This is a genomic window from Streptomyces sp. NPDC057136 (genome assembly GCF_042670885.1).
Lineage (GTDB): Bacteria > Actinomycetota > Actinomycetes > Streptomycetales > Streptomycetaceae > Streptomyces.
On the sequence record NZ_JBHUUV010000008.1, the window covers coordinates 236,129 to 280,797 of the forward strand.

The window sequence follows — 44,669 nt, forward strand, 5'->3', positions numbered from 1 at the left end:
GCTCGCCGGCCTGCTCATCACCCTGACCGGACTGCGCCGGAGCCGTTCCGTGCAGCACACGGTGCTCGTCGCCTCGTCCGACGGGGACCGGGCCGCGGCCGGGGCCAGTTCGGCTGCCGGGGCCGGGGCGCAGAAGGTGACGGTCCGGGACTGACCCTCCGGCAGGGGGCGGTGGGCCGGGGGCGTCGTTGCCTCCGGCCCACCGCCCCGAGCGCGTCCTTCGTGGCCTCGCCTCAGCCGAGCCAGCCGGGCCGTACGAGCCCCGACTCGTAGGCCAGGACCACGAGCTGGGCCCGGTCACGGGCGCCGAGCTTCACCATCGTGCGGCTGACATGGGTCTTGGCGGTCAGCGGGCTGACGACGAGCCTGCGGGCGATCTCCTCGTTGGAGAGCCCGATCCCGACCAGCGCCATCACTTCCCGTTCCCGCTCGGTGAGTTCGTCCAGCGCCGTCGCCTCGGCCGGCTCCTTGGAACGGGCCGCGAACTCCGCGATCAGACGACGCGTCACTCCGGGCGAGAGCAGGGCGTCGCCGCCGACCACCGCGCGTACCGCACGCAGCAGTTCCTCCGGCTCGGTGTCCTTGACGAGGAAACCGGAGGCCCCGGACCTGATGGCCTCGAAGACGTACTCGTCGAGCTCGAAGGTGGTCAGCATGACCACCTTCACCTCGTTCAGCTCGGGGTCACCGGTGATCGTGCGCGTCGCGGAGAGACCGTCCAGGTGCGGCATGCGGATGTCCATCAGCACCGCGTCGGGCCGCAGTTCACGCACCAGGCGCACCGCCTGCTCACCGTCGGCGGCCTCCCCCGCCACCTCGATGTCCGGCTGGGCGTCCAGCAGCGCCCGGAAGCCGGCCCTGACCAGCAGTTGATCGTCGGCGAGCAGTACGCGGATCACGGTGTCTCCTCTTCCTGCGGCGCCGCCGGATCCTGCGAACCGGTCGACAGCGGGAACTCCGCGCTCACCCGGAAGCCGCCTCCGGGCCGGGGCCCCGCCTCGATGGTGCCACCGAGCGCCGCGGCCCGCTCCCGCATTCCGATGAGCCCGTTGCCGCTACCCCCGGCGTCACTGGCGGTCGCGGGCCCCTCGTCGTCGATGCGGAGCCGGATGCGCCCCGCGCCGTAACCGATGCGGACCGCGGCCGTACGCGAGCCCGAGTGCCGCACCACGTTCGTCAGTGCCTCCTGCACGATGCGGAAGGCGGCGAGATCGGCACCGGGCGGGACCGCACCCCGCATCCCTTCGGTCTCGACGGTGACGGACAGCCCTGCGCCCGATGCCTGGTCCACGAGTTCGGGCAGCCGGTCGAGTCCCGGGGCGGGAGTCCGGGGGGCGTCGCCGGGGGTACGGAGGTTGGCGAGGACCTGGCGCACCTCGCCCAGGGCCTCCTTGCTGGCGGACTTGATGGTGGTGAGGGCGATGCGGGCCTGCTCCGGGTCGGAATCGAGGAGTGCGAGGCCCACCCCGGCCTGGACGTTGATGACGGAAATGCTGTGGGCGAGGACGTCGTGGAGCTCCCGGGCCATCCGCAGCCGTTCCTCGTCGGCCCGCCGCTTCTCCGCAGCCTCCTGCTCGGCACGGGCTGCCGCCCACTGCTCACGGCGTACGCGCAGGAGTTCGGCGGCGGCGACGATCGCGATCACCCAGGCACTGACGACGGCCTCCTGCGCCCAGCCGGCCGCACTGTCACCGGTCGGCGGCAGCCATCGGTAGAGCCAGTGCGCCAGGAGCAGATGACCGGCCCAGAGCACACCGAGCGACCACCAGGCGGCCCGCCGGTGCCCGGAGACGATGGCGCTGAAGCAGCCCACGGCGACGGTGACGAAGACGGGGCCGTACGGATAACCCGCCCCGAGATAGACGAGCGTCGCGGCAGACGCGCCGGCCACCGCCACCACCGGGTGACGGTGGCGGAACAGAAGCACCGCGACAGCGAGGAACAGCAGAATCCGTGCGTAGACGTCCAGCGTCTGCCGGTCCTGGGACTCCGCAGCGAAGTTCGATCCCGCCATGACGAAGAGCAGAAGCGCGACGGTCGAAGGCCACGGCAACCCCGCGGCCGTCCGCACCCCGACCCCGGACAGCCACCGCGGCAGCCTCCCCCGCCCCCCGGGGCCACCGAATCCCCGATCGGGCCCGTCACTTCCGCGCGAACGCTGCTCTTCCATGCCCGCCACGCTAGACGGCCGACCACCGGGCGGGCGTCAGCCGAGCGTGGTGATCAGTGGTACTCCCCGGGGAGTATGCGCAGGGGCCCGGGAAGGGTCGCGGGACCGGCGTCGGACCGGGCCCGTCAGCCGCGGCGCGGCCGGGTGCGGGGTGCGGGCCGTACGTCGGTCATGCCGACCGCGCGGGCCAGTTCGCCCGCCGCCTGCCGGAACAGCGGCTCCCTGGCCTCGACGACCCGGTTGAACTGGCCGAAGACCTCGAAGGAGATCAGGCCGAAGAGCTGCGCCCAGGCGGCGACGAGCGCAGCCACCACCGCGGGCGGCAGGTCGGGGGCGAGGTCTGCCGTCATGCGGGCGGCCTCGGAACGCAGTTCTTCCGCAAGCGGCGGGACCGCCAGGCCATCGGTGCGGTAGGCGTCGCGGAGCAGATCGATGAGGACCAGTCCCACCCGGGAGGCAGGACCGACGGTGTCCTGCGGGGCAATGTAGCCGGGGACGGGCGATCCGTAGATCAGGGCGTACTCGTGGGGATGGGCGATGGCCCAGTCGCGTACGGCGCAGGCGACCGCCGTCCAGCGCTCCCGATGCGGACCGGCGGTAGCCGGACCCCCGGGTCCGCCGGCGGCGTCGCGGGCGGCTTCCGCCGTCTCGCCCAAGGCGTCGTAGGCGTCGACGATGAGCGCCGTGAGCAGCTCGTCACGGCTGGGGAAATAGCGGTAGAGCGCGGAGGAGACCATGCCCAGCTCGCGGGCGACCGCACGCAGGGACAGCTTCGCCGCACCGTCCGCCGCGAGCTGTTTCCTCGCCTCGTCCTTGATGGCGGCGGTCACTTCGATACGGGCGCGCTCCCGGGCCCCTTTGATCTTGCTCATGGCTTCCACTCTGCCACGGAACAGAGCACTGGCCAATATCGAGAGCACTGCTCTTGCTTTTGTGCACCGGTCTCGTGCACACTGATCTCAAGCGAGAGCACCGCTCTCCGAAATGCCGGAGGTTCCCCATGTCCCAGCCGCAGCCGTACTACCTTCAGGGAAATGCCTTCACCGTCCGGATGAACGGCGTCATCGGCTGGCTCGCCCGGCACGGCGTCAGCCTGCTCGGCACGGCGGAGTTGTCGGTGCGCGGCCGCAAGAGCGGGCAGATGCAGCGCATCCCCGTGAACCCCCACGCCCACGAGGGCGCGCAGTACCTGGTCTCGGCCCGCGGCCACTCCCAGTGGGTGCGCAACATGCGGGCCGCGGGCGGCGGCGAACTGCGGGTGGGCCGCAGGACCCGGACCTTCACCGCCGTGGAGATCGCGGACGACGAGCAGAAGATGCGACTCGTCCGCGCCTATCTGGAGCGGTGGGGATGGGAGGTCAACCAGTACTTCAAGGGCATCACCGCGAAGTCGACCGACGCCGAACTCCTCGCCGCCTGCCCCGACCACCCGGTCTTCCGGATCACCGTCCAGGACTGAGCCGGGTGCACCGGACCCCCGGCAACCCCCAACCCCGGACCGCGCCCCGCAGGGTCTTTCGTTTGGATCAGGCCGGATCAGGGAGCGGGGTCTGGTGCGTGCGGCTGCAAGGCGGAGGATCGAGGCATGGCGAATGGGGCCTCCCCTGCTCGAGCGGAGCCGAGAGCTCGGGGAACATGGTGATTGACGACAACGCCGCAGATGCGCGTGCCAGACCCCGCGAGCCCGGCCTGATCCAAACGAAAGACCCTAGCGGTCCATCGCGGACAGGGCCCGCTGCGCCAGCGGGTGCGTACGGACCAGCTCGGCGAGCGAGGTCGTCCCCCGGGTCACTCCGGCGAACGCCGTCCAGGCGGGCCGGAAGCCCGTCAGCACCGCGTGCAGCACCCCGGGGCGGCGCTCGAACAGCTTGAGCATGCGACGGCCGACGCTCATCTCGACGCCCAGCCCCGCCTTGATGGCGAACGCGTAATTGAGGGCCTGGCGCCGCGCGTCCACCGCGTCGTGCGACTCCGCGATCCGGACCGCCCACTCACCCGCGAGGCGCCCGGAGCGCAGGGCGAACGAGATCCCCTCCCGGGTCCACGGCTCCAGCAGTCCCGCCGCGTCACCACACACCAGCACCCGGCCGCGCGAGAGCGGCGAGTCGTCGCTGCGGCAGCGCGTCAGATGGCCGGAGGAGATCTTCGGCTCGAAGCCGGCGAGCCCCAGCCGGGCGATGAAGTCCTCCAGATACCGCTTGGTCCCCGCGCCGTCACCGCGCGCCGAGATCACACCGACGGTCAGGGTGTCACCCTTGGGGAAGACCCACCCGTAACTCCCGGGCATCGGGCCCCAGTCGATGAGTACCCGCCCCGCCCAGTCCTCCGCGACCGTCTCCGGAACCGGGATCTCCGCCTCCAGGCCGAGGTCCACCTGGTCGAGCTTCACCCCGACATGTGCTCCTATCCGGCCCGCACTGCCGTCCGCACCGACGACCGCCCGGGCGAGGACGGTCTCACCACCGGTAAGCACCACGGCGACCGTACGCCGGTCCGGCACAGCGGACCCGTGCTGCTCGACGCGCACCACCGCCACCCCCGTGCGCAATTCGGCGCCGGCCTTCTGTGCGTGCTCCACCAGGCCCGCGTCGAACTCGGGCCGGTTGATCAGCCCGAAGAGCATGCGCCGGGACCGGCGGGTGCGGGCGAACTTCCCGTTGAGCGAGAAGGTGACCGCGTGAATCCGGTCCCGCAGGGGCAGTTCGAAGCCCGGGGGCAAGGAGTCGCGCGAATATCCGATGATGCCACCGCCGCACGTCTTGTACCGGGGCAGTTCCGCCTTCTCCAGCAGCAGCACCCGTCGGCCCGCGACGGCCGCCGCATACGCCGCAGAGGCTCCGGCCGGACCCGCACCGACTACGACCACGTCCCATACCGACTCCGGTACCGACGGCTCTTCGTGCTCACGTCCGGCGTCTGCGTTCTCGCTGCTCACGATGTGCTTCTGCTCCCGATCCGACCAGTGGCCCCAGCTGCTCACGGCATCCTACGGCGCGTCGCGGCCGGGCCCCCCTGTGGGAGGATCGGCCATACTTTTGTCGTAGATTCGACGCCGCACCCACGGCGTCACCCACGATGCGTACACCACCGCGCCGTACACATAACGTCGCACCCACGAGGAGCGTGCCCATGACCGCCCATCCGATTTCCGAGACCGTCGCCTCGCTGATGCCCCGCGCCAAGGCGGAGCTGACCGAACTGGTGGCGTTCCGGTCGGTGGCGGACCCCGCGCAGTTCCCGAAGAGCGAGTGCGAGGGGGCCGCCCGTTGGGCCGCCGACGCGCTGCGCGCCGAGGACTTCCAGGACGTCGCCCTGCTCGACACGCCTGACGGCACCCAGTCGGTCTACGGTTTCCTGCCCGGGCCCGCCGGTGCCCCCACCGTGCTGCTCTACGCGCACTACGACGTACAGCCGCCGCTCGACGAGTCGGCCTGGCTCTCCCCGCCGTTCGAGCTGACCGAGCGCGACGGCAGGTGGTTCGGCCGCGGTGCCGCCGACTGCAAGGGCGGTTTCATCATGCACCTGCTCGCGCTGCGCGCCCTCAAGGCGAACGGCGGCGTCCCGGTCTCCGTCAAGGTGATCGCCGAGGGCTCGGAGGAGCAGGGCACCGGCGGTCTGGAGCGGTACGCGGAGGCGCACCCCGAGCTGCTCGCCGCCGACACGATCGTCATCGGCGACACCGGGAACTTCCGGGTCGGTCTGCCCACGGTCACGGCGACGCTGCGCGGTATGACGATGCTGCGGGTGAAGCTCGACACCCTCGAAGGGAACCTGCACTCGGGGCAGTTCGGCGGCGCGGCCCCCGACGCGTTGGCCGCGATGATCGAGCTGCTGGCGTCGCTGCGCGCGGCGGACGGCACGACCACGGTCGACGGCCTCACCACGGACGCGGAGTGGGACGGCCTGCAGTACCCGGAGGCCGAGTTCCGCAAGGACGCGAAGGTGCTCGACGGTGTCGAACTGATCGGCACGGGCACGGTCGCGGACCGCATCTGGGCACGGCCCGCCGTCACTGTCATCGGGATCGACTGCCCGCCCGTCGTGGGGGCCACGCCGTCGCTCCAGGCGAGCGCGCGGGCCCAGATCAGCCTGCGGGTTCCGCCGGGCCACGACGCCGCCGATGCGACGAAGCTGCTGACCGCGCATCTGGAGTCGCACGCCCCGTGGGGTGCGCGGGTCTCCGTGGAACAGGTCGGCCAGGGCCAGCCGTTCCGCGCCGACATCACAAGCCCCGCGTACACGTCGATGGCGGATGCCATGCGGGTGGCGTACCCGGGTGAGGAGATGCAGTCCTCCGGCATGGGCGGCTCGATCCCGCTGTGCAACACCCTCGCGGGCCTGTACCCGGACGCGGAGATCCTGCTGATCGGTCTGAGCGAGCCCGAGGCCCAGATCCACGCGGTGAACGAGAGCGTGTCGCCCGAGGAGCTGGAGCGGCTTTCGGTCACCGAGGCGCTGTTCCTGCGCAACTACGCGGAGTCGAAGAAGGCCTGACCGACGCCCCGGCGCCGGCAGCCTTCCGGGCGAAGTCGCCAGGAGCAGATTTCCGTGCGGCGGACCTACGCCGATGCGTACGTTCGCCGCATGGATCTCGTCGAGGTACTTCCTCAACTGCATATGTTCCGCTTCCGGATCGGCCAGGCGTATCTCTGGCGGGACGGCGCGGACCTGACCCTGATCGACGCGGGCGACATCGACGCGGCGCCCGCCATCGAGAACGCGATCCGCGGGCTCGGCCTGGACCCGGCGGGGATCAACCGGATCGTCGTCACCCATGGCCACCGCGACCACTACGGCGCCGCTCAAGAACTGGCGGACCGGTACGGCGCCGACATCCTGGCCCACGGCCTCGACGCCCCGGTGATCCGGGGCGAGGCGCCGGTGCCCGATCCCGTACTCCTGGACTGGGAGCGCCCGTTGTACGAACACGGGCTGACCGTCCCGGTGGCTCCGCCCACCCGGGTCGACCACGAACTGGCGGACGGCGACGAGCTGCCGTTCGGCGGGGGCGCCCGGATCGTCCACTCCCCCGGACACACCCACGGCTCGATCGGTATCCATCTGCCGTGCCACGACGTGCTGTTCACCGGTGACTGCGTCGCCGGTGTCGGCCAGGTGATGCTGGGTGTCATCAACATCGACCGCGCGCAGGCTCTGGCCTCGTTCCGGCGGCTGGCCGCGCTCGCCCCCTCCACCGCCTGCTTCGGCCACGGCGACCCGCTCAGCGCCGACGCGACGGCGATCCTGCGGGCGGCCGCCGACCGCGACTCGGCCGCCGGCTGACGACTGATGGCCGCCGGCTGACGGACGCCAGGAGCCGAGGCCGCGCAGCACCCGTCAGCCCACCGGCACCCCGGCCTCCAGATTGAGCACCGTCGACCGCTCGCGGGCCCGCAGAGCCCATCGCAGCCGTTCGTAACGCGTGGGCGGCAGCAGCGACGCCGCCTCCTCCTCGGTGACGAACCGCCAACCGCGCAACTCGGCCCCGGGCAGCACCAGTTGGTCGGCGATCTCGCGGCGCAGCAGTCCGCCGTCGAAGAGGAAGCGCAGCCCGCCGTAGCCGGGCGGCCGGGGCACCTCCCAGTCGACGAGCAGGAGCTTCGGCACGGTGTCGAGGCGCAGTCCTATCTCCTCGGCGACCTCCCGGATTCCGGCCTGCGCCGGCGCCTCGCCCGCTTCCACGACCCCGCCGGGGAATTCCCAGCCCGGCTTGTACGTCGGGTCGACGAGCAGGACCCGGTCCTGTTCGTCGAAGAGCAGGACCCCGGCGGCAACCGTCTCCGCGGCGGGTTCCGGGGTCTGCACGATCTCGCACTCCTTGGCCGCCCCGGTGCGTACGGCTTCGGCTATGCGCTCGGCCGTCTCGTACGGAGTGAGGGTGCTGGTGTCGATCGTGTGGGCGTCGGCGGTGATCCAGTCGAGGGCCGCCCGGTAGGACTCGATGTGGTCCAGGGCCCATCCCTGTGTTCGTTCGCCGGGCTCGGAGTCGTCGGCGAACTTCTCGCGGCCGGCGATACGTGCACGCAGGATCGTTTCCTCAGGTGAGAGCAGGACATGACGCACAGGAATGCGCCGGGCTGCGAGTCCTCCGAAGATCTCGTCGCGGTACTCCTGCCGCAGCAGCGTCATCGGCACGACGAGCACGCCGGAGAGCTCCGCGAGGAGCGCGGCCGCCGTGTCCACCACCAGACGCCGCCAGATCGGCAGGTCCTGGAAGTCGGTCACCTCGGCGAGCTTCTTCTGCGGCAGCAGGTGATTCAGCCCCTCACCGGTCAGCTCGGGGTTGTACAAGGTGCTGTTCGGGATCAGATCGATCAGTCCGCACGCGGCGCTCGTCTTGCCCGCACCGAACGCACCGTTGATCCAAACAACAATCACTAGTACTCCAGGGTGGAAAGGCCGCTGGACAGCGGCGGAGTGGATTTCGCGGGATCGTCTGGGAGACGGATGGGTAAAGGCAGTGTCCACAGCCCGGCTCCCGCCACTTCCTTCTCCCACACCTTCTGGAGATACCCAACCATCCGCTCCTCGATTGCGAGCGTCACCTCGCTGTACGTACCCTCCACACCAGGCAGTTCATGCCCCATGCTGCCCTCCACCGCGACGCGCGGGATATCGCCCGGCTCGCCTAACGACCTCGTGCACGGTTAGCGGGGGACGCGAAGGCTGGGGTGGGGTCTCGGTGCTCACATCTGCCGAGCCAGGGTCCGGTCTGCGGTCTGCTGCTGTGACAGCGGCCCGGCGATGGCTCGGACGGTGTCGCCCATGTGCTCGCGGCGGCCGAGGTGACGGGCCAGTGCCCGCCAGTTCTTCAGGTGGGCGATGCCGTGCTCGACCCGGATGCGGCCTGAGGAGTGGGCCTTGCGCTGACGCTCGTGTATCTCCTCGTACCAGTCCGGGGCGTTCTTCTTGAACTTGCGGTGCGGTGGCGTCACGACGCGTCCGCCGGTCTGGGCTCCGGCAGCTCCGTCTCATCGGCCCGCCACATCACCGGCTCCGTCTCATCCCGCCACGCGACGCCGGCGAGCCAGGCCGGCTTCGCGATCCCACGCAGGGGCTCCGCGGACGCGGTGCCGTCCCCGCCCTGGACCCTGATCCGGTCGAGACCGCGCCGCTCGACGCGGACCCAGGTGCCGCGGTCCGTACGCGCTCCCATAGATCGACGCTTACGCACCACGGTCTCGTACATCAGGCGTGCCCCCAGCGACCGCTCCACACGGTCCAGTACGGCTTCCACACTCTCTTTGCGCAGATCCAACGAACGCAGCGTCATGCTGCCGAACGCACCAAGCCCCAGTCACCTGCGGCATTCACCCGCCGATCCCGATGCGAGCGGTGTCAGGGCTTCAACGCCCCTGCGACGGAGCTCTGTTCAGGTCGCCCCAAACCGTGGCAGCAGGCAGCACACCTTGCCCGGGGACGGACAGCGGCAGGAACTGGTGGTGCCCGCGCGGCCGTGGCCGAGGCCAGTTGAGGCACCTCGGCCACGGCCGCTCCGGCAAGCGCGCTGTCTTTCGACAGGTCTGGCTTTCCTGCCTGCACGGCCGGGCTACTTGAAGAGGTACGCGCCTCGGAGCGCCGGGCCAAACGGCTGAGCGGAGGATCTGATGGGTCGGCAGAGGCTGCGACGTCGAATATTGCTGAACCGTGCGATAGCTCCTATCGATGCAGGTCAAGCGGTGCGTTGGCCGCCGTAGCCGAGCATGGAGTGCTGGGGCGGTGTCGAGTGGACGAAAGTTGACGGCGCGTCCAGTGCTTGCTGCTCAGCGAGTCGGACTGAGTGTTGCGCAGACGTGGCGTGCGCATCTGAGGATCAGCGGGCGTCTGTGTTGCCGCCCGTCACGGCGTCAGGTCCGTCGTCCAGCTCTTCTACGGCTCGCATGGAGCTGTCAGAGAGTTCGGGCATCTCGAAGGCGTATCGGCCCTTCATATGGATGTGCCGGAAGAGGAAGGGGGAAAGGGTCCGAACGACTTCGTCGGGAACGGACCGCAGGTGGCTGGTCTTCTTCTGGAGGAAGAGGTCGATGTAGGCGGTGTTGAACAGCACTACCATGTTGACGATCAGCCCGAGTGCGCCGAGCTGTTCCTCCATCCCGGTCTGATAGCGGTGAATGAGGTCTTCGGTGCCGTGATAGATCTTCGCGGCCAGCTCGTGCCGCTGGGCGTGGCGGCTGCTCTGCGTCTCGGTCTGACGGCGGTATTCGGGATCGTCGATGAGATCCAGGATGTGTGCGGTCTTGAAGATCTTCCCGTAGTGGGCGAGCGCCTTGCCCAGGGGCGTGAGGCTGCCTTTGTGGACCACCATGCGGATGGCGTCTGCGGATCGCACGCGGCCGAGGTGAACCGCTCCGACGAGACGGAGCATGTCGTCCCAGTTTCGTTCGATGAGGATGGAGTCGATCTTGTTGCGGGTGGCGTGCTGCAAGGGGCCGTAGTCCTCGCCAGAGGCTGTGTCCATGCGCGCGAGGGTCATGTCGGTGACGTCAGCGGCGGTGGGGGTGTAGGTGTAGCCAGAGAGCGCGAGCAGTCCGAAGATGATCTCCTGGTGTGATCCGGCTTCTACGACGATCCTCTGGCGGCTCTGGAAGTCCTGGCTCTGGGTGGCACCGGTCGCCTTGAGGGCTGTCCAGCCGCACCTTGCGGTTCCTGACCGGACAACTGACAGCCAGGCGGCAGGAGATCGGAACACGGTGGCGGCGCCTTTCCCCTGCACGTCAGGCCCTGCTCGCGCTGGCCCACCTGCGGTGCGGTGACACCTACGCCCAGCTCGCCGCCGGATTCGGTATCGGGATCGCGACCGTTTACCGCTACATGCGTGAAGCCGTCGAGACCCTGTCTACGCTCGCTCCGTCCCTGGCCGAGGCGATGAGGACGATCGACCTTCGCGGCCATTCCGTGGGCCGGCCGCAGGGCAACTTCGGTCCTGTGCGGCGCCGTCCGGTGGCGGATGTCATCCACCGGGACCACTGGTAGCCGGATCCGGGCAGCTCGACCTCTGTCGGGTGGCCGTCCCGCGGTCGCCCGACAGTGAGTTGACGTACCTTCAATTTTCCCTGCCCGAAAGGGAGTTCACTGCAACCCCGCACCGGAGCATGATTGTCATGCTCTGGCCATCCCGCGCTCTACAGGCCCGGGGACTGAGTACCGACGGCATCGAGGGCGGCCGGGGCCTGCCGGTCGGCGGAAGTGTGGGCGCAGCCGCCTGGGCGGCGCCGCAGGCGGGGCGCCGAGCCGTGGCGGAGCCGGATTTGCCGTTCGGCTCCCATATTGGAGAGTGGCACTCTCTAATATGGGGAGCAGACAGCACCACTACCTACATCTGAAGGTGAGAAGTGCGATGCCGACTCTTCCCTGGGTCACGCCCAATCCGGCCCCGCCGCATGGCCAGGCCGTCGTCATGGCCTCCCGCTTCGAAGTGCGGTCCCTCATGGACGTACCGCGCTTCTTCCTGAAGTCGCTCGCCGCATGGAAGCAGGTGCGCTCCGCGCCGGGGGCCTACGGCGCCTCCCTCATCGCGCAGCCCACGAAGCGTGTCTTTTACACACTCTCCGCGTGGGAGAGCCGTGACGCCCTCTACGCCTACGCGAGGGCCGAGCCGCACCGCTCCATCATGACCGGGCTGCGCGCCACGATGCGCACCTCGACGTTCACCTTCTGGGACGTCCCCGTCGATCAGCTCCCGATCTCCTGGGACGAAGCCAAGCGGCGCCTCGCCGAGCAGGAGCGGAGCGACGCCGCAGCCGCCTGACGCCGCGGGGACCGCTGGTAGTTCCGGACCCGTCACGGCCGACGGCACCGTCGGCCGCAGGACGTGGACTGCGCTGCTGTCGGCCGGGACCGACCACTCCGACGCTCGCGCAGGGCAGTCCCGGGCCCCGCGTCACGTTTCGGCAACCTGCCGGAAACCCTTGACGTATCCCCGCCCGCGTCCTTAACTTCAGGCGTAGTTCGCATTCCTTGCAGTTCACGTGCTGCGGCGCTTTCCGCAGTGTTTTGACAGGCACAGACATAGACCACCTGTCGGTGGTCTCGTCATGCCTTTTTTTCATGCTCCCCGTGCCACCGATGGGTCTTCCTCGAAGGCGGATTCATGGCACAACGTCCAAGTGTCAAAGGCGTCGGCGATGTCGTTGCGCTCATCGATGGGCTGGGAAAGATAACCGGCCGGGCGCAAGTCATCTGGTTCCTCGTGTTCGGCGGGCTGTTCCTCGACGCCTATTCGAATGCCGCGCTGAGCGCCGGTCTGGGGCCGATGACGGCCCAGATGGAGCTGTCCAGCACGCAGGTCTCGATCCTCACGGCCACCGCTCCGGCCCTGGCGATCTTCTTCAACCCGATCGGCGGCTGGCTCGCCACCCGGATCGGCCGGGTTCCCCCGCTGCTCATCGCGAAGGTCTTCGCCATCGCCGGCGCCCTGATCGCCGCGTTCGCCGACGACTTCGCCGTTGTCTGGGTGGGCCGCGTCCTGGTGGGCGTCGCCTACGGCATCGACTTCGCCGTCGCCATGGCCCTGCTCGCCGAGTACACCCCCGCCAAGCTGAGCGGCCGGCTGAACCTGTGGCAGGCCGTCTGGTACGTCGCGACCACCAGCAACCTCGCGCTCGCCCTGTTCTTCTTCAACCAGGACGTCGGCGCGAACATCTGGCGCTGGTCGGTCGGCTCCGCCGCGGTGGTCGCCGTCCTGCTCCTGGTGGGGCAGTGGCTGATGCTCAAGGAGAGCCCCACCTGGCTGGCGAGCAAGGGGCGCCTGGACGACGCCGTACTCAACCTGGACAGGATCTACGGGATCAAGGCCGTCGCAGGGCAGCCGGACGCCGCAACCCGGGCCGCCACCGCCGCCCCGCCGATCGGGCTCCGTCAGGCCGGGCTGCTGTTCAAGGGCGAGTACCTGCCCCGCACCATCCTGTCCTCGGCGATCTCACTGGGACAGTCGATGCAGTACTTCGCGGTCGGCTGGTACCTCCCGCTGATCAGCCTGACGATCTTCGGCCAGAGCTTCGAGAAGGCCACCATCGGCTCGATGGTCTTCAACGCCTTCGGTATCGCGGGCGGACTGCTCTCCGCGTACTTCGGCCGCCGGCTCGGCCTCCGGCTCAGCTCGGCCGCCGGTTTCGCCGGGGTGTTCGTCGCCCTGCTCGCGATGGGCCTGACCTTCGAGAAGGTCCCCACCGCTGTGGCGTTCCTGCTGCCGGTGCTCTTCATCCTCTGTCACTCCTCGGGACCCGGCGCCAACGGCAAGTCCATCGCCGCACTCTCGTACAGCAGTGACGTACGCGCGCTGGGCACCGGTGTCACCGGCATGGTCGGCAGCTTCGGCAGTGTCGCGGGGCTGTACCTCTTTCCGCAGATCAAGGAATCGCTCGGCCTCGCCGACACCTTCCTGGTGCTCTCCGTCGTACCGCTGCTCGGTCTGATCACCTGCCTGGCGATCAAGTGGGACCCGATGAAGGCGGGCAAGTCCCCGGACGCGGCGGCCTCCGAGGCACACGCCTCCGTCGGCCCGCAGGGCGGTTCGCCCGAATCCGCGAAGGCGACGACCGCGCGCTGACCGGCCGCTGTGCCTGCCGCGTCACACGATGGTTCCCCCTCCCCTCCGTACAGCTTGCGATGCTCGCAATGAAAGGGCTGCAATGACGCAGACGTTCCCCGGCGCTGCCCCACGGCGCGGTGTGCTGGCCATCGACGAGGGCACCACCGGCACCAGGGCCGGAGTCGTCCTCGACTCCGGTGCCGCGCACGAGGTGTTCTACCGGTCGATCAAGGTCAGCCATCCGGACGACCTCTCGGTCGAGCAGGACCCGATGGAGATCTGGACGGCCACCCTGGAGGTGGCGCGCCGCGCCGTCGGCCGGGCACGCGAGGACGGGATCGCGATCACCTCCGTGGCCCTCTCCACCCAGCGGGCCACCGCGATGCTCTGGGACCGAGTGACCGGGCAGCCGCTGCTGCCCGCCGTGGTGTGGCAGGACCGGAGGTACGCCGCCGAACTCACCTCGTACGAGGCGGAGTGGGACGCCGCCCTGCTGGCCCGTCAGGGTCGGCCGGTCGGCGCCCGCGCCCCCTTCCTCTGGGCGGCACGGCAGATCGCCGCGTACCCGGAGGTGGCCGCCGCGCACCGTGCGGGCCGGCTGCTCTTCGGGACCGTCGACACCTGGCTGATCTGGTGGCTCACCGGCGGCGCCGTGCACGCCACCACTCCTACCAACGCGGCCTCCAGCGGTGGTTATCTGCTGGAGCGGCATGCCTGGGACGAAGAGTGGATCGGCCATCTCGGCTTCCCCCTCGACCTGTTGCCCGAACTCCGCTCGGACGACGCCGGATTCGGGACGACCGACCTGGCCGCCCTCGGAATCGCTGTACCCCTGGCTGCCTCCATGGGCGACCAGCACGCGGCACTGCTCGCGCTCGGTGGTCTCACCGCCGGGCAGGGCATGATCATGTACGGGACCGGCGCCTTCGTGGACGCCGCGACCGGCACCGTGCCCGCCCTGCCCCGGCCGGACATCTCCGGGGTGCTCGCCCAGCCCGGCCGGCGGCAGGGCGACATCAGCCACTTCAGCCTGGAGGCGTACACCTCCACAGCGGGTTCGGCGCTGCGCTGGCTCTGTGACGATCTGGGCCTCTTCGCCTCGCCGAAGGAGCTCGGTGAGGAGGCGGGCCGGGTCCCCACCCGGCCGGGCCGTACCCCGCGTTTCGTCCCGGCGCTCGCCGGCGTACGTACCCCGGTCTGGCATCCGGAGGCCACTGCCGCCCTCACCGGGCTCACTCTCGCCACCACCCGCGCCGACCTCGCCCGCGCCGTCCTCGACGGAATCGCGCACTCCGTGTGCGATCTGATCGACGGGGTCGCCGACACCATGGGCGCCCCGTTCACCCGTCTCCGGGTGGGCGGCGGCGTGTCGGGCAGCGACCCGCTGATGCGCATCCAGGCCGACCTGACCGGTCTCCCGCTGGAGCGGGTTGCCGACTCGGCCACCGCGAGTCTGCGCGGTACCGCCTATCTCGCCGGGGTCGCCCAGGGGCTGTGGGCATCCCTCGACGAGGTTGTCGAGGCCCAGCCGCGCGGCCAGGTCTTCGAACCCGCGAGCACGGCGGCCGACCGGGACGCCCAGCGGTCCGCCTGGCGTGACGTCCTCGTCGCCCACCTGGACGACCCGGCACTGAAACCGCACACCCCCCACTGACGGCTCCCACCGTCGCACCGGCGGCCCCCACCACCAACGACCGGGGCGCCGCACCGAAATACCAGGAGTTGATGTTGTGATCACCATGCCCGCCCGGAAGCCGCGGCGCAGCGCCGCGGCCACCCGCCGAACGCCCCTGCTGCTGGACCGTGCGGCGACGCTGCGCCGACTGGCCGACGACACGTACGACGTGCTGGTCATCGGCGGCGGCATCACCGGGGCGTACGCCGTGCTCGACGCGGCCTCGCGCGGACTGCGTGCGGCGCTGATCGAGAAGGACGACTTCGCGTCCGGTACGTCGTCGAAGTCCTCGAAGATGGTGCACGGCGGCCTGCGCTACATCGAGCAGGGCAATGTCAATCTCGTACGGCACTCGCTCCTGGAGCGGCACCGCTTCCGCAGGAACGCCCCGCATCTGGTGCACCGGCTGCCGTTCCTCTTCCCGATCCTGGAGAGGGAGGGCATCTTCGACGCCCGGCTCGCCAAGGGCTTCGAGGGTCTGCTGTGGACGTACGACCTGGTGGGCGGCTGGCGCATCGGCAAACTGCACCAGCGCCTCACGGTCCCCGAGGTACTCGCTCAGGCGCCGACGCTGCGTGCGGAGAACCTCAAGGGCGGGCTGATGTACTTCGACGCCCGCACCGATGACGCCCGGCTCGTCCTCACCATCGTCAGGACCGCCGCCGCGCTCGGCGCGACCGTCCTGAACGGTGCGAAGGCCGAGGGTCTGCTGATGGCGGCCGGCAAGGTGGCGGGCGCCCGGGTCGCCGTGGGCGGCGACAGCGTCGACGTCCGGGCGCGGGCCGTCGTCAACGCGACGGGGGTGTGGACCGACGAGCTGGACGCGAAGGCGGACGACGGCCACAGGCCGCAGGTCCGGCCCGCCAAGGGCGTGCACATCGTGGTGCCGTGGGAGAAGGTGCGGATCAACTGCACCGTCACCGTGCCGATTCCGGGCCGGGCCCGCCGCGCGACCTGTACCCGATGGGGCAACAGCGTCGTGCTGGGCACCACGGACGAGGACTACCAGGGCTCCCCGGACGATGTGCACTGCACACGCCAGGAGATGGACTTCCTGCTGGAGGGAGCCAACACGGCCTTCGAGGGGAAGCTCACCCCCGACGACGTGGTCGGCTCCATCGGCGGTCTGCGTCCGCTGGTCGGCGGCAAGGAGGGTGCGACGCTCGACATGCGCCGCGACCACCACATCACCGTCGGCCGCACCGGCATGGTGACGGTAACCGGCGGAAAGCTCACCACCAGCCGTCACATGGGCGAGCTCGTCATCGACAAGGTGATGACGGTACTCGGCCGCAGAGGCGGGAGCCGCACGGCGAACCTCCCGCTGCTCGGCGGCGCGGGATACGACGCCGAGGCGGTCGCCGCGTCCGGTGGCATCGCCGCGCACCTCGGGGAGCGGTTCGGCACGGAGGCCCGCTTCGTCGGCGACCTGATCCAGGACGACCCGGCGCTGGCCGAGCCGATCGTCGCCGGACTCCCGTACACCAAGGCAGAGGTCGTGTACGCGGCCCGTGCCGAACTGGCCCGCTCGGTCGACGACGTCCTGTCGCGCCGCATGCGTGCCCGCCTGTTCGCCCGGGACGCCTCCGTCGAGGCGGCCGGCGCCGTCGGCGCGATCCTCGGGCAGGAACTGAACCTCGACGAGGCCGAGGTCGACCGTTCGGTCGCCGAGTACCTCGCAGCCGTCCGTCACGAAAAGTCCGTACTCCTCGAAGGGGCAGCAGCATGATCAGCCGTCAGACCATCACCCATCCGTTCAACCGGGGCAACTACACGATCGGTGCCCCCAGCTTCGCCAAGTGGGCGCAGAACACACCCATCGGCGACGGCGAGGCCGCGCTCCAGACCGATCCGGTCGAGGTCCCCCCGACGGTGATCGAGGCCCTGCGCGAAGCCGCGCACGCGGTGCACGTGGAGCGCGACGAGGTCGTCACCCGTACCCGCGACTGGTGGGCCGGTTCGATGATCGGTGAGACCGAGGGCCGTCCCGCGACGCCTGACGCGGTGGTCGTGGAGGCCGCCGACGCCGACCAGGTCGCGGCCGTGCTGCGGATCTGCCACGCGGCCGGCATCCCGGTCACCCCGTCGGCGGGCCGCTCGAACGTGACCGGTGCCGCGCTCCCCGTCTTCGGCGGTGTCGTCCTGGACGTCTGCGCGCTCAACACGATCACCGGCTTCGACGCCGAGTCGAACGTTGTGGACGTCGAGGCCGGCATGTTCGGCGACCTGTTCGAGAAGCAACTCCAGGAGGAGTACGGCGTCACGACCGGCCACTGGCCCTCGGCGTTCGCCGTCTCCACGGTCGGCGGCTGGATCGCCTGCCGCGGCGCCGGTCAGCTGTCCACCCGCTACGGCAAGATCGAGGACATGGTCGTCGGCGTCGACGTCGTGCACGCGGACGGTACGCGTGCCACGTACGGCGACTACGCGCGGGCGGCGGTCGGCCCCGATCTGCGCCAACTGTTCATCGGTTCCGAGGGCACGCTCGGTGTCATCGTCTCGGCGCGACTGCGTGTCCACCCGCTGCCGGACTACGCGAACGCCGTCGCGTTCGGCTTCAGGACCTTCGCCGAGGGCCTGGACGCCTGCCGCAAGATCATGCAGCGCGGTGCGACCCCGGCCGTTCTGCGGCTGTACGACACCCTGGAGTCCGGCACCCACTTCGGCCACCCCGAGACCAACCTCCTGCTGATCGCCGACGAGGGCGACCCGGCGCTCGTGGACGCGTCGATCAAGGTGGCGTCCGAGGTCTGTTCGGCGTACGGCCCCGAGCTGGACAGCCAGGCGGTTTTCGAGCGCTGGCTGGACGAGCGGATGCTCGTGGGCAAGTCCGCCGACGGTTTCACGCCCGGTCCGGGATTCGTCGCCGACACCCTGGAGATGGCCGCCTCCTGGGCCGGCCTCCCGGTCATCTACGACGAGGTGGTCGCCGCGATCCAGTCGGTCCCCGGCACCCTGGCAGCGTCGGCGCACCAGTCCCACGCGTACACCGACGGAGCCTGTGTCTACTTCTCGCTGCGCGGCAACGTGGCGCCCACCTCGCGCCGCGACTGGTACCGCGCCGTGTGGGACGCCGCCAACGGCGTGCTGATCAAGCACCGAGCGGCGCTCAGCCATCACCACGGCTGCGGTCTGCTGCGCGGCCCGTACCTGGAGGAATCCCTTGGTGCCGGGTTCGCGACATTCGTCGCGGTGAAGGCCGCCCTGGACCCGGCAGGAATCCTCAACCCTGGCAAACTGGGCCTTCCCAGCCGATTCGGCACATCTCCGCTGAACTGACCTCGGCACCCTGAACTCCTTCCCCTCCCCAGGCAGGCTCTTGCCATGACTCCTTCCTCCCGGCAGACCGCCGGCCTCGACCCCCGGCTCGTCGCGGCCTTCGCCGAGGTACCGGTGATCGCGTCCGTCATCGGCCCCCCGCCCCTGCGGTCGTTCCTGACCGCACCGGCCAAGGTGTGCATCCTCGCGTCATTCGCCGTGGGGCAACTCCCGCAAGTCGTACCGGCGTTGGCCCGGGCAGGGAAGACCGTGTTCGTGAACGTGGACAGCAGCCCCGGTCTGGCACAGGACCGGGGCGCGCTGGAGTTCATCAAGAACATGGGCGCGCACGGCGTCGTGAGCACCCGGCTCTCCCTGATAGAGAAGGGCCGCCCGCTCGGCCTGCTGACGATGATGAAGGTATTCGTCACCGACCGGTCCAATCTGCGCCGCTCCACCGACGCGATCTCACGCGGAGCGCCGGACCTGGTCGAAATCATGCCCGCCCCGATCATCGGCCGGATGAGCGCGCAGGCACAGCGCGCGATGTCCCCTTCGATCGCCGCCGGCTTCGTCGAAACCCCCGCGGACGTCGCGCTCGCACTGGCCCTCGGGTCGGCCGCGACCGCCACGTCCGATCCCCGCCTCTGGCACCTGCGGCGGGACCAGCTGCCACCGGTCCCGCCGTCCGCCCTGAAGAGGCCCGCCACACCCCAGGAGTAAGTCCCCGTGACGTACGTAGTTGTAGCCCGGTACCGCACCCGGCCCGGCGAGGAGGACACCGTCCTCGCCCTCCTCGACACGATGGCCGCCGCCTCCCGCAAGGAGCCCGGCAACCTCGCCTACCGGGTCCACCAGGGCATCGAGGACCCGAGCGCGATCGTGCTGTACGAGGAGTACGCGACCGAGGCCGACTTCACCGCGCACTGTGACACCCCACACTTCCAGGAGATCGTGCTCGGCAAGGTCGTACCACTGCTGGAAGCCCGCGACATCCTGCGCTGCGCGCCGCGCCCCGAGGCGTCGGCGTGAAGACCCGTGCCGCGGTACTGCGCGGCATATCGACAGCCCGCCCCTACACGGAGTCCCGCCCGGTCGAGGTGGAGGAACTGACCCTGGGCGCACCGCGCGAGGGCGAGGTCCTGGTCCGTGTCGCGGCGGCCTCCCTGTGCCACTCCGATCTCTCCGTCGTCAACGGCGACCGGAGGCGGCCCCTGCCCATGGCACTGGGCCACGAGGCCGTGGGGGTCGTCCAGGAGACGGCTCCGGGTGTCCGCCGGGTCTCCCCCGGTGACCATGTGGCCGTGGTCTTCGTCCCGAGCTGCGGATTCTGCCGGGACTGCGCGGCGGGCCGGCCGGCCCTGTGCGCGCAGGCCGCCGCGGCGAACGGCAGCGGCGCGCTGCTTCACGGCCCCTCGCTCCTGACGGACGCGGCGGGCCGCACGGTCCACCACCAGCTGGGGGTGTCCGCCTTCGCCGAGTACGCGGTGGTGGCCCAGGAGTCGCTGGTCCCGATCCCCCGGGACGTGCCGTTCTCGGTCGCCTCGATGTTCGGCTGCGCGGTCCTGACGGGCGCCGGCGCGGTCATCAACACGGCGGCGGTGCGCCCCGGCCAATCCGTGGTGATCCACGGCCTGGGCGGGGTGGGTCTGTCGGCGGTGCTGGGTGCCCGCGCGGCCGGAGCGTATCCGGTCGTCGTCGTGGACCCGGTGGAGGAGAAGCGCCAGTTGGCCCTTCAGCTGGGCGCAACGCACGCCTTCGCCCCCCAGGAGGCGGCCGAGGCCGTCCGTGAGCTGACCGGCGGTGGCGCGGAGGTGTCGGTGGAGGCGGTCGGCAGCCCGAAGGTGATCGCTGACTGTCTGACGGCCGTCGCCCGGGGCGGCACGGTCGTCTCGGTGGGTCTGCCGGCGCCGGACCGCGTGCTGGAGGTCCCGGCGCTGGCCTTCGCGGGCGAGGGCAAGTCCCTGCTGGGCTCGTACATGGGTGACGCGGTGCCGCGCAGGGACATCCCGCGGTTCCTGGACCTGTGGCGGGCAGGGCTGATGCCCGTGGAGCGCATGCACACGGGGACGCTGCCGCTGTCGGACATCAACGGTGCGATGGAGGAGCTGGCGTCGGGCCGCGCGATCCGGCAAGTGATCGACACCTCGGGCCTGTTGACGGACCGGCCCGCCGCCGCTTGATCCGCTCCTTCGACGGCGCCCCTGTCCGCAGCGGCGCCGTCACAGACTTCCGGGTAGCCGGTCTCCTTGATGTCATCGGCCAGGTCCGCGAGGGTGATCTCCGGGTTGAGTGCCGCGATCACCTCGGCGGTCAGCGGCCGGAGGTCGTACACATGGCGCACCGCGGCCGGGTCGAGCCTGACTTCGTAGTAGTCCTCGGCCCATTCCAGGTAGGCGTCGGGCGTTCCCGCGACGAGGAGCTGGAACAGGTAGTCCGCGCCGTCCGCGTCGGCCCCGTCCTCCGGGAAGTCGATGTCCCCCGTCCGCCACGCGACGTCCGCGGTCTCCCGCCACAGGCACGCCGTCACCATAGGCACCCCGGACTCGTCCCGGAACGACGGCTCCTCCACACAGGGCCGGAAGACGGACGGGACATCGTCGAGCAGTCCGGGCCACAGCGCGTCATCGACGTACGGGCTCATCGGCGACTCGTGGTCGAACCCCCGGACGTACGCCCCGGCGGGCGAGAGGCGTCGTAGCTGTGCCACCGGTCGCCCCACTCGGGACACAGGACCGCGTCCACCATCGCCATCGCACGGCAGAGGTCGCTGAGGGCGGGTATCCCGGGCAGGTGACGGGCCACGTCGTGAACGCTCACGGCACCATCCAACCTCACCGCCCCGCGGGCAATCCGCGGGCCCCGGACGACCGCGCTCGCGCAGACCAGGCCCCCACACGCCCCAGTGAAATCGTCTTTCCTGCAGCCCGCCCTGACGCGCAACTCCCCTGGCGGCTGGGTTCCGGACTCACCCGAGCCCCAGTGGGCCGCCATGAGCCGGGGCATTGGCAACCGGCTGCCCGACCCCGCCCTGGTTAGGAACAGTTCGGGTGTCTCAAGGCCCTCGCTGTCTCACGAGGGCACCGATCCTGGACCTGGCGGCGCACAACGGGGCTTGATGGTCCGGTAGGACGGGTCGCCGACCGTGATCGCCTTGGTGCAGGCGGCCTCCAGCCGTGTATCGCCGTACTTCTTCCGCAGCCCGAGGATCCCCTTGGCGGCCCGGAGCCGATAGAGCGCGTTGACTTCCAGCAGCTGGTCGACGACCGCGCGGCAGTCGTCCCCGACGCACCCCGCCCACTCCACATCCGTCATGTCCGAGGGATACCGACGCACCCGATCAGGATGATCAGCCGCGTTCCCGGCCGGATCAGTTCCTGACTGTCGCTTGGTCAGGTTCGTATGGGTGTTGGTATGTCGCGGTGGCAGGTGGGGCACGCGCCGGCCCAGGTGGCGAGGAGTGACTGAAGCTCGCGGACGATCTGATAGAGGCTCAGGCCGGTGCCGTGTCCTTTGGGCCGTGGGCCAACCTCCGCAGGGTGCAGAAGGCGTGGGCGAGGGTGACGTGGTGGTGCCAGCCGTTGAAGGTGCGGCCCTCGAAGTGGGCAAGTCCCAGGGCCTGTTTCATCTCTCGGTAGTCGTGCTCGATGCGCCCCTGCACCCTCATCTGCTACCGCAGACTCACCAAATGAGATGACCTCATAGCCTCCTTCCGACCCAGCTGCCGTTCCCGCTCCAGATGTTCGGCCCGCTCCCAGCCGGCGGTCCGCACTGACCCTTCTCGGACTCAGCTGACCGGCACCGGACCGGCCGGGCGAGCCTGCGCGGCCGGGCCTGAATTCCAGCCGGTTCACCCGCCCCGTCGGCCCGCCCGGTCACGGGCCGCACCAGGACACTAGGGAGATATGTCGGCATATTCTAAGGTCACGCCTTGGCTGTAAACCGCTTGCTGCCGCGTTACAACTGTAAGAATCACGACTGCAGGTGACCCCAGATGCTTTGAATGACCAACTGAGGGCTTCGAATTTCCGGCGGCGCGGGGGATCATCTTGACGAATGAAGGCGCTGAGCCCGTAGGGAGAAAAACGGCGGCGGACAGCTTCGAACGGCATTCCATGACCGCGCCAGAGCGGAGCGCGATTCTGTATCAGGGAGTCGCGACCGATTACGGGGAACTGAATCGGCGGGCTGAGCTGATCTCTGCGCGTCTGGCGGCCGCGGGTGCCGGCCCTTCGGCGCTGGTGGCGGTGGTCCTGCCGCGCGATCCCGACCTCGTCGCCACCTTGTGTGCGGTGCTCAAGCTGGGTGCCGCGTGCCTTCCCGCGGACCCCGGCACTCCGGCCGGGCGACTGCGCGAGATATTCGCCGCCGCGGCCCCCGATGTCCTCGTCACCACCCGTGCCGCCGCTCCCGAATTCACAGGGGACGGGCTCATCTGTTTCCTAGACGACGAGCTGCCAACACCCCCCGTTGTCCCGCCGCGGCGCATCGAGCGGCCGGTGCCCGGCATGGCCTACGTGCTTTACACGACGCCCCCCGATGAAAAGTTGGGCATTTCAGTCGTCTCCTACGCCGATTTGGCGCGCTATATCGACGATCCAGGCGCCGGGATTCCGGTCGGGGCGGAGATTCTTCACCTGATCGTGCCGCTCCTCTCCGGCAATCGTCTTGTGCTGGACGCCGATGAGGTGACACACCGGCCGGTCACCTGTGTGGCGCCGCGCGATGTGGTGGAGGAGGTCGTGGCGCAGGTCTGGTGCGCCGTACTTGGCGTGGACAGGGTCGGCGTACGGGACCGCTTCTTCGACCTGGGCGGCAAGTCGCTGCTGGCGGTTCAGGTGGTGGCGCGCCTGCGCAAGCTGCTCGGTGTCGAGCTGCCGCTGCGGGCCCTGTTCGACGCGCCGACGGTCGAGGAACTGGCGGCCTGGGTGCGGGCCGAACAGGCTGGCGGCCAGGACGGCCACGAGGAAGTGGCGCTTGAGCCGGTGGAGCGCTGCACGCCGCTACCGCTGTCATTCGCGCAGCAACGGCTTTGGTTCCTGGACCAGTTGATGCCCGACAGTGCCTTCTACACGATGTGCGACGCCTTCCGCTTACGGGGATGGCTCGACCTGGACGCGCTGCGGCGGGCACTGCGGATGCTGGTCGAGCGGCACGAGACGCTGCGGACGGCGTTCGTCGAGCGGGACGGTGTGCCGTACCAAGTCATCGACGCCGCCGACGGGGCGGGCACGCGGCGCGCGGCCACACTGACGCGGGTCGATCTGACGCTGCTGGAGCCCGCCGAGCGGGAGAAGTCGGCGCGCAGGCTGGTGGCGGCGGAGGCCGAGACCCCGTTCCGGCTGGTGGACGGCGCGCTGATGCGCGTGGTGGTGGTGCGGCTGGCTGCCGACGAGCATGTGCTGGTCGTCACCATGCACCACATCGTCTCGGACGCCTGGTCCGTGGGTGTGCTCATGGACGAACTCGGCCGCCTGTACCGGGAGTGCGTCACCGGCGATCCGGCCGCACTGCCCCGACTGGACGTCCAGTACGCCGACTTCGCCGTGTGGCAGCGCGCCTGGATGACCGGGTCCGTCCAGGAGAAGCAACTCGCCTACTGGAAGCAGGCGTTGGACGGTGCGCCCTCGGTGCTGCGGCTACCCACCGACCATCCGCGTCCCGCCGTGCAGTCCGAGCGGGGTGAGACGGTCGAGTTCGCGCTGCCCGATGCGCTGGTCGCCGAGCTGGAGGAACTGGGCAGGGAGCAGGGCGTCACCCTGTTCATGACGCTGCTCGGCGCCTTCCAGACGGTGCTGGCGCGCCATGCCGGGCACGAGGACATCGTGATCGGCGTACCAACGGCGGGCCGCACCCGCACCGAGACGGAGCCTCTCGTCGGCTTCTTCGTCAATACGCTCCCCCTGCGCGTGACCTGCGCCCCCGGACTGTCCTTCCTGGAACTCCTGGAGCAGGTGCGCGAGGCCGCGCTGGGCGCCTTCGCCCATCAGGACCTGCCCTTCGAGACGCTGGTCGAGACGCTCGCGCCCGAACGGGACCTCAGCCACAACCCTCTCGTGCAGGTCACCTTCCAGCTCCAGAACACGCCGGCGGCGCGGCCGGGCCTGCCCGGGGCGGAGGTCGAGCGGTACCCGGTCGGGGAGGCTGTATCGCAGTTCGACCTGTCCCTGGACATCAAGCGGGCCGACGACGGCTCCTACCGCGGGATCCTGAACTACTGCCCCGACCTGTTCGACCGGGCCCGCATGGACGTGCTGGTCGGCCACTATCTGACGCTGCTCGGCGCCGCCGTTGCGGATCCGGGCCGCCCGATCGGCGAGCTGCCTCTGTCCGACGATGCCGAACGGCGGCTGCTGCTGGGCGGGTTCGGGCAGCGGGAGGCGGCGCTCGGCGGGCCGGGCAGTGTCCCGGAGCGGTTCGCCGAGATGGTGCGGGCGGCGCCGGACGCGCGGGCGGTGACGTGCGGCGAGGACACGCTGACCTTCGCCGGGCTAGATGCCCATGTGGACGCCTTGACACGGAAGTTGGTGGACCTCGGGATCACGGCCGAGACGTCGGTCGCGGTCCGTCTGCCTCGCTCCACCGACAGTGTTGTCGCCCTGCTGGCCGTGATGCGGGCGGGCGGCGTCTATGTCCCCCTGGACCCGGAGTGGCCCGCCGACCGCACCGCCTATGTCCTGGACGACATCGCAGCCCCCATCGTCATTACCGCGACCTGCCCGAAGGCCCCGGCCGCGTCCACCTCGATCCGCGGCAGTCCGCGGCCGACAGCCCGGTGCCCGCCCCGCACATCCGCCCCGACCAGGCCGCGTACATCATCTACACGTCCGGCTCGACGGGCGCGCCGAAGGGTGTCGCCGTCCAGCATCGCTCCCTGAACCACCTCACCAGCACCCTGCAGGCCACCTTCCTCGGCCACGACCCGTATCTCGCCGGGGCCGACAGTGTGCCGCCCGGGGACAGGAAGCTGCGCGCGACGCACACCGCGCCGTTCACGTTCGACGCGTCCATGGAGCAGCTGAGCTGGATGCTGGCCGGTCACGAGCTGTTCATCGCGTCCGAGGACGTGCGCCGCGACCCCTCGGCCTTGGTCCGGTTCGTCGAGAAGCACCGGATCGACGTCATCGACACGACGTCGTCGCAGCTCGAACTTCTCATTTCCGTGGGGCTGTTGGAGGGAGCGTGGGCGCCGTCCATGGTCATGGTGGGCGGTGAGGCGATCTCGCCGTCGCTGTGGCAGGCGCTGCGCGGCCAGGGGCGTACCCGCTGTTTCAACTCTACGGCCCTACCGAAGCGACCGTCGACGCCACCTGCCACGATCTGCCCGGCCCCATCGATGTCCCCGTCATCGGCACTCCGCTGCCCAACGTCCACCTCCGCGTCCTCGACGCACACCTTCAGCCGGTGCCCGTCGGTGTCGCCGGGGAGATCTACCTCGGCGGCCTGGGACTTGCCCGCGGCTACGTCAACCGCCCCGGTCTCACCGCCCAGCGCTTCATCGCCGACCCGTACAGCAGCACCCCCGGCAGCCGCCTCTACCGCACCGGCGACCGCGCCCGCTGGCGCCCCGACGGCACCCTCGAATACCTCGGCCGCACCGACGACCAGATCAAACTCCGCGGCTTCCGCATCGAACCCGGCGAGATCGAAGCCGCCCTCACCCACCACCCCACCGTCAAGGAAGCCGCCGTCACCGTCGCCGCCGACAACAACGGCGCTGCCCGGCTGATCGCCCTCGTCGCCCTCGCCCCCCGTGCCATGCACGGCAGTTCGACCGACAGCGACCAGGATGCCCAGGTCGAGGACTGGAATACCGTCTTCGAGACGACCCACATCGACGCCGCCGACGGCGAACTCACCTTCAACATCAAGGGCTGGAACGACAGCCTCACGGGTGCGCCGATCCCCGCCGAGCACATGCGGGAGTGGGTCGATACCACCGTCGGCCGGCTTCTGGACCGGTCGGCCAAGCGCGTCCTGGAAATCGGCTGCGGCACCGGGCTGCTCATGTGGCGGCTGCTGCCGTACGTCGCCGAGTACACCGGCACCGACTTCTCGCGGCCCGCCGTGGAATGGCTCCGGGACGGGCTGCGCCGCCGCCCAGCGCACCAGGCGCGGCTGCACCACCGCGAGGCGACCGACTTCACCGGCGTCGACGCCGTGTCGACCGACCTCGTCGTCATCAACTCGGTCGTCCAGTACTTCCCCGACCGCGACTATCTCGACGCCGTCCTGGACCGCACCGTCGACGCCACGGCCGATCAGGGGCGCATCTTCGTAGGAGACGTACGCAGCCTCGTCCTCGCCCCGCAGTTCTACGCCCGCCAGGCCCTCGCCCACGCCGAGCCCGGCGCATCGGCGCAGGACGTGGCCCGCGCTGCCGGTGAACTCGCCGACCGGGACAGCGAGTTGCTCATCTCCCCCGAGTATTTCACCGCGCTCGCCGCCCGCTCGCCCCGTGTCACCGGCGTCGAGATCCTGCCCCGCAGGGGACGGCACCGCAACGAGATGAGCCTGTACCGCTACGACGTGGTGCTGCACGTGGGCGACTGCCCGGCCGCCCCGGAGGCGGAGGTGGTCACCTGGGGCGAGCAGGTGTACGACCTCGGGTCGCTGTCCGCCCGCCTGGACCACGGGGGCCCGGACGCCCTGCTCGTGCGCGGCGTCGCCAACGACCGGCTGACCCGCGACAACGAACTGCTCGAAGCGCCCGTACGCACGACGGCCGTCGACCCCGAGGACCTGTGGGCGCTGGCGGACTCCACCCCCTACCGGGTGAGCGTCAGCTGGGCCGCCGCCGACCCGCAGGGCGCGATGAACGTCCTGCTGGTCCGGCAGGGCGCCCACGACGACCGTCCGCTGCTCGTCCCCCACCCCGCGCCCGCGCCGACGGCCCGGCTGACGAACACGCCGACCCGACATCGTGGTACCACCGAAGAGGGTTCCGCCGCCGGCGGGCTGCGTTCCTGGCTCGCTGAACGGCTGCCCGTCCATCTGCTGCCCGCGCGGATCGTCGAGGTGGCCGCGCTTCCCCGCACCGGCACCGGCAAGCTCGACCGGGGCGCACTCGGCGGGCTCGTCACCGCGGGCCGCACCGCCAAGCAGAGCGACAGCGCCGCCGCGGCGCCCCGCACCGGCCTCGAAAGGACCGTGGCCGACGCCTGGGCGCAGGTGCTCGGCCTCCCCGAGGTCGGCATAAACGACAACTTTTTCACCCTGGGCGGGGACTCCCTCCTCGCCATCAGGGCCGTCGCCCAGTGCCGCCGGGCCGGCGTCCAGCTGACCGTTCGGCAGTTGCTGAGCGAGCAGACCGTCGCCGCGCTGGCGGCAGCCCTCGACGAGGAGAGCCATGACTGACCTTCATCTGCGTACCGTCGCCCTCACCGATGAGGAGAACGACGAGGTCGACGACCTGCTGCGCACCCTGGCCAATGTGCCGGTCGACTCCACCGTGGAGCTGCTGCACCGCACCCGGCTCGCCGCACAGGAACTGCCGCTGCGCATCCGCACCGAACTGACCGGGATGCGGCTCTACGACAGTCCGCGCGCCCTCGTCGTCACGGGCTTCGGCATCGACGACGACCAGATCGGCCCGACCCCCGCGACCCGACCCACTCCGGATCCCGAGCGGACCCAGGACCAGGAACTGCTCCTCCTTCTGCACGCGGCGCTGCTCGGCGAGGCCTTCGGCTGGGCCACCCAGCAGAACGGCCGGCTCGTCCACGACGTGCTGCCGATCCCCGGCGAGGAGACCGAGCAGATGGGCTCCAGCAGCAAGACCGAGCTGCTGTGGCACACCGAGGACGCCTTCCACCCGCTGCGCTGCGACTACGTGGGCCTGCTGTGCCTGCGCAACCACCAGCGTGCCGCGACCACCCTGGGCTGGCCTGACCTATCCCGGCTTGCCCCCGAGGACCGGGCCACGCTCCTCGAACCGCGCTATCTGATCCGCCCCGACACCTCGCACACCCCCGAGCAGAACGCAGCGGGTGCTCAGTCCGCCGAACGGTTCGCGGCGATCGCCGAGATGGACGACGACCCGGAGCGCATCGCGGTGCTGTTCGGCGCCCCCGACAACCCGTATCTGCGGATCGACCCCGCCTATATGAGCCCGGTGCATGGGGACGCGGCCGCCCAGCGGGCCTACGACACCATCGCCGCGCTCATCGAGGACGGGCTGCAGCACGTCGACCTGGACGCGGGCTCGCTGCTGCTAGTCGACAACTACCAGGCCGTACACGGCCGCAAGCCGTTCGCCGCCGCCTACGACGGCCGCGACCGCTGGCTCAAGCGCGTCAACATCACCCGCGATCTGCGCCGCTCCCGGTCCGCCCGGCAGTCGGCCACCTCGCTGCTGGTGTGAGGAACGGCCACCATGGACTTCCCCCTAACCCGCATCAACCCCTGGTACAGCGGCGGCTGCGACGGCCCGCCCCGGGTGCGGCTGTGCGCGCTGCCGTACGCGGGCGGCACCGCCGCCGTCTTCAAGGATTGGGCAGCCGCACTGCCCTCCGGCGTGGAACTGCTCGCCGCGCATCTGCCGGGCCGCGGCGACCGGTTCGCCGAACCGCCCCTGGCCACCCTGGAGGAGACCGCCGAGCAGCTGTGCGCGGCGCTGCCGCCCAGCGACCTTCCCACCGTCGTCCTCGGCCACAGCATGGGCGCACTACTGGGATACGAACTGTCGGCGCGGCTCCAGGCGCGGGGCCGCACCCCGAGCCTGCTCATCGCCGCGGCTTGCCGCCCTCCGCATGTCGCGCCGGGCGACGCCTCCCCCGCGACCGAGGACGAGCTGGCCGCCACCCTGCGGGACGAACGTCCCTGGGACAACGCCCTGTTGGACGAGGAACTCATGCAAGCGGTGCTGCCCACCCTGGTCGCCGACATCGCGGCCGGCGACCGCTACCACCGCCCGCGGCCCCCCAGGCTCGACCTGCCGCTGAAGGTCTACATCGGCGCCAGCGACGACGGGACCGACTGGCGGACCACCCTGGACTGGCGCGCGTGCACCGCACGCGACTGCGAGGTCGTCGTCCTGCCCGGCGGCCACTACTTCGTGGAGACCGACCGGGCGGCCGTCCTCGCCCGCGTCGCCGCGGACCTAGAAGCGGTGGTGGCATGACCACGCACGTCGACGCAAAACCGACTTACCTCGCAGTGCTGGCCGTACGCGAGGCGCGCATGCCGCTTCTCGGTAGCTGCCTGGCCCGCATGTCCTTCGCCGTGCTGCCGCTGTCGCTGCTGCTGTCGGTCCGCGACGCGACGGGGTCCTTCGCTGTCGCCGGACTCACCTCCGGGGCGCTGTCGGCCACGCTTACCCTGTTCGCGCCCGCCCGCGCCCGACTGATCGACCGCAAGGGCTCACGAACCGGACTGATCTGGCTGACCGTTCCCTATCTGCTGGGGCTCGCCGCGCTGATCACGCTGGCCGAGGCGGGAGCGCCCACCGCGGCGCTGCTCGGCGCCGCCGCGGTCGCGGGAGTGTTCGCGCCGCCACTCGGGCCGACAATGCGCGTCCTGTGGGCGAAGATCCTGCACGGCCGTCAGCCCCTCCTGCACACCGCCTACGCCCTCGACTCGGTCACCGAGGAATGGTGTTCACCATGGGGCCGCTGCTGGCGGGCGGTCTGATCGCGGTCGCCGCGCCGCTTGCTTCGATGATCACGGTCATGGCGCTGATCGCGGCCGGTACCGTCTGCTTCGTGCTATCCGCAGCAACCGCCGCTGCCCCCGCCTCGGACACGCCCGACGAGGAACAGCCGCACGGCCGGCCCATGGCCCTGCCCGGGATGCGCACGATCGTGCTGTCCTTCGGCGGGGTCGGCCTGGTCGTCGGGGTGCTCCAGGTCGCGCTCCCGTTCATCGCCGACCACGCGGGCTCGCCCAACGCCGGCGGCGTCCTGCTGGCACTACTGTCGGCGGGCAGCGCGGTCGGCGGCCTCACCTACGGGCGGATTGGCTGGCGCTCGACACCGGCGCAGCGGTTCACTGTGCTCGTCACCGGGTTCACGCTGACGGTGCTACCGCTGTGCCTGACCGAGAGTCCAGTGCCGGCCGGGGTGTTCGCCTTCCTCGTGGGGCTGTGTCTCGCCCCGCTGTTCATCACCGCCTACCTGCTGGTCAACGACCTGGTGACGGCGTCGAGGACCGCGCCGACCGAGGCCAACACCTGGGTGTCCACGGCCAACAACGGAGGGTTCGCCGCAGGCAGCGCCGCCGCCGGCATGCTGCTCGACTCCCAGGGGCCCGCCCTCACCGTCACCGCCGCGTTCGCCGTGGCCGCCGCGATCGCCGTCATGACCGTCCTGCGCCGCCGGACCCTGGTCCTCGAAGCCGGGAACCTTGAACCGGCCGCCGCCGAACCCGTCGACCGCACCACACCCGTCGAAGCCGAGGAGTGAACCGATCGTGTCCAAGAACGCGGCGAACTGGTCGCGCATCCGCACAGGGGACGCACCCGGCGTCGTACTCGCCGTCGACTTCTACGGAACGGGCCGCCAGGAGGCCACCTTCCGTCACCTGTGCGACCTGCTCCCCGACCCGGTCGAGGTCTGGCACGCGGTCCCGCCCACCCCAGACGGCAACTGGTCCGCCGCCACCGGCGCCGACCATCTGCGCTGGTGGACCGAGGGACTCGACACGGTCCTCGCGGGACGGCCGGTGCGGGCCCTCGTCGGCTACTGCGCGGGCAGCGTCTTCGCCTCGGCCCTCGCCGATACCCTCACCGCGCGGGAGGGCCACCGGCCACAGGTCGTGCTGTTCAACCCGGGCGCACCCGGCGTCGCCACGCTCACCCGCGACTTCCGCAGCCTGATCGACGGCATGGACGTCCTCACGGACGAGGAACGCGCCGGTTTGCTGGCCGAGATGACCGCGATCCGGCAGGCGTACGCCCCCAACGCGCTGGTCCCGGTCGCCGAGCAGTACGCCGCCCTGTACCGCAAGGGCTGCGACCTGCTGTGCGAACGCCTCGGCGTAGACGCCTCGCTCGCCGCCGAACTGGCCACCGTACTCCACTCCTACCTGGCCTATCTGACGGCGGCGCTCGACGTGCCGCCCGCCCCGCAGTGGCGCACCGCCACCTCGCTCACCTCCCGTGAGCACCGGGGCGCCGACTTCACCGACACCGAGCACGGCTTCGACATCGCCCGCGCCGATCTGCTGAACTCCCCGCAGGTCGCCGCCGCTCTGGCCGCGCTCCTTCGCGAACACGAGGCGAGCCGATGACCCTTGCCCTGCGAGATGCCTTCTTCAACCAGGCCACCCAGACGCCCGACGCCGACGCCGTCGTCCACGGCGACAGAGTATGGACGTACCGCGATCTGGAGCTGCGCGCCGGGCGCATCGCCCGGTCGCTGGCCGCAAGCGGCGCGGGTCCGGGCACGCTGGTGGCGGTGCGCCTGGCTCGCGGCCCCGAACTGGTCGCCGCGCTCCTCGCTGTCGCGCTGACGGGAGCGGGCTATGTGCCGCTCGCCACCGACGACCCGGAGGACCGGATCCAGCACGTCCTCGGCGACTGCGCCGCCGCGCTGGTGCTGGCCGAGCGCCCCTCGGGCGACGCGCGCACCCTCACCCTGGACGAGGCGCTGGCGCCCGCCCCCCCGTTCGACGCGGCCCCGGTGCGGGCCAACGATCCGGCCTACGTGATCTACACCTCCGGTTCCAGCGGCCGCCCCAAGGGCGTGCTGGTCGAGCACGGTGCGCTGGGCACCTACCTGGCGCAGGCCCGCGCGCACTACGACGGGCTGGCCGGGCGGACGGTGCTGCACTCCTCGGTGTCGTTCGACATGGCGGTGACCAGCCTGTGGGGTCCCCTCGTAAGCGGCGGCGCGATCCATGTCCTCGACCTCAAAGCGATCGCCTCCGGCGAACAGCCGCCGCCCGCCACCGCGGCACGCCCCACCTTCCTGAAGGTCACCCCGTCGCACCTGCCCCTGCTGAGCCTGCTCCCGGACTCCTGCCTGCCCACCCGGCAGCTCGTGATCGGCGGTGAGGCGCTGACCGGCTCCGCGCTCGGCCGCTGGCGCACCGCGCACCCCCACGTCACCGTCGTCAACGAGTACGGACCCACCGAGGCGACTGTCGGCTGCTGCGCCTACGTTGTCCGGCCCGGCGACGCCGTGGACCCAGGTCCTGTCCCCATCGGGCAGGCGTTCGCGGGTACGCGTCTGTACGTGCTCGACGTGGAGGGGAAGCCGGTCACCCCGGGCGTGATCGGTGAACTGCACATCGCAGGGCAGCAGTTGGCGCGCGGCTACCTCGGGCGCGCGAAGCTGACCGACGAACGCTTCGTCCCGGACCCGTTCGCCGCCCAGGGCTCCCGGATGTACCGCACCGGCGACCTGGTGCGCGAACGCCCGGACGGGGACCTTGAGTACCTGGGGCGCGCGGACGAGCAGCTGAAGATCTCCGGGTACCGGATCGAGCCCGGCGAGATCGAGGCTGTGCTCCGCGGCCATGCGGCTGTGCGGGACTGCGCGGTCGTCGCCGTCGGCGAGGCGGACGTCCGCCGGCTCGTCGCCTACGTGGCGCCGGGCCCCGGCTCCTCGCCCGACGCCGCCGCGCTGGCACAGCACGCGGCCGGGGCGCTGCCGCCGTACATGGTGCCGGTGGCGTTCGTCGCCGTACCCGAACTGCCGCTCACCCCCAATGGGAAGCTGGACCGGGCCGCCCTGCCCGAACCCCCCACAGAAGAGACCGAGTTGCGCGTACGCAGCCCTGCCGAGACCCTGCTGTGCGAGCTGATGGCGCATGCCCTCGGCGTCCCGGAGATCGGTGCCGACGCCGACTTCCTGGTATCAGGCGGCAGCAGCATCACGGCGCTGAAGCTGGTCGCCGGTGCCCGCAGGGCCGGGCTCCGCCTCGAACTCACCACCGTCCTGCGCGAACGCACGGTGCGCCGCATCCTCGCGGCCCAGCCTGACGCCGCCCCGCTCATCGCCGAAGGAGCGCCCCAGTGACCAGGTCCGTAGCGCTCACCCCCCTCGGCGGGATCACCCCGCGACCCCACGGCGAGGGCCTCACCATCGGAACCGAGTACGACCTGGGGCCGCTTGGCGACGCGGGCCCCGACTGGGTGCGGACCCACGGCCCGCAGCTGCGCGAGCGCCTCGCCGCCGACGGGCTGATCCTGCTGCACGGCCTGACCGCTGGCGGCGACGGCGTCGACGGCTTCCACGACGTCGTCGGGTCCGTCGGCGGCGACCTGCTGCGCTACACCGAGCGGTCCACCCCGCGCAGCGTGGTCAAGGGGAACATCTACACCTCGACCGAGTACCCGGCCGACCAGTTCATCCCGATGCACAACGAGAGTTCGTACGCCGTGAGTTGGCCGTCCACGGTGTATTTCTTCTGCCACACCGCGCCGGGCACCGGCGGGGCCACGCCGATCGCCGACAGCCGCGCTGTCCTCGACCTCGTCCCGCCCGACGTCAGGGAACGGTTTTCCAAGGGGGTCGTCTACACCCGTACGTTCCGCGCCGAGATGGGGCTGAGCTGGCAGGAGGCGTTCCAGACCGAGGACCGCGCCGACGTCGAGCGGCACTGCCGCACGCACGGCCAGGAGTTCTCCTGGGAGGGCGACGTCCTGCACACCCGCCACCACCGCCCGGCGACCGCGGTCGACCCGGGCACCGGCGCCGAGGTGTGGTTCAACCAGGCGCACCTGTTCCATCTCTCCAGCCTGGAGCCGGACCTGCGTCAGGTGCTCCTGGAGACGTACGGCCAGGACGGCCTGCCCCGCAACGCTCTTTTTGGCGACGGCAGTCCGATCTCCGACGCCGACCTGGAGGCGGTCCGCACCGCCTACGACCGCGCCTCGCTCGCACTGCCCTGGCGGCAGGGCGACATCATGCTCGTCAGTAATCTGCGGATGGCGCACGGCCGCGAGCCCTTCACGGGTGAGCGCCGCATACTCGTCGCGATGACCTGAACCCGACCACCCCTGGAGACCTCCATGAGCAGCCCCTTCGACGACGAGGACGGCACCTTCCTCGTCCTGCGCAACGACGAGGACCAGCGCTCGCTTTGGCCGAACAGCTTTGCTGTGCCCGCTGGTTGGAGCATCGCGCACGGCCCGGACAGCCGCCGCGCATGCCTGGACCACATCGAGCAGAAGTGGACGGACATGCGCCCCCGGAGCCTGGCCGCGGCACTGGACGCGGCCGACCAGGACACCCTTTGATCGCAGTCCCGCCCAGGGGTGTACGCGGCGCACTCCTCGGCGGCGGCCTGCCCCATCGCGTCGAGCGTGCCCCGGCTTCCGCGAGAGCAGCCCGCCCGCGTCTGTCCGCTCAGCGGAGCACTGTGCCTCCTCCACAGCGCGAGACAACAGCCTCTCGATCTCCGTCCGATGGCTGTCTCGCATCCTGTCCTGAACTTTGTGTATGCCCCGGTGTGACCCGTCTGGCATGAGACGTGGTCTCTGCCGGGATGGGCACCAAGGATGAGCCTCCCCGTGAGAGTTCGGACGATAATCGTCAAGCTTAGAGACGACCGTCGGCGGCACTCCTTGCCTGCCGAGGTGTCATGGCCAAGCCTCAGCAAGCCAAAGGCGGACTCCTGCCGCGAGGCAGGCGACCCGACTGAAAGGCACCACAGTTTGGCTGGCGGTGTCTCCTTGCGCGGGATGGCGTGTTCGATGAGGGTGACGAAGGCGGTCACAACCGGTGTCGGACGGCACGAAATATTTCAGTTGACAGCCTGATGACCTGCGGACTGAAATATTTCGTGCGGAGGCTTCAACCTAGTACTCCAGCTGTAGATCACGATCACGCTTGGGTCGCCGCTTGGCGTTTGTAGTGGCTGAGCTGGGAACGGGCTTGATGACGACGCCTCCAGTGGGACCAGCGAAGCCAGTGGCCGGCCTCGTGGACGGGTCCGGCGACGAGAGCTATAAAGAGTCGCTGGATTTCGTTGCACGTCAGCGGTATCAGGTCGTCAGGCCCGGGACGGAGTCGGTGCTCGTCGGCGCGGACGACGGCCAGGAAGGCATGGGCGAGCATGGCGAGGGTGACCCAGCGGGACCAGGACGTATAGCGGCGGAGCTGGTGCTCGTCCAGGCCGGCCAGGCCCTTTCCGGACTGGAACGTCTCTTCGACCCTCCATCTGGATCCCGCCACCCGCACCAGGGCTGCCAGGGGTACCGATTGGGGTGAGTAGCAGCGGTAGTAGGCGAGTTCGCCGGTGGTGCGGTTGCGGCGGATCAGCAGGTGGCGGTGGCCGGATGCGGTGCTGGGCAGGTCGATGTGGGCCCAGTCGTAGAAGCGGTGCCCCTTGGCTCCGGCTCCGGCGGACAGCTTCTGCCAGGCCCGCTTGGGGAGCTTGTTGGCTAAGGTGTCCGCGCGGAATTTCCCGGCGCCGGTGGTGACCTCGTGGGTGCGGGCCACTGCCAGGACGTATCCGGTGGCGCGTTCCTCCAGGGCGGCGCGCAGTGTGGGGTTGCCGCCGTAGACCTCGTCTCCGGCCACCCAGGGGGCGTGGTGGCCGGAGTCCAGGAAGCGGGTGATCATGCGGACGGCCAGTTCGGGCTTGGTGGCGAACGCGGTGTCCGGGTTGAGTCCGGCCGCCTGGCAGCGGTCGGGCTGGTCGTTCCACGAGCGCGGGATGTACAGCTCCCGGTCCAGTGCGGCGTGTCCGCGCCGGCCTGCGTAGGCGAGGTAGACGGCGACTTGGGAATTCTCGATTCGGCCCGCGGTGCCGGTGTACTGGCGCTGAGCACCGACAGTGTCGGTGCCCTTCTTCACGTCGCCGGTCTCGTCGACCACGAGTACTGCCTGGTCGTCGTGCAGGTGCTCGACCACGTAGGCGCGTAGGTCTTCACGGACGGCATCGGCGTCCCACTTGGCACGGCTCAGTAGGTGCTGCATGGCGTCGGGGGTCGCCTCCCCGGCCCATTCGGCGATGGTCCAGCAGTTCTTCTGCGGCAGGTCCGCGAGCAGTCCCAGCACCAGGTGCCGTATTCGGCGACGGGGTTCGACCCGGGCGAACCTGCCTGCGATGCGGTCCATCAGGCCCTCGAACGCTTCCTGCCAGTGGGCAGCGTCTACGCTGTGGCCTGCGGCCACCGCGTGATCGTTTGTCTTCACACGCCGATGATCAACGGTGGCCGCGTCTACGAGTGCCAGCGGGATGGAAAGGCTCGTCGAAGGAGACGCAGTGCTGGGATTGCTGGGCTTCTACGACGAACTGGACAACCGCTGCGGCCAGCCGAACGGATCGATACGCGATGGCGTCCAGCCTGTCGGTGAGCCGGATGAGATGGACCTGGTGGCCTACCTGGACGCCGGCCACGCCCTCATCGACGTCATGGAAGGCGGACGTGACGTCATCACCGGGAGCGCCCACCGGCACTCTGCGGGGTGCTCTTCCCTGGTGACCGACGGTTCCTGGCTGTGGCGCCAGGACTTCCCGCACTACGTGGAAACGCACCATGTTTCGCTGCCCGGCGCGTTCATCGAACACGTCCGCAGCCTGAACTATCAGATGCCCACCATCATCGTCGCGCAGTTCGCTCCGCACTACGACGAGACCATGCCCCTGGTCGGCTGGGCCTCGGCTGTCCCGTGGCGATCGACTGCGACCACGCTCGTACCTGAACCACGAGCAGTGACCAGCAAGACCCAATTCGACGCCGCGACGCTGGCCCAGGAACGAAACCGGCCGCACGGCAGCTGGGCCAGGCCACGCAAACCACGGAGAACATAGCCGCCACCAGCCAAGAGCGATCTACAGCTGGAGTACTAGTTTGCCGCACGAAAGATTTCAGTTTGGCGAGGTCCGCACGGAGCGCCAAGCACCGTTACGGCCTTGTGGCCACACACGGAGCTCGGCCAAGCACTGGGTACAGGCACGGCTGGAGGACACCGTGCAGTACCTGCCGTACCTGGCATGGGCCGACACCGTTCGCTTGTATGGGGCACCGGGCGGCGAGGGCTTGTTGTTCATCGCCCGCCACCTCGCCGAAGCGCTTGCCCCGCCGGTTTGGGGAGTTGCTGGGTGGAGCAGTGGATGCCGCCTCCTCCCTCGCCGAGGGTGTCGACGGGCAGTTGTATGACCTTCCGCCCCGGGTACAGATCGCGCACGATGGACGTGGCATCGCTATCGGCCTTCTTGTCGCCGAAGCCGGGCATGATGACCCCACCGTTGACCACGTAGTAGTTCACGTAGCTGGCCAGGAACCCGTCCCCGCGGCGGCCGATGTCGACCGGTTCGGGCAGCTCGACGATTTCGAGCCGCTTGCCCCTGGCATCCACGGCCCTGTCCAGTACCTTCCTGGCCTGATCGTAGGCGTCGGTCCAGACGTCCCGGGGGGCCTCCTCGTCCGGTGTGCTCATGACCACGACGCCGGGTTCGGAAAACCGCGCCAGAGCATCGATGTGGTAGTCCGTGATGTCCTTGCCCCTGACGCCGTCCACCCAGATCACCGTGGTGATGCCGAAAAGATCCTTGAGCGCCTTCTCGATGTCGTCGCGGGATTTGCCGGGATTGCGATTCCCGTTGACCAGAGAACTCTCGGTCGCCAAAAGGGTGCCCTTGCCGTCGACCTCGATCGAGCCGCCTTCACCGATGATCGGCGCCTTGATCCTGGTGATGTGCTCGTCGTCCAGGATCGCCTCTGCGACCTGGCTGTCGCGGCCGTGGGCCTTCTTGTTGCCCCAGCCGTTGAAGTTGAGGTCGACTCCGGCGATGCCATCGGGCCCGAGCACGACAGTCGGCCCGATGTCGCGCATCCACAGGTCGTCCACCGCAATCGGTACGACCTCCACCCCGGAGCCGCAGGCCTTCCGAGCTGCCTTCACATCCTGGTCATTGGCCAGGAGGACCACCGGCTCGAACTCGGCAATCGTCCGCGCGATCCGCGCGATGTCCTCACGCACGCCGTAGATGTCCGACTTCCAGATCTGCCGGGTGGGCCATGACATGTAGGTCAGCTCGTGGGGGTGCGCCTCGTCGGGCATCCGCCACCCCCCGGCCGACATCGCCCCTCTGCCCTGCGCTGAGCGGCTGCTGTCCTGGGTGTTGCAGGCACTCAACGCCACACCGAAGGCGGCCAGAGCCCCTGCCTGCAGGGTCTGACGTCTGCTCATTCGCACGATCCAACCCCCCTGACTGAAAATTTGGTCAGTGCGATAGTAGGGCATGATCAGACCCAGTCACATGTTGATCCTTCAGGCTTTGGGAGCACTCGATGCCGGACAGGCCCACCCAAATCCTCGAAGCCGCAGCCCGACTGATCGCCCGACGCGGCGTGCGCGGGCTGCGCGTCGAGGAAGTCTCCGCAGAGGCCGGCGTCTCGACCGCACTGATCTACTACCACTTCAAGGACCGCACCGGGCTGCTGCGCCGCACGCTGGAGTTCATCAACCAGCGCGCCGTGCGCTACACCGACGCCGCCCTGGACCGCTCCGACGATCCGCGTACCCAACTCACCGAAATGCTGCTCCTGGAACTGCAGGACGCCCCCCAGGTCAGGGAGAACAGTGCGGCCTGGGGCGAGTTCCGCGCCACCGCAATCTTCGACCTGGACCTGCGGGAACAGCTCGCCACCTCGACCAGAGAATGGGTTGAGGACCTCGCACACCTAGTGCGCCAGGCCCAAGCTGCCGGTCTGGCCAGCCCCGAGATCGCCCCGAGTGCCGCTGCCGAACGTCTCACCGCCCTGGTCGAGGGCCTGAGCGGACGATGGCTGAGCGGGACCACACCGCTCCAGCGCGCCCACGAGCTACTCCGTGATGCCATCGCGATGGAACTCCGCCAGCCATGACCTGCACCGCGGACCTCACCCCCTACGGGGCTTGCCGTCGAGGACCTCAGGACGATCCCCACGCGCCTGGACGCAGCTGCGTGACCGTCAGTGACTCGGACTGAAGCCTTTCGTGCGGCACTGAAGAACACACTGAAATGAATCTTGCGGTACTGAAATCTCCAGTGCGTTCCGACAACGGGTAGCCGAGTGCCCCGCCGTACGGCGGGGTGAAGACGCCAGGATTCAACAGAACCCTGGCCGTGACCCACCGATTAGGCCAGAGCGGCGGGTGCGAGGCGGATGGTGGCCGCGCAGGGTCACGCCGCACCCATAGTCCACGGTTCGCTGAATTCAGGATGAGCTGTACTGTGAGAGCGTGCTGACCATCGCTCCCGAGGTCGAAGTGCTCGCACGCTGCGGCCGTGCTCTCGCTGGCCCGATCCGCTGCCAGCTGCTGCTGGCCCTGCGGGATGCCCCCGCCTATCCGTCCGACCTCGCCGATCGGATCGGGGTCTCCCGCACCCGGCTGTCGAACCATCTGGCCTGTCTGCGCGACTGCGGCCTGGTCGTCGCGGTTCCCGATGGCCGGCGCACCCACTATGAACTCGCCGATCCCCGGCTCGGTCATGCGCTCGACGACCTGCGCACCGCGGTTGCCGCCGTCGAGTCGGACCGCACCTGCGTCGATGCCGAGTGACACTCCTTCTGTCAGCGGCACAGCCGGAGTCACTCGCCCCGTGAGCCGGGCGTGCACTGAGCCTTTTCCAACCTCATGCTGATGCGTGATGAAGGACGAGGACGGCCTTCACGATGTCGGTGATCCGGTTTGTGCTGCAGCGGAGATTCCGCAGGAGGCGCCAGCCCTTGAGAGTCGCCATGGCCTGCTCGCCGAGGCAGCGGATCTTGGCGTGGCTGCTGTTGTGACGGCGCTTCCATCTCTTCAGGCGGCGGCCCCGGAACGGGACTCGGACGGGTCCGCCGGCTCCTTGGTACGCCTTGTCCGCCCAGCACTTGAGCCGCGCATCGGTGAGTGCCTCGACGATGCCGTGAGTACGGGCGGCGGTCAGGTCGTGCGTGGAACCTGGAAGCGCAGGCGAGGCCCACACCAGCCGTCCGAACGGGTCGGTCAGGACCTGGACGTTCATGCCGTGGCGTTTATGTTTGCCGGAGTAGTACGGGGTGTCGGCGGCAATCCGGTCGATCGGCAGGAGCGTCCCGTCGAGGATCACGAAGGCCAGCCGGCTCGCGGTCCGCATGACCTCGGCCAGGGTCGGCGCGAGCGCGGCCAGGACATCTATCGCCTCGCGGATGTAGCGGAAGACCGTAGCGATTCCGATGCCGAACCCGGCGGCGAGCTGGGCGTAGGTGTCGCCGCAGCGCAGGTGGGCCAGGACCAACAGGGCCTGACGGCCCGGCGTGATGCGCCGCCATCGGGTGCCGATCTCGCGACGGCGAGCAGCCAAGTGCTGAGCGAGGTTGCGCAGGTGATCGCTGGACAGATCGATCGCCGATGGGTAGACAAGCACACGAAGCTCCTGGTCGGCACGGGTGATCTTGGTCGTGAACCCGTCTACCAGGAGCTTCGTCAGTTCGTACAGCCCGCCAACCACCCGTCCACACCGTCAGGTTGGAAAAGACTCAGTCATCGCGGACGTTGCGTCCTTGGTCGAAATGAACAAGGCAGTGGGAGACACCTGGACGATCTACCTCGACGAGGGATGGGTCTAGGCAGCTCGCTTCGAATCACTTCGCCGACCAGATGAAGATGAGGTTCTCGCCGGGCGGGACGCCTCCGATGTGCCAATGCTACTGCTGGCCGGGGGATCGCCCCGGTGGTCATCATCGGGACCGACGCGGACCTGGTCGACAGCGGGCTCGCGGTCGGGGACTGGGTCGCTCTGCGGGCGGCCGAGACCGAGTCGTGAGCTGAAGAGTGGGTCAGTCGCTCCAGGTCAGTGGGCTAGAGGATCGTCGTCCGGGCCGCCGACGTCGAAGGTCTCGGCAGAGGTGAGGCCCTCCACGAATGCTCTGAAGTCCGCAGCCAGGGCGAGTTCCGAGTCTCCGTCCGTATCGAACCACGTTACCGACGGCTCACCCTGCCGGCCGCAGACCCTGTAATCGAGTGCGATCCAGCAATGCCCATCGCCCGACAGCAAGACGAGTGGGGACGGCAGTCCCCACTCCTCCACCAAATAGGGCGTATCGAACAACGACGACTGTCCGTCCTGACGGCCGGGAGGAGCTGTCGTTACTCATGTCTTCATCGTCCACGCCAAAGGTGACAGATCAGGTCACCTTTTCCGGCCCGGCTCCGCTCTTCGGGTGCCGTCCAGTCCGCCGTCCGGGCTGACCTCCTGACCGCGCGTTCGCCACTCCGGACAACCGCTGCCGAGCCTGACGGCCGGCGGGTCGAGATCGGGTCCGTCAGCCGCTCAAGCTCGCACGGTGGGCGGGTCAGCGAGGGCGTCGGGGTCAGTGACCATGCGCTGCCAGAGTTCGCGACGGTCCGAGCGGGCGGCGGCGTGGCGCTGCCCGGGTCCGGGGCCGCCCCGGGCGGCGAGCTCCCTGCCCCCCTTGGCCGGGCGGCGGCGCCGGCGGCCGTGGGACTCGGGTGGTGTCGGCCGTGGCGGACGTGATCCGCTCACGGGTCGGCAGCGCGACGGCCGGCCCGGGAAGGCAGGCAACCGGAAGGCGGTTGGGCCCGCCCCGGGGCCGGCCGACGCGTTCCCTGGCGAGGGCTACTTGGAGAAGTACAGGTACTTCCAGGCGCCGTAAGTGGTCGAGTTGACGTTGTCGCCGGACGTGCCGTTGACGTAGACGGACCGCGTCCGCGCCCGGATCCCGGACTCGCCGGGTGCCCCGAGGCTGATCGCCGACTTCCCGTTCGTGCCGAGGGCGAAGTACCGAGAGCCGCCGGAGTGCCAGGCGCCGTTGTAGTGGACCTGAAGGTCGAAGCGCTGCTTACGGCCCGGGTAGTAGGTCATGGTCGTCGTGAGCAGCGGGTTGGTGCTCTTGTGGAACCAGTAGTACGACTTCGATCCGATCTTGGCCGTCTTGTAGTACTTGGAGACGGCGGTGGCAACCTTCACCCGGGCGTAAGCGGTGGACGTGACCGCCTTGGGCTTGTAGCGGGCGTCGCCCTTGAAGACCGCCGAGACGACCGTGTCCCGGGTCATGTCGACGGTTGCGGAGATGTTGCCGCTGGAGTTGACCGTCGCGGTCCTGAGTAGCTTGTTGGGCTTGTCGGCGCCGTAGGGGTTGGCCCAGATCTCGACCGTGCGGTTCTTGTACGTGGTCGCGAGGTGGGCGGTGAAGGAGACGTCGGTACCGTAGTTGTAGAGGTTGCCGTTCTTGTTCAAGGTGAGCGTGGTGGCCGCACGGGAGACCGCGACCTGGTCGGTGCCGCTGACCGGGGTGTGGTCGGTGCCGCCGGCGTAGGCGACCTTGTAGGTGACGGTGCCGCCGGCCGGCGGGGTGTCGGTGAAGGAGTACGTGCCGTCCGTCCTCACCGCGACGGCCGGCAGCGCCTTCCCGGCGGGGCTCTCCACGTCGGTACGGGTTACCTGGAGCCTGGCACCGGCCGGAAGGGGCACCGTGGCGGAGACCTTGCCGCCGACGGTGAGATCCTTGGCGCGGGTGGCGGTGGCCGGGGCGTTTACCGTCAAGGTCGGCACGCTCTTCGCCGGGTCGGTGAGCGTCTTGAGGACGTAGCCGCCCGGTGACGAGACGAGAGCGAAGATGCGGGAGGAGTCCGGAGCCCAGGCCAGGACGGGCGCGTCCACGGCGTACGTCCGGATCGGCGTGGTAGCGCCCGGACGGTAGACCGACACGTTCGTCTCGCTGACCTGGGCCACCAGGCCGTTGGGGGCGATGTCCGCGCTCTGTCCCGCCGGGTAGGCGCCGGCAGCCGTGAAAGTCCCGCCCGCGTATGCGTTCCGCTGCGTGCCGTCGACCAGCACCTGCGCGGCACCGGGCACGAGGTCGATGTCGCTCACGTAGTTCAGCGAGTAGCCACCGTCGTGCCAGGCGGTGAGCTGCGGTGTGGCGCCGGAGACGTCGATGACGGCCATCAGGTCCGTGGTCATGTCGTAGAAGTCGGTCGCACCGATGGCCAGCAGCCCGGGTGCGGACGGGTCGGTGTCGAGGTGCGCGCCGCCCTCGATTGCCAGGGCCTCGTGCGGGAGCTGCCTGAGCGCCATCGGGTCGGTCCCGTCGGCCGGGTCCACCGCCGGGTCGATCGAACCGAGGTTCCCGTAGCCGTCCGACGGGTCCTCGTAGGTGAACCAGACCTTCCCGCCGGTGAACTCCACCCGCAGCGGGCCGATGCTGGTGGCCACGGGGTAGCGGGCTTCGACGTCCAGAGTGGCCGCGTCCAGGACCACGATCTCGTGGCTGCCCCGCGCTGCCGCGTACAAAGTGGTGCCGTCGTCGGACAGGGCCAGGTCGAAGACTCCGTTGATGCCGCTCACGGAGTCGACGCGGTTGCCGCTGTAGTCGGCGGCGATGATCGACCCGGTCGAGTCGTTGCCGACGAAGACCCGCCCCAGTGTTCCGCTCACGACCATGCCTCCGGGCGAGCCGATGGTGACGGAGACGGCCGAGGCGGGCCCGGCCGCGGCAACGCTCAGTGCCACCGAACCGAAGAGAACCGCGAGCGTCGTCGCGATCGAGATGTTGCGCGTACGCACAGTGTTGTAACCCCCACATGCAAGCCCGGTTCGTTACCGGGAAGTTGAGACCGCCGCGCAACACACGAACGTGACCACGATCCGGGTCGCTGTGACGTGCGGGTCGCGGCTGCCTGGGGCAGCGTATGGCATGCCAATGACAGGGCAGGAGGGGGTCTTGCCGGCGCGGACACCTGGTGGTCCAACTGGGCGTCTTCGGACCGGCGGTTCGTACGGCGGCACCTGGTCGGCCTGCGGCCCGCCGACAGTGCGGCGAGACCACTTGACGCGCCGGGGAGCGGACGAGGCAACGGCTTGGCACTGTTTCTCGGATCTCCTGACGTGGGTGGGGTATTGGGGCCAGGCTGGCTATGCACAACCACGGGCGGGGCCGTGCCAGGAAAGTGGAGCCGGCACCGGTTCCGAAAGCCCGGAGCCGAGCGCGAAGGTGTCGTTGGACGGGCAGTACGACTTTCCAGCCTGCGACGGCCAACTCGACCGGGTGTAGCCCAGCGGTGTGCTCTGGCGTGAAGTCGGCGCCGCGCGGTGGTTTGGCGCCCCAGCACGATGCCCCTGCTGACTGCCGCCATGCCGGGAACCTTGATCCGCACCCTGTCCTGTAC

38 protein-coding genes and 5 pseudogenes (1 of these 43 cut by a window edge) are annotated in these 44,669 nt (G+C 69.8%); 27 read left to right on the forward strand and 16 right to left on the reverse strand.

Annotated features, from left to right (window positions below):
* Nucleotides 1-154, forward strand: partial view of an MFS transporter gene (locus tag ACFT7S_RS13445; RefSeq protein ID WP_382730738.1) — the 3' end only. The gene continues 1,361 nt to the left of window position 1, outside the view; the window shows 154 of its 1,515 coding nt (coding positions 1,362-1,515); its start codon lies beyond the left edge, outside the window; the stop codon is at nucleotides 152-154.
* A gap of 79 nt (nucleotides 155-233) precedes the next feature.
* Here the strand turns inward: ACFT7S_RS13445 and ACFT7S_RS13450 are convergent, their stop codons facing one another.
* From ACFT7S_RS13450 to ACFT7S_RS13460, 3 genes are all read right to left on the reverse strand, one after another.
* Nucleotides 234-899 (reverse strand): response regulator, encoded by a 666-nt coding sequence (locus tag ACFT7S_RS13450; protein WP_382730741.1) that lies wholly within the window; start codon nucleotides 897-899, stop codon nucleotides 234-236.
* Entirely contained in the window at nucleotides 896-2,170 is a 1,275-nt protein-coding gene (locus ACFT7S_RS13455) for a sensor histidine kinase (RefSeq protein ID WP_382730744.1), read from the reverse strand. Before ACFT7S_RS13455 ends, ACFT7S_RS13450 begins: the two co-directional genes overlap by 4 nt.
* A 125-nt stretch (nucleotides 2,171-2,295) precedes the next feature.
* Nucleotides 2,296-3,042: a TetR/AcrR family transcriptional regulator gene (locus tag ACFT7S_RS13460; protein WP_382730747.1), complete on the reverse strand. Its 747-nt coding sequence runs from the start codon at nucleotides 3,040-3,042 to the stop codon at nucleotides 2,296-2,298.
* A gap of 128 nt (nucleotides 3,043-3,170) precedes the next feature.
* On the opposite strand from ACFT7S_RS13460, the gene ACFT7S_RS13465 reads away from it, so the two are divergent.
* Nucleotides 3,171-3,629, forward strand: a complete 459-nt coding sequence (locus tag ACFT7S_RS13465; RefSeq protein ID WP_382730750.1) for a nitroreductase family deazaflavin-dependent oxidoreductase — start codon at nucleotides 3,171-3,173, stop codon at nucleotides 3,627-3,629.
* A 249-nt stretch (nucleotides 3,630-3,878) separates the two neighbouring features.
* Here ACFT7S_RS13465 and ACFT7S_RS13470 read toward each other — a convergent pair whose 3' ends face one another.
* A complete protein-coding gene (locus ACFT7S_RS13470; RefSeq protein WP_382730752.1) occupies nucleotides 3,879-5,105 on the reverse strand; it encodes a geranylgeranyl reductase family protein in 1,227 nt (408 codons plus the stop codon).
* 194 nt (nucleotides 5,106-5,299) lie between these two features.
* Between ACFT7S_RS13470 and ACFT7S_RS13475 the strand changes: the two genes are divergently transcribed.
* Both ACFT7S_RS13475 and ACFT7S_RS13480 read left to right on the forward strand, forming a co-directional pair.
* Nucleotides 5,300-6,664 (forward strand): dipeptidase, encoded by a 1,365-nt coding sequence (locus tag ACFT7S_RS13475; protein WP_382730755.1) that lies wholly within the window; start codon nucleotides 5,300-5,302, stop codon nucleotides 6,662-6,664.
* Between the two features lie 90 nt (nucleotides 6,665-6,754).
* Nucleotides 6,755-7,453 (forward strand): MBL fold metallo-hydrolase, encoded by a 699-nt coding sequence (locus ACFT7S_RS13480; protein WP_382730758.1) that lies wholly within the window; start codon nucleotides 6,755-6,757, stop codon nucleotides 7,451-7,453.
* A 54-nt stretch (nucleotides 7,454-7,507) separates the two neighbouring features.
* On the opposite strand, the gene ACFT7S_RS13485 is transcribed toward ACFT7S_RS13480, so the two are convergent.
* The 5 genes and pseudogenes from ACFT7S_RS13485 to ACFT7S_RS13505 form a co-directional block, all read right to left on the reverse strand.
* The gene (locus ACFT7S_RS13485) at nucleotides 7,508-8,545 is read right to left on the reverse strand and encodes an NUDIX domain-containing protein (RefSeq protein ID WP_382730861.1); all 1,038 of its coding nucleotides are present in this window, start codon (nucleotides 8,543-8,545) and stop codon (nucleotides 7,508-7,510) included.
* Between the two features lie 2 nt (nucleotides 8,546-8,547).
* The gene (locus ACFT7S_RS13490; RefSeq protein WP_382730761.1) at nucleotides 8,548-8,757 is read right to left on the reverse strand and encodes a hypothetical protein; all 210 of its coding nucleotides are present in this window, start codon (nucleotides 8,755-8,757) and stop codon (nucleotides 8,548-8,550) included.
* Between the two features lie 99 nt (nucleotides 8,758-8,856).
* On the reverse strand, nucleotides 8,857-9,105 hold the full coding sequence (locus ACFT7S_RS13495; protein ID WP_382730763.1) for a transposase: 249 nt from the start codon (nucleotides 9,103-9,105) through the stop codon (nucleotides 8,857-8,859).
* Nucleotides 9,106-9,131: 26 nt separating this feature from the next.
* Nucleotides 9,132-9,443, reverse strand: a pseudogene (locus ACFT7S_RS13500) (hypothetical protein); the annotation flags it as partial.
* 540 nt (nucleotides 9,444-9,983) lie between these two features.
* Nucleotides 9,984-10,883, reverse strand: a complete 900-nt coding sequence (locus tag ACFT7S_RS13505; protein ID WP_382730766.1) for a Tn3 family transposase — start codon at nucleotides 10,881-10,883, stop codon at nucleotides 9,984-9,986.
* Here ACFT7S_RS13505 and ACFT7S_RS13510 point away from each other — a divergent pair.
* The 9 genes and pseudogenes from ACFT7S_RS13510 to ACFT7S_RS13550 all read left to right on the forward strand — a co-directional run.
* Nucleotides 10,793-11,038, forward strand: a pseudogene (locus ACFT7S_RS13510) (transposase family protein); the annotation flags it as partial. The gene ACFT7S_RS13505 and the pseudogene ACFT7S_RS13510 overlap by 91 nt on opposite strands.
* A gap of 469 nt (nucleotides 11,039-11,507) precedes the next feature.
* Nucleotides 11,508-11,918 carry a DUF3291 domain-containing protein gene (locus ACFT7S_RS13515; RefSeq protein ID WP_382730769.1) on the forward strand — a complete coding sequence of 137 codons (411 nt, stop codon included), beginning with the start codon at nucleotides 11,508-11,510 and terminating at the stop codon, nucleotides 11,916-11,918.
* A 342-nt stretch (nucleotides 11,919-12,260) separates the two neighbouring features.
* Nucleotides 12,261-13,718, forward strand: coding sequence for an MFS transporter (locus ACFT7S_RS13520; protein ID WP_382730772.1), 1,458 nt, complete (start codon nucleotides 12,261-12,263; stop codon nucleotides 13,716-13,718).
* A gap of 82 nt (nucleotides 13,719-13,800) precedes the next feature.
* Complete coding sequence (locus ACFT7S_RS13525; protein ID WP_382730774.1) at nucleotides 13,801-15,354, forward strand: FGGY family carbohydrate kinase; 1,554 nt, start codon at nucleotides 13,801-13,803, stop codon at nucleotides 15,352-15,354.
* Nucleotides 15,355-15,430: 76 nt separating this feature from the next.
* Complete coding sequence (locus tag ACFT7S_RS13530; protein ID WP_382730777.1) at nucleotides 15,431-17,104, forward strand: FAD-dependent oxidoreductase; 1,674 nt, start codon at nucleotides 15,431-15,433, stop codon at nucleotides 17,102-17,104.
* Entirely contained in the window at nucleotides 17,101-18,654 is a 1,554-nt protein-coding gene (locus ACFT7S_RS13535) for an FAD-binding oxidoreductase (RefSeq protein WP_382730780.1), read from the forward strand. The genes ACFT7S_RS13530 and ACFT7S_RS13535 overlap by 4 nt, the downstream gene beginning before the upstream one ends.
* A 45-nt stretch (nucleotides 18,655-18,699) precedes the next feature.
* On the forward strand, nucleotides 18,700-19,356 hold the full coding sequence (locus ACFT7S_RS13540) for a glycerol-3-phosphate responsive antiterminator (protein ID WP_382730782.1): 657 nt from the start codon (nucleotides 18,700-18,702) through the stop codon (nucleotides 19,354-19,356).
* Between the two features lie 6 nt (nucleotides 19,357-19,362).
* Nucleotides 19,363-19,665: a putative quinol monooxygenase gene (locus tag ACFT7S_RS13545; RefSeq protein WP_382730785.1), complete on the forward strand. Its 303-nt coding sequence runs from the start codon at nucleotides 19,363-19,365 to the stop codon at nucleotides 19,663-19,665.
* A complete protein-coding gene (locus ACFT7S_RS13550) occupies nucleotides 19,662-20,816 on the forward strand; it encodes a zinc-binding dehydrogenase (RefSeq protein WP_382730788.1) in 1,155 nt (384 codons plus the stop codon). Before ACFT7S_RS13545 ends, ACFT7S_RS13550 begins: the two co-directional genes overlap by 4 nt.
* A 50-nt stretch (nucleotides 20,817-20,866) precedes the next feature.
* Here the strand turns inward: ACFT7S_RS13550 and ACFT7S_RS13555 are convergent.
* The 3 genes and pseudogenes from ACFT7S_RS13555 to ACFT7S_RS13565 all read right to left on the reverse strand — a co-directional run.
* A pseudogene (locus ACFT7S_RS13555) lies at nucleotides 20,867-21,453 on the reverse strand (hypothetical protein); the annotation flags it as partial.
* A gap of 252 nt (nucleotides 21,454-21,705) precedes the next feature.
* Nucleotides 21,706-21,948, reverse strand: coding sequence for a hypothetical protein (locus ACFT7S_RS13560; RefSeq protein ID WP_382730873.1), 243 nt, complete (start codon nucleotides 21,946-21,948; stop codon nucleotides 21,706-21,708).
* Between the two features lie 178 nt (nucleotides 21,949-22,126).
* Nucleotides 22,127-22,297, reverse strand: a pseudogene (locus ACFT7S_RS13565) (IS701 family transposase); the annotation flags it as partial.
* A 385-nt stretch (nucleotides 22,298-22,682) separates the two neighbouring features.
* Here ACFT7S_RS13565 and ACFT7S_RS13570 point away from each other — a divergent pair.
* The 11 genes and pseudogenes from ACFT7S_RS13570 (at nucleotide 22,683) to ACFT7S_RS13620 (ending at nucleotide 34,816) form a co-directional block, all read left to right on the forward strand.
* Entirely contained in the window at nucleotides 22,683-25,511 is a 2,829-nt protein-coding gene (locus ACFT7S_RS13570; protein ID WP_382730790.1) for a condensation domain-containing protein, read from the forward strand.
* Nucleotides 25,409-26,916 (forward strand): annotated as a pseudogene (locus ACFT7S_RS13575) (AMP-binding protein); the annotation flags it as partial. The gene ACFT7S_RS13570 and the pseudogene ACFT7S_RS13575, both read left to right, overlap by 103 nt.
* Nucleotides 26,917-27,447: 531 nt before the next feature.
* Nucleotides 27,448-27,990 carry a phosphopantetheine-binding protein gene (locus ACFT7S_RS13580; protein ID WP_382730864.1) on the forward strand — a complete coding sequence of 181 codons (543 nt, stop codon included), beginning with the start codon at nucleotides 27,448-27,450 and terminating at the stop codon, nucleotides 27,988-27,990.
* Complete coding sequence (gene gntD, locus ACFT7S_RS13585) at nucleotides 27,983-28,996, forward strand: guanitoxin biosynthesis L-enduracididine beta-hydroxylase GntD (RefSeq protein WP_382730793.1); 1,014 nt, start codon at nucleotides 27,983-27,985, stop codon at nucleotides 28,994-28,996. Before ACFT7S_RS13580 ends, gntD begins: the two co-directional genes overlap by 8 nt.
* A gap of 12 nt (nucleotides 28,997-29,008) precedes the next feature.
* Complete coding sequence (locus tag ACFT7S_RS13590) at nucleotides 29,009-29,755, forward strand: thioesterase II family protein (RefSeq protein WP_382730796.1); 747 nt, start codon at nucleotides 29,009-29,011, stop codon at nucleotides 29,753-29,755.
* Entirely contained in the window at nucleotides 29,752-30,264 is a 513-nt protein-coding gene (locus tag ACFT7S_RS13595; RefSeq protein ID WP_382730799.1) for a hypothetical protein, read from the forward strand. Before ACFT7S_RS13590 ends, ACFT7S_RS13595 begins: the two co-directional genes overlap by 4 nt.
* Nucleotides 30,237-31,034, forward strand: coding sequence for an MFS transporter (locus ACFT7S_RS13600; protein WP_382730802.1), 798 nt, complete (start codon nucleotides 30,237-30,239; stop codon nucleotides 31,032-31,034). Before ACFT7S_RS13595 ends, ACFT7S_RS13600 begins: the two co-directional genes overlap by 28 nt.
* A 7-nt stretch (nucleotides 31,035-31,041) precedes the next feature.
* Entirely contained in the window at nucleotides 31,042-31,860 is an 819-nt protein-coding gene (locus tag ACFT7S_RS13605) for a hypothetical protein (RefSeq protein WP_382730805.1), read from the forward strand.
* A complete protein-coding gene (locus ACFT7S_RS13610) occupies nucleotides 31,857-33,593 on the forward strand; it encodes a non-ribosomal peptide synthetase (RefSeq protein ID WP_382730807.1) in 1,737 nt (578 codons plus the stop codon). The genes ACFT7S_RS13605 and ACFT7S_RS13610 overlap by 4 nt, the downstream gene beginning before the upstream one ends.
* Nucleotides 33,590-34,564, forward strand: coding sequence for a TauD/TfdA family dioxygenase (locus tag ACFT7S_RS13615; protein WP_382730809.1), 975 nt, complete (start codon nucleotides 33,590-33,592; stop codon nucleotides 34,562-34,564). Before ACFT7S_RS13610 ends, ACFT7S_RS13615 begins: the two co-directional genes overlap by 4 nt.
* Before the next feature lie 24 nt (nucleotides 34,565-34,588).
* Complete coding sequence (locus ACFT7S_RS13620; RefSeq protein ID WP_382730811.1) at nucleotides 34,589-34,816, forward strand: MbtH family protein; 228 nt, start codon at nucleotides 34,589-34,591, stop codon at nucleotides 34,814-34,816.
* A 586-nt stretch (nucleotides 34,817-35,402) separates the two neighbouring features.
* On the opposite strand, the gene ACFT7S_RS13625 is transcribed toward ACFT7S_RS13620, so the two are convergent.
* Complete coding sequence (locus ACFT7S_RS13625) at nucleotides 35,403-36,641, reverse strand: IS701 family transposase (RefSeq protein WP_382730867.1); 1,239 nt, start codon at nucleotides 36,639-36,641, stop codon at nucleotides 35,403-35,405.
* A 121-nt stretch (nucleotides 36,642-36,762) separates the two neighbouring features.
* Between ACFT7S_RS13625 and ACFT7S_RS13630 the strand changes: the two genes are divergently transcribed.
* Nucleotides 36,763-37,338, forward strand: a complete 576-nt coding sequence (locus tag ACFT7S_RS13630) for a hypothetical protein (RefSeq protein ID WP_382730814.1) — start codon at nucleotides 36,763-36,765, stop codon at nucleotides 37,336-37,338.
* 236 nt (nucleotides 37,339-37,574) lie between these two features.
* Here ACFT7S_RS13630 and ACFT7S_RS13635 read toward each other — a convergent pair whose 3' ends face one another.
* The gene (locus ACFT7S_RS13635; RefSeq protein WP_382730816.1) at nucleotides 37,575-38,591 is read right to left on the reverse strand and encodes an agmatine deiminase family protein; all 1,017 of its coding nucleotides are present in this window, start codon (nucleotides 38,589-38,591) and stop codon (nucleotides 37,575-37,577) included.
* A 230-nt stretch (nucleotides 38,592-38,821) separates the two neighbouring features.
* On the opposite strand from ACFT7S_RS13635, the gene ACFT7S_RS13640 reads away from it, so the two are divergent.
* Together ACFT7S_RS13640 and ACFT7S_RS13645 are read left to right on the forward strand one after the other, a co-directional pair.
* Nucleotides 38,822-39,397, forward strand: a complete 576-nt coding sequence (locus tag ACFT7S_RS13640; RefSeq protein WP_382730818.1) for a TetR/AcrR family transcriptional regulator — start codon at nucleotides 38,822-38,824, stop codon at nucleotides 39,395-39,397.
* A 358-nt stretch (nucleotides 39,398-39,755) separates the two neighbouring features.
* Nucleotides 39,756-40,076, forward strand: a complete 321-nt coding sequence (locus ACFT7S_RS13645) for an ArsR/SmtB family transcription factor (RefSeq protein WP_382730821.1) — start codon at nucleotides 39,756-39,758, stop codon at nucleotides 40,074-40,076.
* Nucleotides 40,077-40,149: 73 nt separating this feature from the next.
* Here ACFT7S_RS13645 and ACFT7S_RS13650 read toward each other — a convergent pair whose 3' ends face one another.
* Nucleotides 40,150-40,905: a transposase family protein gene (locus tag ACFT7S_RS13650; RefSeq protein WP_382730824.1), complete on the reverse strand. Its 756-nt coding sequence runs from the start codon at nucleotides 40,903-40,905 to the stop codon at nucleotides 40,150-40,152.
* Between the two features lie 1,212 nt (nucleotides 40,906-42,117).
* Nucleotides 42,118-44,067, reverse strand: a complete 1,950-nt coding sequence (locus ACFT7S_RS13655; protein WP_382730826.1) for a YncE family protein — start codon at nucleotides 44,065-44,067, stop codon at nucleotides 42,118-42,120.
* Between the last annotated feature and the right edge of the window lie 602 nt (nucleotides 44,068-44,669).

What these genes read in the sequence shown, in the direction of transcription:
- ACFT7S_RS13475 (WP_382730755.1), top strand. Translation starts at nt 5,300, where the DNA reads ATGACCGCCCATCCGATTTCCGAGACCGTCGCCTCGCTGATGCCCCGC.
- ACFT7S_RS13490 (WP_382730761.1), bottom strand. Translation starts at nt 8,757, where the DNA reads ATGGGGCATGAACTGCCTGGTGTGGAGGGTACGTACAGCGAGGTGACG.
- ACFT7S_RS13620 (WP_382730811.1), top strand. Translation starts at nt 34,589, where the DNA reads ATGAGCAGCCCCTTCGACGACGAGGACGGCACCTTCCTCGTCCTGCGC.
- ACFT7S_RS13520 (WP_382730772.1), top strand. Translation starts at nt 12,261, where the DNA reads ATGGCACAACGTCCAAGTGTCAAAGGCGTCGGCGATGTCGTTGCGCTC.
- ACFT7S_RS13515 (WP_382730769.1), top strand. Translation starts at nt 11,508, where the DNA reads ATGCCGACTCTTCCCTGGGTCACGCCCAATCCGGCCCCGCCGCATGGC.
- gntD (WP_382730793.1), top strand. Translation starts at nt 27,983, where the DNA reads ATGACTGACCTTCATCTGCGTACCGTCGCCCTCACCGATGAGGAGAAC.
- ACFT7S_RS13610 (WP_382730807.1), top strand. Translation starts at nt 31,857, where the DNA reads ATGACCCTTGCCCTGCGAGATGCCTTCTTCAACCAGGCCACCCAGACG.
- ACFT7S_RS13635 (WP_382730816.1), bottom strand. Translation starts at nt 38,591, where the DNA reads ATGCCCGACGAGGCGCACCCCCACGAGCTGACCTACATGTCATGGCCC.
- ACFT7S_RS13640 (WP_382730818.1), top strand. Translation starts at nt 38,822, where the DNA reads ATGCCGGACAGGCCCACCCAAATCCTCGAAGCCGCAGCCCGACTGATC.
- ACFT7S_RS13525 (WP_382730774.1), top strand. Translation starts at nt 13,801, where the DNA reads ATGACGCAGACGTTCCCCGGCGCTGCCCCACGGCGCGGTGTGCTGGCC.
- ACFT7S_RS13630 (WP_382730814.1), top strand. Translation starts at nt 36,763, where the DNA reads ATGGAAAGGCTCGTCGAAGGAGACGCAGTGCTGGGATTGCTGGGCTTC.
- ACFT7S_RS13625 (WP_382730867.1), bottom strand. Translation starts at nt 36,641, where the DNA reads ATGGACCGCATCGCAGGCAGGTTCGCCCGGGTCGAACCCCGTCGCCGA.
- ACFT7S_RS13465 (WP_382730750.1), top strand. Translation starts at nt 3,171, where the DNA reads ATGTCCCAGCCGCAGCCGTACTACCTTCAGGGAAATGCCTTCACCGTC.
- ACFT7S_RS13535 (WP_382730780.1), top strand. Translation starts at nt 17,101, where the DNA reads ATGATCAGCCGTCAGACCATCACCCATCCGTTCAACCGGGGCAACTAC.
- ACFT7S_RS13560 (WP_382730873.1), bottom strand. Translation starts at nt 21,948, where the DNA reads ATGACGGATGTGGAGTGGGCGGGGTGCGTCGGGGACGACTGCCGCGCG.
- ACFT7S_RS13460 (WP_382730747.1), bottom strand. Translation starts at nt 3,042, where the DNA reads ATGAGCAAGATCAAAGGGGCCCGGGAGCGCGCCCGTATCGAAGTGACC.
- ACFT7S_RS13580 (WP_382730864.1), top strand. Translation starts at nt 27,448, where the DNA reads ATGAACGTCCTGCTGGTCCGGCAGGGCGCCCACGACGACCGTCCGCTG.
- ACFT7S_RS13600 (WP_382730802.1), top strand. Translation starts at nt 30,237, where the DNA reads ATGGGGCCGCTGCTGGCGGGCGGTCTGATCGCGGTCGCCGCGCCGCTT.
- ACFT7S_RS13540 (WP_382730782.1), top strand. Translation starts at nt 18,700, where the DNA reads ATGACTCCTTCCTCCCGGCAGACCGCCGGCCTCGACCCCCGGCTCGTC.
- ACFT7S_RS13480 (WP_382730758.1), top strand. Translation starts at nt 6,755, where the DNA reads ATGGATCTCGTCGAGGTACTTCCTCAACTGCATATGTTCCGCTTCCGG.
- ACFT7S_RS13590 (WP_382730796.1), top strand. Translation starts at nt 29,009, where the DNA reads ATGGACTTCCCCCTAACCCGCATCAACCCCTGGTACAGCGGCGGCTGC.
- ACFT7S_RS13595 (WP_382730799.1), top strand. Translation starts at nt 29,752, where the DNA reads ATGACCACGCACGTCGACGCAAAACCGACTTACCTCGCAGTGCTGGCC.
- ACFT7S_RS13455 (WP_382730744.1), bottom strand. Translation starts at nt 2,170, where the DNA reads ATGGAAGAGCAGCGTTCGCGCGGAAGTGACGGGCCCGATCGGGGATTC.